This window comes from Streptomyces novaecaesareae, assembly GCF_000716875.1.
GTDB lineage: Bacteria > Actinomycetota > Actinomycetes > Streptomycetales > Streptomycetaceae > Kitasatospora > Kitasatospora novaecaesareae.
In genome coordinates this window covers 1-55013 of sequence record NZ_JNWQ01000041.1, presented here as the reverse complement: position 1 = coordinate 55013, position 55013 = coordinate 1, and the positions used below count along the sequence as shown (strand labels likewise).

Genomic DNA, 55013 nt, shown 5'->3' with positions numbered 1-55013 from the left:
TGCTCGCCCCGCGCGGCACGACGGCCGGGCGGGTGGCCGCGGGCGCGGCGCTGGGAACGGCCCTCGCGGGGCTCGCGGCCTCCCTGGTGCAGATCGGGATCGACCTGGTCGTCGGCCTGGCGGCGGCGGACAAGGCCGAGCAGTCGCGGCTGTTCGACCGGGTGCAGGGCGTCCCGGGCGTGCTGCCCGCCGTCTACCAGGTGGGCCCGCTGCTCTTCTACGTCGGCCTGCTGGCGCTGCTGGTCGCCGCCTCGGTGGGCCCGGCCCGGGCGCTGCGCTGGTGGAGCCCGGTCCTGGTGCTGCTCGGGACGGTCGCCTCGGCCGCCGACCTGGCGCTGATCCCGCTCGCCGCCGGCTGCTTCCTGGTGGCGCTGAGCCCGCTGGCCCGTCCGGCCGCCGCGACGCCGCGGCCGGTGCTGGTCTGACCTCGGCGCGGTGCCCGCGGTGTGATCGGTGCCCGCCGCGCGATGTCCGGTGCCCGCCGCGCGATGTCCGGTGCCCGCCGTGTGATGACCGTCAGCTCATCCGGAAGACCGGTCCGCGCGGGGTGAACGGCAGCCCGGCGCCGCGGGGGACGAGGAAGGCGTGCTCGCGGCGCACCCGCAGCACGTCGCACTCGCCGTCGGTGATGACCAGCACGGGCGCCCCGGGCGGGAAGTCCCCGGCCCGCTCCAGCAGGTCGATGCCCGGCTGCAGGACGGTGCCGCCGCGGCCGCGCACCCGGACCCGCCCGGCGATCTCCTCGACCGGGAGGTACCCGGCGTCGTGCGGGGCGGCGTCGCAGTGCACCACCCGGGCGGCCGGGACGTCCCGGGCGGCGGCGTACGAGGCGATCGCGCCAAGCGCCTTGCCGAGCAGCGTCGGGCTCATCGATCCGGAGGTGTCCAGGACGACCCCGAAGGTGCAGCGCGGCACCTCCTCCTCGGGGCGGTAGCGGCCGGCCCGCGGGATGTCCGGGGTCGCGGACTGCCGGCGGGCGGGGCGGGAGTAGCTGCGCACCGGCTCCGGGCTCGGCACGAACTCGTCGAACCAGCGGGCCAGTTGTGCGTCCCAGGGGAGCGGGGGATGGGCGAGTGCGCGGATCTCCTCGACCAACCCGGCCGGGAGCAGGCCGCGTTGGCGCTGGTGCAGCTCGAAGCCCTGCTGCAGGCCGCGCCGGTAGAAGTCGTCGAGGTCGACGTAGTCGCGCGGGCCGCGGTCCAGCGGTTCGCCGAGGATGTCCGGGCGGTTCTTCCCGGCCATCGTGGCGAGGCGGCGGATCCGGCGCTGGTCGCCGACGATCCGGTCGTACACCTCCTCGGCCGACAGGCCCTTCAACTGCGGGTCGTACAGGAGGCCTTCGGGCATGTCGCCGACGCCCATCTCCAGCAGCCAGCCGTTGATGACGTAGTCGGCGGCGACGTTGAACAGGAACGCGTCCCGGCCGCCGCGGCGTTCGCCGTGCCGCAGGGCGGCGTGCAGCATCTCGTGGCCGAGGATGAACCGCCACTCTTCGTCGGTGTGGTGGCGCAGCGGGTTGATGTAGATCTCGCCGGCCTCGGCGTTGACCGCGGCGACCGCGATCCCGTGGGCCCGGGCGAGTTCGGCGTCCGCCACCACGGTGAACCCGGCCGCGATGCCGCCGAGCAGCGGGTACGAGGAGACGAACCAGTTGAGCGCCCTGGTCCAGGGCCGTTCGGGCAGCCGCTCGCCGGTCTCGCTGTCGATCCGGCCGCCGGCCCGGTCCATCGCGGCGGACATGGTGCGGGTGAGCGCGGCCGCGAAGGCGCTCTCCCAGTCCTTGGGCACGTGGTACTGGTTGTCCCACTCGACCAGCAGCTGGTCGCGGTCGGCGGTGCCGGCCGTCCCGGCGGCGCCGGCCGGCGGCAGGCCGTCGCGGCGCCAGCGGGCGGCCAGCTCCTCCTCGTCGCCGCCGGGGTACTCCTGCGGGAGGGCGACCGGGGCGCGGCCGACCGGGAAGGTGGCGAGGAAGCGGTTGACCACCGCGCAGCGGGCGGCGGCCGCGCACTCGTCCGGCTGGACCCGGGAGCCGCGGGCGGCCGGGACGTGGCCGAAGCCGAGGTGCAGCAGGCAGTGCGCGAGCACCCAGGCCCACTCCTCGGGCTCGGCCCGGCGGCGCGGGTTGACGTGCACGGTGCCGTCGGAGTCGACCACCGCCCAGCCGTCGGGCGGGGAGACCGTGCACTCCTCGCTGCGGCAGACCTGGGCGGGCAGGGCGGCGAAGGCCGGGTTGCGGCGCAGCAGGCCGAGGCCCTCGGCGAAGACCTCGGCGCCCGGATCCGGCTTCTTCTTCGCCGCCGCGGGCTTCACCGGCGGGCCTCGACCAGCCGGGGCATGTCCCGGGCGGCCTCGATCAGGAACCAGGAGGGCAGCACCGGGTTGCCGTCCGCGCCGTCGGCGATCACCGTCTGGGCGACCTCCACCGAGATCTCGGCCAGCTGCACCAGCAGCGACTTGGCCCGGAAGGCGGTCTGCCGTTGCGCCCCGGAGGCGTGCTCCTTGCTGGCGGGCAGCTCCTTGACCAGGCGTCCGCGGAAGGCGTCGGCCAGGTAGTAGAGCAGGTCGCGGTCCTCCAGCCGGTGCGGCCAGCGGGCGTCGCCCTTGAGGATCGCCTCCAGGCCGTACGAGTTGCGGACGATCTTCGCGTAGCCGCAGAAGGCGATCGCGTGCTGCGGGGTGAGCAGGCCGTACGCGACCACCTTGAGGGTCCCCTCGTCCAGGGTCGGGCCGAAGGACTGCAGCGCGTCGGAGAGCATGTGCCAGGCGCGCGGGGTGGAGAACGGCTCCTCGGTCTTGGGCGGGGCGGACCACAGGTGGTCGGGCCGGTCGGTGAGGTAGTCGACGACCCACGGGTGGATCCCGGCGCCGGCCGCCCAGCGCAGCCAGTCCTCGGCGTTGGCCCGCAGATGGACGTGGACCATGCGGTTGACCAGCGCGGACGCCATCGGGCGGGCCAGCGCGCCGTCGGTGGCGCGGTTCCCGGCGCCGATCACGATCGAGCCGGGCGGCAGCTCGTACGAGCCGATCCGGCGGTCCAGGATCAGCGAGTAGAAGGCCTTCTGGACGTCCGGCGAGGCCGCGTTGAGCTCGTCCAGGAAGAGGCAGTACGGCTCGTCGCGGGCGATCTGCTCGGGCGGGCAGAACCGGGATCGGCCCTCCGGGGTGAGCTGCGGGACGCCGATCAGGTCCTCCGGGGCGAGCTGGGTGCCGACCAGGCTCACGCACTCCAGGCCGAGCGACTCGGCGAACGCCCTGACCAGGGAGGACTTGCCGATCCCGGGAGCCCCCCAGAGGAACACCGGGCGGACGGTGGCCAGTCCGAGCAGCAGCTCGGGGATCTGAGCGGGCGAGACGCTGACTGCTCCCTGCACGGGGCTCCTTCGCGGTACGGCGGGTGACCGGCCCAGTGTGCGGCCGGAGTTGACGCGGCGCACCCGGATTTTCGGTGGCCGCGGGCGGGCCCGGGGCCGTACCGTCCGGGGCATGAACGCGAAGCGCCCCCTGATCGCCGTGCTCACCGGCGCGGGCATCTCGACCGACTCGGGCATCCCCGACTACCGCGGCCCGCAGGGGCTCTGGCAGAAGGACCCGTCGGCCCAGCGGATGGTCACCATCGGGCCGTACCTCGCCGATCCGCAGGTGCGCCGGGCGGCCTGGGTGATGCGGCGGGAGGCGGGGGCGCTGGCGGCCGAGCCGAACGCCGGGCACCGGGCGCTGGTCGAGCTGGAGCGCTCCGGCCTGCCGGTCCGGGTGCTCACCCAGAACGTGGACGGGCTGCACCGGCAGTCCGGCCTGCCCGCCCGCAAGGTGCTCGAACTGCACGGCACCGCACGGGAGGTGCAGTGCGTGCGCTGCCGGGTGGTCGGCCCGATGGCGGACGCGCTGGCGCGGGTGGAGGCGGGCGAGCCGGACCCGGCGTGCCGGGAGTGCGGGGGGATCCTGCGGCCGCGGACGGTGATGTTCGGGGAGGCGCTGGACCCGGTGGTGCTCCAGCAGGCAGACGCGATCGCCAAGGCCTGCGACCTGTTCATCGCGGTGGGCACCAGTCTGCAGGTCTACCCGGTGGCCTCGCTGCCGCAGATCGCGCTGGAGTCCGGCGCCCGTCTGGTGGTGGTGAACGGTGAACCGACGCCGTTCGACGAGGCGGCGGACGAGGTGATCCGGGAGCCGATCTCGGCCGCCCTTCCGGCGTTGGTGCGGAAGTTGCTCACCGAACACTCTTAAAACGGACGTACCGGATGCGTACGATGATCCTTCCGGCTCCCCCTGACGGCCTGGAGTGATCTTCCGATGACGACGACGGCGAAGTTCGACCCCTGGTCGGCGGCGTTCGTGGCCCACCCCTACGACGCGTACGCCGAACTGCGCGCACACGCGCCGGTGACGTACTTCGAGCCGACGAACCAGTGGCTCGTCTCCCGCCACGAGGACGTCAGCGCGCTGCTGCGCGACCGGCGGCTCGGCCGCACCTACACCCACCGCTTCAGCCACGCGGAGTTCGGCCGCCCCGAGCCCGACCCGGCGCACGAGCCCTTCCACACCCTGAACGACCACGGGCTGCTCGACCTGGAGGCCCCCGACCACACCCGGATCCGCCGCCTCGTCTCCAAGGCCTTCACCCCGCGCATGGTCGAGGGCCTGCGCCCGACCGTCCGGCGCCTGGCCGGCGAGCTCGTCGACGAGCTGCTCGCGGCCGGCGGCGGCGACCTGATCGCCACCGTCGCCGAGCCGCTGCCGGTCGCCGTGATCGCCGAGATGCTCGGCGTCCCGGAGAGCGACCGGCACCTGCTGCGGCCGTGGTCCGCCGACATCACCGGGATGTTCGAGCTCAACCCGAGCGAGGAGACCGCCCGCCGGGCCGTCACCGCGAGCATCGAGTTCTCCGACTACCTGCGCGCCCTGATCCGCGAGCGCCGGGCGGCCCCGGGCGACGACCTGATCAGCGCGCTCATCCAGGCCCAGGAGGGCTCCGACGCGCTCAGCGAGCAGGAGATGGTCTCCACCTGCGTGCTGCTGCTCAACGCCGGCCACGAGGCCACCGTCAACACCACCGGCAACGGCTGGTGGGCGCTGTTCCGCAACCCCGGGGAACTCGCCCGGCTGCGCGGCTCGGTGGACGAACTGCTGCCCACCGCCGTCGAGGAACTGATGCGCTGGGACACCCCGCTGCAGATGTTCGAGCGCTGGGTGCTGGAGGACATCGAGGTCGGCGGCGTCACCATCCCGCGCGGCGCCGAGATCGCCCTGCTCTTCGGCTCCGCCAACCGCGACCCCGAGCGCTTCGCCGACCCCGACCGCTTCGACCTCGGCCGCACCGACAACCCGCACATCACCTTCGGCGCCGGAATCCACTTCTGTCTCGGCGCCCCGCTCGCCAGACTGGAGCTCACCGAGTCCTACGGCACCCTGCTGCGCCGGGCCCCGGGCCTGCGGCTGGTCCGCGAGCCCGAGTGGAACCCGGGCTACGTGATCCGCGGGCTCAAGGAACTGCTCGTCGAGATGTGACGAGATGTAACGAGATGCAAGAGGGAAGAGGGGGAGCGGCCGTGGGCAAGGCGACGGGGGCACTGCTGGGGCTGGCGATCGGGGACGCGATCGGCCGGGTGACGGAGTTCAAGACCGTCGAGGCGATCGCCGCCGACCATCCGGACTGGCGGCAACTGCCGTTGCCGGAGCGGGCGTTGGTCACCGACGATACCCAGATGACGCTCGCTCTCGGCCGCGGCCTGCGCACCGCCCTGGAGCGCGGGCCGCTGACGCCCCTTCGGCTGGAGCGGCCCGTCCGCGAGGAGTTCGTCGACTGGTGGCGCTCCCCGGAGAACAACCGCGCCCCCGGCATGACCTGCCTGCGGGCCTGCGAGCGGCTCAGCCGCCCCGAGTACCGCTGGCAGCAGGCGAGCGACGTCGGCTCCAAGGGCTGCGGCGCCAACATGCGGGTCGCCCCGATCGGGTTGATCCGCGACCTGGACGCCCGGCAGCTCTCCGGCGCCGCCCAGCTGCAGTCCGCGCTCACCCACGGCCACCCCACCGCGCTCGCCGCCAGCGACCTCACCGCCTACGCCGTCCGCAAGCTCGCCGAGGGCGTCCCGCCGGCCGGACTGCCGGCGGTGCTGCGGGCGTACGCGCTGGCGGGCCGCGAGCGGTACGACGAGTTCTGGCTCGGCGACCTCGCCGACCGCTGGTACGGCAGCTCCCCGCAGGCCGTCCTCGCCCGCGGCTGGGGGGACTGCCTCCAGGTGCTCGACCAGCTGGAGGCCGCGCTCGCCGCACCCGACGTCGAGGCCGACCCGTGCCTGGCCACCGGCGAGGGCTGGGTCGCCGAGGAGGCCTTCGGCACCGGCCTGCTCTGCTTCCTGCTGCTGCCGGACGACCCGGTCGCCGCCGTGCGCCGGGCCGCCTACTCCAGCGGCGACTCCGACTCCCTCGCCTGCCTGACCGGCGCCTTCGCCGGCGCCCACCACGGCGAGGCGGTCTGGCCCGGGGAGTGGGTCGAGCGGATCGAGTACCGGGACGAGCTGCTGGCGCTCGGGGCGCTCTGGGACTGAGAGGGAACCCGAAGGCGGGGTGCCGCGTCGAAGGGCCATGACGAACAGCAGCACCGGAACCCGTCGTCGTACGCCCCGCCGCCCGGCGGCGCTGCTCCTGGCCGCCGTGCTCGCCGCGCCGCTGGCCGCCGGGTGCGGCAGCACCGGGGCTGCGACCGGTACGGAGGTGAGGGCCTCCGCGCCGGCCGGCGGCCCCTCGGTCGATCCGGCCCAGACGGCGGCCACCGCGAAGGCCACCGACGCCTTCGGGCTGGACCTCCTGCACGCCCTCACCGCCAAGCCGGACGACGCCGGGCACAACCTCGTGGTCTCCCCGTCCGGCCTGGCCACCGTGCTCGCGATGCTGCTGCCCGGCGCCCGCGGCGCGACCGCCGACGAGCTCGCCAAGGCCCTGCACACCGACCTCGACCCGAAGCAGTACGCCCTCGCCACCGGCGCCCTGAACCGACCCGTCCCGACCACCGACGGGCTCACCCTGCGCCAGAGCGACCAGGTCTGGACGCAGCAGGGCTTCCCGGTCGAGCCCGACTACCTGGCCACCCTCGCCGCCGCCTTCGACGCCGGAGTGCACACCACCGACTTCAAGAAGGACTCCGAGGGCAGCCGCAAGGCGGTCAACGCGGCCGTGGAGAAGGCCACCGACGGACGGATCAAGGACCTCTTCGCCCCGAACCAGCTCAACGCGGACACCCGGGTGGTCCTCACCGACGCGCTCTACCTCAAGGCGAAGTGGGCCTCCGAGTTCAAGCCCAGCCACACCGCGGACCGCCCGTTCCACAAGCTCGACGGTTCCACCCCGTCCGTCCCCACCATGAGCCAGACCGGTGAGTTCAAGTACGCCGACGGCTCCGGCGGGATCGTCGGCGAGCCCTGGCAGGCCGTCGAACTCCCCTACAAGGACGGCAACGTGGTGATGGACCTGATCGTCCCCGCGCAGGGCGGCTTCGCGGCCTTCACCAAGGGGCTGGACCAGCCCCAGCTCGACCGGATCCTCGGCGCCCTCGCCGAGCAGCCCGTCGACCTGCAGCTGCCGCGCTTCCACTTCGACACGTCCAACGAGCTCACCCCCGTGCTGCGCTCGCTCGGCGTCCACTCGGCCTTCGACAACGCCGACCTCGGCGGCATCGCCAAGGAGCCGCCGCTCGCCGTCAGCACGGTGGTGCAGAAGGCCACCGTGCAGGTCGACGAGGAGGGTACGGTCGCGGCGGCCGGCAGCGGCGTCGGGATCGGCGTGGCGGCGGCGCCCGCCCCGAGCAGGACCGTCCAGCTGCACATCGACCGGCCGTTCCTGTTCCTGGTCCGGGACGCCTCGGGCGGGCGGCCGCTGTTCCTCGGTCAGGTCGCCGACCCCCAGGCGAAGTAGCTCCAACCGGGCGGGGTAGCTCCAACCAGGCGGGGCGGCCCCAGGTAGGCGGGGTGGCTCCTACCAGGCCGGGTAGCGCCCGCCGAGCCCCGGGTGCAGCGGGTCGCGGCTGCCGAACAGCACCAGCAGGTCGTCCGCGACCTGCCGCAGCTCGGCCCGCCCCTCGACCGCCCCGGCCCACTCGGCGGGCAGCGCCGAGGCGCCGTACGCGGCCCCGACCAGGTTGCCGCAGACCGCGCCGGTCGAGTCGCTGTCGCCGGAGTGGTTCACCGACAGCAGCAGCGCGGTGCGCACCGGGTCGGGGTCGAGGGTGGCCGCCAGCAGCGAGTGCACCGCGATGGCCAGGCACTCCTCGGCGATCCAGCCGAGGCCGACCCGCTCCACCGTCTCCGCCGAGGGCTCGGCCTCCTGGGCGAGCCGCACCGCCCGGGCCAGCGCCTGGACGGTCTCCTTGGACCCGGGCAGCTCGCGGATCTGCTCGACGGTCTCGCCGACCGCCGCCCACGGCTCCGTCCCGTTCACGAGCCGCTCGACCAGCGCCGCGAAGGCGCCCGCCGCGAGGTAGCCGGTCGGGTGCCCGTGGGTGAGCTGGGCGCACTGCACGGCCAGCCCGAAGGCCTGCTCGGCACCCAGCCGGGCCAGCCCGAACGGCGCCGAGCGCATCACCGTGCCGCAGCCCTTGGAGCCCGGGTTGATCGGCCCCGGCCGTCCGATCACGGACGGCGCCTCGAACACCGGGTGCTCGGACACCCCGCTGAGGCAGGCGTTGCCCGGCGCCCGCCGCGCGTACAGGAACGGCTGCCGCAGCAGCCAGCCGTCGTACGGGCGGGGCTGCGGTTCGGCGTCCGGCGCGGGCTGGTACTGCGTCAGCAGCCAGCGCCGGTAGGCGCCGTGCACGGCCTCGGGGACGGATCCGCCGCCGCCCGTCCAGCCGCGGACGAAGCCGCGGATCAGGCCCTCGGCGGTGAACAGCGTCATCTGGGTGTCGTCGGTGACCTCGACCGGCCCGGGGCCGGCTGGCAGCGCGGTCACGCCCTGTGGCCCGTACCGGTCCTGGATCTGGTGCAGCTGCTGGAACTCCACCGGCCAGCCCAGCGCATCGCCGATCGCTCCGCCGAGCAGCGCTCCGCGCACCCGGTCCCGGTACCCCGACTCGGCCGCCGGCTCCGTCACGTCGAATCCCCCTTCGTTCGTGGCGGAGTACGTTCTATCAGGTCTTCCTGGGGCCCCAGGGCCTGCCTAGCCGCGGATCTGCCCGGCGCGTCCGTGCAGTGCGGCCCGGTCCGCGGCGGCGCGGCCCGCCGCCCAGCCCTCGCCGTCGCTGACCCGGACCCGCTGCGAGACCAGCTTCGGGAACAGCCGGCCGACCTCCTCGTCCACCGCCTCCGAGCGGGCGGCGAGCGCGGGCAGCAGCCGCTCGTCCGGCAGCAGCTGCTCCTCGGTGCCGTCCTCGCGCAGGTGCCGGCCGGCCGCGGCGGCGCTGGTGGTCCGCTCGGTGGCGGCGGTCAGCCGCTCGCGGATCCGCGCCGCGTACGCGACCAGGAAGGACTGCCGGAACGCCTTGCTGCGCGAGTCCCGGCCGGAGCCGGCCTTGTTGAGCGCGTGCGTGGCCTGCACCAGCAGCGAGGTGTAGAGCAGTTCGACGCCGTCCAGGTCCCCGTCGAAGCCGATCACGGTGCAGAAGCCGAACTCCTTCGCCCACACCACCCGGCACCGGTTGGCCGCCGCGACCGCGTCCAGCAGCATCGTCTTCGGTCCCTCGTACGGGTTGTCCACGCCGATCCGCAGTGCCGCGGGGGCGTCGCGGTCGGCGCCGGCGGCGGCCAGCAGCGCCTCGTCGATGCTGTGCTGGGCCATCAGCTGCTGGGCCTTGGCGGTCAGCGCCTCGGCCTCCTCGGGGTACTCGGTGGACTCCGCCTTGGCCAGCAGGGCCCGGATCCGGGCCAGCATCCGCGGCTCGCCGGCCGTCGGCCCGGGGTGCTGCGGTCCGGCGGACCGCGGCCGTGCCGTCTGCCCGGGGGCCGGCCCCACCGGGGCGATCGGCGGCAGCCGCCCCCAGGTGCGCAGCAGCTCCAGGACGGCGGTGGCGAGCGCGAAGCGGTCCAGCCGGTGCCGGTGGGCGAAGGCCCCCAGGTACTCCTCGTCGCCGGGCCACCAGGCCTCGGCCTCCAGCTCGCGCAGCTGCTCCTGCCAGCGCCGGTCGAGGGCCGCCGCCGAGTGGCGGCGGTTCTCGGCGGCGATCAGGTCGACCGCGAGGGCCAGGTGGACGGGCTTCAGCCCGCGCCGCACCACCCGCGCCAGGTCGGCCGGGCGCCACCCGGCGGACCAGCAGCGGCCGACGGCGGTGTCCGCGTGCCCCAGCAGCGCCCGGCTGACCGCCGGCCACCCCCCGACCGAGGCGGCCAGCAGTGACGCCCCGGTGTCCAGGGCGAGGTCCAGCCCCTCGTCCGGGGCCGTCAGCACCGACCGTACGGCCTGCTCCAGCAGCGGTCCGGCGTCTCCGCCCTGCTGCGCGCGCTTGCCCACGGTGTGTCCCTGCTCTCCTCGACGGCGCCTCGACGGCCTGGTCCCTCCCGCCCATGATGCCGGAGCCCGGGCCGATGCCCGGGGCCGGACGGCGGGCGGACCGCGCCGCCGGCCCGCGTCCGGCCCGCCGCCGGCTCAGCGCTCGATGGCCTTGGCGAGGATCTCCGGGATGCGCTCCAGCAGCCGGGTGGCCGCCATCCGTACCCCGACGACGGCGACCAGGGCGCCGTACAGCGGGCCGATCAGCAGCACCGGCCAGCTCGGCCCGTCCGAGAGCAGTGCCCAGGCGAGGTAGCCGCCCACCGGCAGGGTGAGCAGTGCCACACCGAACATCGAGCCGAACTGGTTGAGCAGGATCAGCCCGCCCTGCCCGGGGGCGGCGTTGCGCATCGGGTTGCTGTCGGCGGGCATGGTGAACGGCGCGAGCACGCTGAACACCGCGCCGAGCGCCACCCCGCAGCCGAGCAGTGCCAGCGCGAGGCCGAGCGCGGACGGCAGGCCGGCCCAGTCGCCGGTGGCGGCGGCCAGGACGAGACCGAGCACCAGCGTGACCGGGAGGGCGTACGAGAGCACCGCGTACGCCCGGCCGCGCAGCTCGTCCCGGGCGTCGGCCGGAGTGCGCAGGGTGGCGGCGACCATCCAGAACGCCGAGCCGTCCATGCCGAACAGGTTGAGCATCTGCAGCCCGAGGAACATGCCGGTCATCGCCAGCAGGTAGACGCTCGACCAGCCCTGGACCATCGACAGCACGCAGAGCACCAGCGTCATGCCGATGCTGGTGAACACCGCGGCCTTCGCCCGCGGCTCGCGCCAGGCGTACCGCAGGTGGCGCTGCATCACGGCGCCGACCCGGCCCTCGGGCAGGAAGCGCCAACCGCGCGAGCCCTGCACCCCGCGGGCCACCTCCAGGGTGGAGGAGTCGGCGGTGACCATCAGCTCCTGCAGGCTGCTCCGCCACCAGCGCAGCAGCAGGACGAGCAGCGCGCCGGCCGCGGCGAGCTGGAGCAGCGCGAGCCCGTACCGGCCCTCGCCGGCGGTGCGGGCCGCGTCCACCGCACCGACCGGCGGGATCCAGCGCAGCACGGAGGCGATCGGCTTCAGCGGGCTGAGGTCGAGCTGCTCGCCGGGCCGGCCGAGGATGCTCTGCGAGCCGACGTTGGCGGCCTGGACGAGCAGGGCGAAGAGCAGCCCGCCGAAGATCGCGAAGTCCTTGCCGCGGCGGCTGGAGAGCATCCGGGCGTTGCCGGCGGCGACCGCCCGGGAGAGCGTGACCAGGCAGAGCACGGCGAGCGGCACGCCGACCAGCGCGGCCGCGGCCGAGGCGCCGCCGTCGGCACCGGACAGTGCCGCGCCGGTCACCAGCACCAGGCTGACCAGCGGCCCGGGCCCGATCAGCGCGGCCAGCAGCGAGCCGCGCAGCAGCGGGCCGGGCCGCAGCGGCAGCATGGTGAGCCTGGTCGGGTCGGCGCTCTCGTCGCTGGAGAACAGGAAGAGCGGCAGCGCCGCCCAGCCGAGGCAGAGCACGCCGAGCAGCATCACGCCGGCGTCCCCGGAGCCGGCGTAGCGGCCGTTCAGCATGGCGAGGGCGAAGGCGATGCCGCCCGCGAAGGCCAGGCCGAGGACGGCGCCGATGACGTAGGCGGCGGTACGGCCGGGGCTGCGGCGCAGCCCGTTGCGCAGCAGCCGCAGCTTGAGCGCGACCAGCGCGCGGACGACCGTCCGCCCGTCGGGCACGGGGGCGGCGGCCGTGCCCACTGCCCGGGCCGTGGTCACTGCCCGCCCCCGGCCTGGCCGCCGCCGAGCCAGCCGAGCGCCCGGCCGTCGTCCTCGCGGACGCCGATCAGGCCGAGGAAGGCCTCGTGCAGGCTGCGCCCGTCGCGCACGGTGTCCAGCGGGCCCTGGGCGATCACCCGCCCGGCGTCGACCACGGCGACCCAGTCGCAGAGCTGCTCGACCAGCTCCATCACGTGGCTGGAGAAAACGACCGTGGAGCCGGCCGCCGCGTACCGCTTGAGCACGCCACGGATGGTCTGCGCCGAGACCGGGTCGACGCCCTCGAAGGGCTCGTCGAGGAACAGCACGTCGGGGTTGTGCAGCAGCGCCGCGGCCAGGCCGATCTTCTTGCGCATGCCGGTGGAGTAGTCGGCGACCAGCTTGTCGGCGTCCCGGTCGAGGTCCAGTACGGCCAGCAGTTCCTCGGCCCGGCGGTCCACCTCGGCCCCCGGCAGGCCGCGCAGCCGCCCGGTGTACTGCAGCAGCTCGCGCCCGCTGAGCCGCTCGAACATCCGCAGGCCCTCGGGCAGGATGCCGATCCGCGCCTTGACCGAGACCGGGTCGGCCCACACGTCGGTGCCGTGGACCAGGACGGTGCCCTGGTCGGGCCGCAGCAGTCCGGTGACCATCGACAGCGTGGTGGTCTTGCCGGCGCCGTTCGGCCCGACCAGGCCGATGAAGGAGCCGGCGGGCAGCTCCAGGCTCAGCCCGGCCACGGCGGCCTGGGCGCCGAAGTGCTTCCACAGTCCTCGGATGCTGACGGCGGACGGGGTGCCCGGCCCGGGGAGGTCGGAGGACGGTGGCGCTGACGGTTGCATTGCGGCCCTTCTGCTCGTGCCGGACGCTCGTGCCGGACGGAGGTCTCGGGCTTCAGCCTGTCACTGCCCGAACGGGCTGTCGCCCGAGTTGAGGATCCCCTGAGCGTGTGCGCCGAACGGGGGAGGCACGCCCGTTCCGGCCGCCTTCCGGCCCGCCCCGCCGCCGCCCGGCCGGTTGCCCGGCACGCCCGTCGCAAGGTAAAGCACCTATGATGCCCGGGGCAGCCACCGCGCACCTGAAATCCCGTACGACCCGCGACCCGTCGGCGAAGAGGCGCCGGTCGGGCCGGCCGAGCAACCACGAGTCGAGGACCGCTCCAGTGACAGTCAGTGCCCAGGAGGCCTCCCGAGTCCCGTCGCCGGGTGGACGTTCGCGGACCCAGGGGTCGGAGCACCGCTCCGGCAACGGGTTCTGGACCTCCTCGCCGGTGCTGCTCGCGGGCGAGGCGCTGGTCGCCTTCCTGGCCGCGCTGGTCCTGCCCGCGATGGCCGGCGGTTTCAAGCTCGACCCGCTGAACCGGATCGCCCAGGTGAGCGGGCTCGCCGCGCTGCAGCTGCGGTTCGCCGTGATCGGCCTGCTCCTGCTCGGGGCGCTGGTGGTCGCCATGCGCGTGCGCTCCGGCCGGCACTTCGGCCTGGTGGCCCGCTTCTCGGCCGCCGGCCTGGCCGGCCTGGCCAGTGGTTTCGTGGCGGGCGGCGCGGTGATCGCCCTGCTCGGCACGCCCTGGCCGATGTTCGGCCTCAACGGCGACAGCGGGCGCATCGTCGAGTGGGCCCACGCGGTGGCGAACGGTCAGCCCTCGGGCTCGCCGGTCTACCCGCCGGCGCCGCTGTACACCCTGGGCTACTACGCCGAGTGGTTCCGCGGCGGCAACACCGCGTACGCCTTCAAGGACCTGCAGATCCTCGGCGCCGCCGCGTTCGGCCCGCTGGTCTACCTCTCCTGGCGGATGCTGCTCAGCCCGGTCCGCGCACTCGCCTTCGGCGTGCTGCCGGCCTTCGCCCTGATAGACGCCTACAAGCCGTACAGCCAGACCGTGCTGGTGGTCCTGGTGCCGGTCCTGGTGGCGATGGTGGTGCAGCTGCGCCGCAGCGGGACGGCGGCCTGGCGGCCGCTGCTGCTGAAGGCGGCCGGCTTCGGCGCGGTGCTGGGGCTGCTGTTCCTGACCTACTCCGGCTGGTTCCTGTGGAGTGCGGCGGGCGTGCTGGTAGCGGCGCTGATGTACTTCCCCTGGCGGGCCGACCGCCGCAAGGGCCTGTCCTTCCTGGTCGTCACCGGTGCCGCGTTCCTGCTGGTCTGCGGCAGCTACCTGGTGACCATGCTGACGGAAGGGCAGGACACCAAGGACTCCACCTTCCGGTTCGACAACTTCACCGACCCGGCGTACTTCCTGATGTGGCGCACGGACATGCCGGGCAAGGTCGGGGAGTGGCCGCTGCCCGGCGAGTTCGGCGGCATGGACCTGTTCGCCGTGGTGATGTTCGTCGCACTGGGCGCCGCGCTCTGGCTCGGCATCCGCAAGCCCCTGGTCGTCACCATCTGCTGCATGTTCGCGAGTGCCTGGGTGATGCGGATGTACATCGCTTCGCACATGTACGAGACCCAGACCGTGCAGCTCTACACCCGGACCAACAACCAGATGCTCTACTGCGGCCTGCTGCTCTGCGCCCTGGTGGCCCACCTGGTGTCGCTGCGGATAGCCGAGCGCCGGCAGGCCGCCGAGGCCGGGGGAAGCCCCGCAGCGGCGGGCCCTCCCGGACCGCAGGCCGCCGTGATCGGTACGCTGTTCGCTCTGCTGTTCTTGTTCGGTACGGTCTCCTCGTCGATGTCCGACCGCTACATGCCGGCGAAGGAGAACACGTACCGCATCCTGCCGTGGGTGTCGCACACCGTTCGGAACCTCGACGGCAGCTGCCCGAAGTTCGCGCCCGGAGGGCAGTGCTCGAAGGACGGCGACCAGTCATGGATCAGCATGATCAAGTAGCGCCAGTTCCCGCCCCGTGAGCTCGGACTGACCCGAAGGCCCCATTCCAGATGATGATCACCGCCGTCAAGTCCCTCGCCGACCGGCTCGCGTCCTCGCCGAGGCGGCTGTGGGCCGTGGCGTTCGCGATCCTGTTCGCCCTGAGCGCGTCCTGGTCGCTCTCCACCCCGACCGGCGCTTCGCCGGACGAGCACGCGCACCTCATCCGGGCGGCAGCCGTCGCCCGCGGCCAGGTCGAGGGCCGTGAGGTCATGGTCCCGCACGTGGTCGGCGGGATCGACGGCAAGTTCGCCGAGACCGGCGTCGTCCTCCCGCGCATCTACCAGGACCTGAAGGACGTCAACGCCTGCTACGTCTTCCGGTCCGAGCGGCCCGCCTCCTGCGCGCCGGAGCTCAGGGACCGCCCCGGCACGACCCTGGTGACCACGGCGGCCGGCCGCTACCACCCCGCGTACTACTTCGCGGTCGGCTGGCCCAGCCTCCTGGTCCACGGTGAGGCGGCCTTCTACCTGATGCGCCTGATGTCGGCGCTGATCTGCTCCGCCCTGGTGGCGAGCGCGGTGGTCTCGGCGGCGGAGTGGCGCAGGCGTTCCTTCACCCTGCTCGGGGTGATCACCGCGGCCACCCCGATGGCCCTGTTCATGTTCGGGGTGGTCAACCCGAGCGGCCCGGAGATCGCGGCGGGCATCCTGGTCTGGAGCGCCGGGCTGCCGATGCTGATGAGCCCGGACCCGTACCTGCTGAACCGCCGGCTGGCCCGGCTGGGCATCGGCGCACTGGTGCTGATCAGCATCCGTCCGCTGGGTCTGATCTGGTTCGCCGGGGCCCTCTTCTTCGGGCTGCTGCTGAGCAAGAAGGGCGCGGTGCGCGACGTGCTGCGCCGCAAGGTGGCCTGGGCCTGGGGTGCAGGGGCGCTGGCCGCGGCCGGCTCGGCCCTGGTCTGGTCGTCGAGCCACCCGGACAACTCGGTCATCGACACCCCGAGCGACCTCACCCCGCTGAGCGCGGCCCGGAAGACCTTCGACAACGGCCTGCTCTACATGAAGCACATGATCGGCTACTTCGGCTGGCTGGACGCACAGCCGCCGGCCGCGACGCTGCTGGTCTGGTGCGGTGTGGTGCTCTCCCTGGCGATGCTCGCGCTGTGCTACGCCCGGTTCCGGGACACCCTGGCGATCGTCGGCGTGATGGTCGGCATCGTGGTGATACCGATAGCGGCACAGGCCATGCAGGCGCGTCAGCTCGGCATGATCTGGCAGGGCCGTTACCTGCTGCCGTTCGCCGTCGGACTGCCGATCATGTGCGCCGCGCTCTGCCACGAGCGGCTGCCCTGGGGCGGCTTCGCCTGGCGCCGACTGCTGGTGATCTCCAGCTTCTCGCTCGCCCTGGTCAACGCCGCCGCCTTCCTCTGGGCGCTGCGCCGCAACGCCGACGGCACCGAGGGCCCGCTGCTGATCAGCCCGGCCCACTGGACCCCGCCCGGCAGCTGGCCGCTCTGGCTGGCCGTGTACACGCTGGCCGCGCTCGCGTTCGGGCTGTTCGCGGCCGTCTCGGACAACCGGGAGCGGACCGGGCCGAAGCCGTCCGAGGTGCCCGGAGCGGAGGACGCGGGGGGCCGCACTCGGCTCGCCGGGGCCCACGTGGAGGCGTAGGGTTTCGCCGTGCGGGGGGAGCGCGGTTGTGGTACAGGGCCCCCGTTCCGGGCGGGCTCCGGTACCGCTTCCGGCGCAAGCCCCGCGACCTGCGGCGTTGCATTTGTTTTGACCGCGCCCGATGCGCTAGGTACGCTCTGACCTTGTGCCTGGGGTGTCCCCGGGTCCTTGTGCGTGCATGCACACCGGTCGCCGCGCCGAGCCGGAGCGCCTCACAGCGCCCCGCGCGTAGAGCGCCGTCGCTGTACATCAGCCATGGGATTCCGTGTCGTAACAAGCCCAACACACCCGACCGCGTGGGTCGAACCACGGGGCCGTGTGCGAGGGAGACACCGCAGGTTAGTTCCACCAAGCCTTGGCACACAGAAAACGGAGAAACGGTGCCTACGATCCAGCAGCTGGTCCGAAAGGGCCGGCAGGACAAGGTCGAGAAGAACAAGACTCCCGCGCTGAAGGGTTCCCCGCAGCGCCGTGGGGTCTGCACGCGTGTGTACACGACCACCCCGAAGAAGCCGAACTCGGCTCTCCGCAAGGTCGCCCGTGTGCGCCTCACCAGCGGGATCGAGGTCACCGCTTACATCCCGGGCGAGGGCCACAACCTGCAGGAGCACTCCATCGTGCTGGTGCGCGGTGGTCGTGTGAAGGACCTTCCTGGTGTCCGCTACAAGATCATCCGCGGTTCGCTTGACACCCAGGGTGTCAAGAACCGCAAGCAGGCTCGCAGCCGCTACGGCGCCAAGAAGGAGAAGTAAGAATGCCTCGTAAGGGCCCCGCCCCGAAGCGCCCGGTCATCATCGACCCGGTTTACGGCTCCCCGGTCGTCACCCAGCTGGTCAACAAGATCCTGCTGCACGGCAAGCGCTCCACCGCCGAGCGGATCGTCTACGGCGCCCTTGAGGGCGTCCGTGAGAAGACCGGCTCGGACCCGGTCGTCACGCTGAAGCGCGCGCTGGAGAACGTCAAGCCGGCCCTCGAGGTCAAGTCCCGCCGTGTCGGTGGCGCGACCTACCAGGTTCCGGTCGAGGTCCGTCCGGGCCGCGCCAGCACCCTGGCGCTGCGCTGGATGGTCGGTTACTCCCGCGCCCGTCGCGAGAAGACCATGACCGAGCGCCTGATGAACGAGATCCTCGACGCCAGCAACGGCCTGGGCGCTTCCGTGAAGCGTCGCGAGGACACCCACAAGATGGCCGAGTCCAACAAGGCCTTCGCGCACTACCGCTGGTAGTCCGTACCCCGTCACTAGACAGAGAGAGAACGAGCCACCATGGCTGCAACCTCCCTTGACCTCGCCAAGGTCCGCAACATCGGGATCATGGCGCACATCGACGCGGGCAAGACCACCACCACCGAGCGGATCCTGTTCTACACCGGTGTCTCGTACAAGATCGGTGAGGTCCACGATGGCGCTGCCACCATGGACTGGATGGAGCAGGAGCAGGAGCGCGGCATCACGATCACGTCGGCCGCGACGACCTGTCACTGGACGGTCGACGACGCCGACCACACCATCAACATCATCGACACCCCGGGTCACGTCGACTTCACCGTCGAGGTGGAGCGTTCGCTGCGCGTCCTCGACGGTGCCGTGACGGTGTTCGACGGTGTCGCCGGTGTCGAGCCCCAGTCCGAGACCGTGTGGCGGCAGGCTGACCGCTACGGCGTCCCGCGCATCTGCTTCATCAACAAGCTGGACCGCACGGGCGCGAACTTCTTCTTCTGCGTGCAGACCATCGTGGACCGCCTCGGCGCCACCCCGCTGGTCATGCAGCTCCCGATCGGTGCCGAGTCGGACTTCAAGGGCGTTGTCGACCTTGTCCGCATGAAGGCGCTGGTCTGGTCGGCCGAGGCCGCCAAGGGCGAGATGTACGACATCGTCGACATCCCGGCCGAGCTGCAGGAGCAGGCCGAGGAGTACCGCGAGACGCTGATCGACACCGTCTCGAACGTCAGCGACGAGATCATGGAGCTCGCCCTTGAGGGCGAGGACATCCCGGTCGAGCTGCTGCAGGACGCGATCCGCAAGGGCACCCTGAACTCGGACTTCACCCCGATCTTCTGCGGTACCGCCTTCAAGAACAAGGGCGTTCAGCCCCTGCTCGACGCGGTCGTCAAGTACCTGCCGTCGCCGCTGGACATCGAGTCCATCGAGGGCACCAAGCCGAACGACCCGGAGACCAAGATCTCCCGTAAGGCTTCGGACGACGAGCCGCTGGCTGCGCTGGCGTTCAAGATCATGTCCGACCCCCACCTGGGCAAGCTCACCTTCGTCCGGATCTACTCCGGTCGCCTGGAGTCCGGCACCTCGGTGCTGAACGCCGTGAAGGGCAAGAAGGAGCGCATCGGCAAGATCTACCGCATGCACGCGAACAAGCGTGAGGAGATCGAGTCGGTGGGCGCCGGCGACATCGTCGCCGTCATGGGCCTGAAGCAGACCACCACCGGTGAGACGCTGGCCGACGAGAAGAACCCGGTCATCCTGGAGTCCATGGACTTCCCGGCCCCGGTCATCCGCGTCGCCATCGAGCCCAAGTCCAAGGGTGACCAGGAGAAGCTGGGTGTCGCCATCCAGCGTCTCGCCGAGGAGGACCCGTCCTTCCAGGTCAACACGGACGAGGAGACCGGCCAGACCATCATCGCGGGTATGGGCGAGCTGCACCTTGAGGTGCTGGTCGACCGTATGAAGCGTGAGTTCAAGGTCGAGGCCAACGTCGGCAAGCCGCAGGTCGCGTACCGCGAGACGATCCGTTCGGCCGTCGAGCGCATCGACTACACGCACAAGAAGCAGACCGGTGGTTCGGGCCAGTTCGCGAAGATCCAGATCGCGATCGAGCCGCTCGAGCAGGCCGAGGGCTACGAGTTCGTGAACAAGGTCACCGGTGGCCGCGTGCCGAAGGAGTACATCCCTTCGGTCGACGCCGGTTGCCAGGAGGCCATGGAGTTCGGTGTGCTCGCCGGCTACCCGCTGCAGGGTGTCCGCGTCACGCTGCTCGACGGTGCGTCGCACGACGTCGACTCCTCGGAGCTCGCGTTCAAGATCGCCGGCTCGATGGCCTTCAAGGAAGGCGCGAAGAAGGCCAAGCCGGTCCTTCTCGAGCCGATGATGGCCGTCGAGGTCACCACGCCCGAGGACTACATGGGCGATGTGATCGGCGACATCAACTCTCGCCGTGGCCAGATCCGGTCCATGGACGAGCGTCACGGTGCCCGCGTCGTCACGGCGCTGGTGCCCCTCTCCGAGATGTTCGGCTACGTCGGTGACCTGCGCAGCAAGACCTCTGGTCGCGCCAGCTACTCGATGCAGTTCGACTCGTACGCCGAGGTCCCCAAGGCCGTGGCTGAGGAGATCATCGCCAAGGCCAAGGGCGAGTAGGTTCGGCTCTGCCGGCCTCGGGATCAGTCCGACATTCGGGATGATTCCGACCCCTTAGGCTATTAGGAGGCGACCCGGGAGGATCCGGACGGATCCTCCCGGGGCCTCCGGCCCCTACCCGCGGGACGGTACGAGGTGCTTCCGGCACCACGGACCCAGCCCGATCAAGACCAACTGACGTCAGCACGGCGTACAGGAACTGTCCTCAGGAGGACTCAGTGGCGAAGGCGAAGTTCGAGCGGACGAAGCCCCACGTCAACATCGGCACCATTGGTCACATCGACCACGGCAAGACCACGCTGACCGCGGCCATCACCAAGGTGCTGCACGACGCGTACCCGGACCTGAACCCCTTCACGCCGTTCGACCAGATCGACAAGGCCCCGGAGGAGCGTCAGCGCGGTATCACCATCTCGATCGCGCACGTCGAGTACCAGACCGAGGACCGTCACTACGCGCACGTCGACTGCCCGGGTCACGCTGACTACATCAAGAACATGATCACCGGTGCCGCCCAGATGGACGGCGCCATCCTGGTGGTCGCCGCCACCGACGGCCCGATGCCGCAGACCAAGGAGCACGTCCTCCTGGCCCGCCAGGTCGGCGTTCCGTACATCGTCGTCGCCCTGAACAAGGCCGACATGGTGGACGACGAGGAGATCCTGGAGCTCGTCGAGCTCGAGGTCCGCGAGCTCCTCAGCGAGTACGAGTTCCCGGGCGACGACCTGCCGGTCGTCCGCGTCTCCGCGCTGAAGGCGCTGGAGGGCGACAAGGAGTGGGGCGAGAAGCTCCTCGGCCTGATGAAGGCTGTCGACGAGAGCATCCCGACCCCGGCTCGCGCCGTGGACCAGCCGTTCCTGATGCCGATCGAGGACGTCTTCACGATCACCGGTCGTGGCACCGTCGTCACCGGTCGTATCGAGCGTGGCATCCTCAAGGTCAACGAGACTGTCGACATCATCGGCATCAAGGAGACCAAGACCACCACCACGGTCACCGGCATCGAGATGTTCCGCAAGCTGCTCGACGAGGGCCAGGCCGGTGAGAACGTCGGTCTGCTGCTCCGTGGCATCAAGCGCGAGGACGTCGAGCGCGGCCAGGTCATCATCAAGCCGGGTTCGGTCACGCCGCACACCGACTTCGAGGCCCAGTCGTACATCCTGTCGAAGGACGAGGGTGGCCGCCACACCCCGTTCTTCAACAACTACCGCCCGCAGTTCTACTTCCGTACCACGGACGTGACCGGCGTCGTGACCCTCCCCGAGGGCACCGAGATGGTCATGCCGGGCGACAACACCGCCATGACGGTCGCGCTGATCCAGCCGATCGCCATGGAGGAGGGCCTGAAGTTCGCCATCCGTGAGGGTGGCCGCACCGTCGGCGCCGGCCAGGTCACCAAGATCATCAAGTAATTGATGCTCTGACCTGCCTGCCTCGTACAGGCTGAGTCCGAAGGGCCCCGCACACCGCTCGGTGCGCGGGGCCCTTCGGCGTTCCTTCAGGTGGCCCTCACGGGAGCGCGCCACCTTTCACCGGCCGCTCATCGGTGACTGTTATGGTCAGGCCACCAACAAGCTCCCGCCGTCGCGGAAAGTGGGACCCAACGCATGTCAACCGCACCGCTGTTGTCGGTCGTGATGCCGATCTACAACGAGCAGGAGGCGCTCCCGCTGACGGTCGAGCGGCTGCGGCCGATCCTCGACGGGCTCGACGTCGCCTACGAGGTGGTCGGCGTCGACGACGGCAGCACCGACGCGACGCCGGTGCTGATGCAGAAGATCCGCCAGGACTGGCCGGAGTTCCGCATCGTCCGCTTCGCCCGCAACTCCGGGCACCAGGCCGCGCTCACCGCCGGCATCCACCGGGCCTTCGGCGACTACGTCGTCTCCATCGACGCCGACCTGCAGGACCCGCCGGAGAAGATCCCCGAGATGCTGGCGCTCGCCCGCGAGCAGCACCTCGACATCGTCTACGGCGTCCGCGGCGACCGCGGCACCGACACCTTCTTCAAGCGGCAGACCGCCGGGGCGTACTACTGGCTGATGCGCAAGCTGGTCGGCAAGCGGATGCCCAACCAGGCCGGCGACTACCGACTGCTCAGCCGGGCCGCGGTGGACGCGCTCAAGGCGATGCCCGAGCACCAGCCGGTCTACCGGCTGCTGGTGCCGTGGCTGGGATTCCCCAGCGGCGAGGTGGTCTACGTCCGCGAGGAGCGGGTCGCCGGCAGCACCCACTACCCGCTGTCCAAGATGATCCGGCTCGCGCTGGACAGCGTCACCAACTTCTCCGCGTCCCCGCTGCGGCTGGCCACCTGGCTCGGGCTGTTCAGCTTCCTGGTCTGCATCGCGCTGGCGCTCTACACCACGATCGCGTACGCGGTCGGCTCCACCGTGCCCGGCTGGTCCTCGCTGTTCATAGGGATGCTGTTCCTCGGTGCCGTCCAGCTGGTCTGCGTCGGCCTGCTCGGCGAGTACGTCGGCCGGATCTACTCGGCGGTCCAGGCGCGGCCGGCCTACTTCGTCGGCTACGACTCGGCCGAGGAGCAGGACCGGTACGGGACGGGCGAGTGAACGAGATCCTCTCCACGGACCGGGGCGAGCACGACGAGCACGACGGACAGGCCGCCGGCTCGCCCGGGATGCGGCGCCAACTGCCGTCGTTCCTGGTCATCGGCGTGCTGAGCACGCTCTTCTACCTGGCGCTGTTCGTCCTCCTGCGCCTGGCCGCCTCCTCGCAGGTGGCCAACCTGGTCGCGCTGGCCGTCAGTGCGGTGGCCAACACCGCGGCCAACCGCCGCTTCACCTTCGGCATCACCGGCTCGGACGGCGCGGTGCGCCACCAACTCCAGGGCGCGGTCGCGTTCCTGATCGGGCTGGGCCTGAGCAGCGGCGCCCTGGCGCTGCTCGACGCGGCGGTGCCGCACGCGTCCCGGGTGGTCGAGGTGACCGGGCTGGTGGTGGCGAACGGCCTCGCCACGGTGGCCCGGTTCGTCCTCCTCAAGGTCTGGGTCTTCCGGAAGCGCTGACCACGACCGGCCGGGCGGCCGGCAATGACGACGGAGGGGACGCGTGCCGCTGCACGCGTCCCCTCCGTCGGTTCCGGGCCTTGCCGTTACTGCTGCTTCAGCGACTCCGTGTAGGCCTTGCAGGCCTCGTAGTCCGGCAGCAGACCGCCGGCGAGGGCCTCCGCGAGCGACGGCGCGACCGCGTCGCGGGCCGACAGCTGCGGGGCCTCGGCCGGCCACTCGATGCCGAGGTCCGGGTCCAGCGGGTGCACGCCGTGCTCGCCGGTCGGGTTGTACGTCGCCGAGCAGAGGTAGGTCAGCGTCGCGTCGTCGGTGAGCGCGCAGAAGCCGTGGCCGAGGCCCTCGGGGATGTAGACGGCCTTGCGCTCGGTGTCGTCCAGGCGGACGCCCTCCCACTTCCCGAACGTCGGCGAGCCGACCCGCAGGTCCACGATGACGTCGAGCACCGCGCCGCGGGTGCAGGCGACGTACTTGGCCTGGCCGGGCGGGACGTCCGCGAAGTGGATGCCGCGGACGACGTCCTTGGCGGAGAGCGACAGGTTGGCCTGAGCCAGGTTCAGCGGGTGGCCGACGACCTCGGCGAGCAGGTCGAAGCGGTACCACTCGGTGAAGTGGCCGCGGGCGTCGCCGTGCACCTGAGGGGTGATCTCGAAGGCGCCCTCGATGGAGAGTTCACGGAACTTCACTGGGCGGCCGCCTCGTCGAGCAGGGTCACCAGGTACTGGCCGTAGCCGCTCTTCAGCAGCGGCTCGGCGAGCTCGCGCAGCTGCGCGTCGTCGATCAGGCCGGCCCGCCAGACCGCCTCCTCGATGCAGCCGATCTTGAAGCCCTGGCGCTCCTCGATGACCCGGACGAACTCCGAGGCCTGGACCATCGACACGAAGGTGCCGGTGTCCAGCCAGGCGGTGCCGCGGTCGAGGATCGTGACGTGCAGGTCGCCGGTGCGCAGGTACGCGTCGTTGACGGCGGTGATCTCCAGCTCGCCGCGGGCGCTGGGCTTCAGGTTGCGGGCGATCTCGACGACCCGGTTGTCGTAGAAGTACAGGCCGGGGACGGCGTAGCGGGACTTGGGCTCGGTCGGCTTCTCCTCGATGGAGATGACCTGGCCGCTCTCGTCGAACTCGACCACGCCGTACGCGGTCGGGTCGGCCACCGGGTAGGCGAAGACCCGGCCGCCCTTGATGTCCGAGTGCTCGGTCAGGGCGGTGCCGAGGCCGCTGCCGTGGAAGATGTTGTCGCCGAGGATGAGGGCCACCGGCTCGTCGCCGATGAAGTCCGCGCCGAGCACGAAGGCCTGGGCGATGCCCTCGGGCTTCTCCTGGACGGCGTACTGGAGCTTCAGGCCGAACTGGGAACCGTCACCCAGCAGCCGTTCGAACTGGTCCCGGTCGTTCGGGGTGGTGATGATCAGGATTTCACTTATCCCGGCCATCACCAGGGTCGAGAGGGGGTAGTAGATCATCGGCTTGTCGAAGACCGGGAGGAGCTGCTTCGACACCGCTCGGGTCAAGGGCCACAGCCGTGAGCCGGTGCCGCCGGCCAGGAGGATTCCACGCATGGGTGCACCTTATTCGAGAACCCGGGGGCCGGTGGGGGCCGGTGGGGGGCGGGGCGGGAGGCCGCTCGGGCGGCGGTAGACTACGCGCATTATGCGCATCCTCGTGACCGGCGGCGCCGGATTCATTGGTTCGGAGTTCGTCCGTCAGCTCCTCGGAGCGGACGAGAGCGCCCGGATCACCGTCTTTGACAAGCTCACCTACTCGGGCGTCCTGGAGAACCTGGCCCCGGTGGCCGACCACCAGGGCTACACCTTCGTCCAGGGCGACATCTGCGATGTCGACGCCGTCGACCAGGTCATGGCGGGCCACGACGTCGTCGTGCACTTCGCCGCCGAGTCCCACGTCGACCGGTCGATCGCCGGTGCGGGCCCGTTCGTGCTGACCAACGTCGTGGGCACCCAGGTCCTCCTGGACGCCGCCCGCAAGCACGGCGTCGGCCGCTTCGTGCACATCTCCACCGACGAGGTGTACGGCTCGATCAGCGAGGGCTCCTGGACGGAGACCTGGCCGCTGGAGCCGAACTCCCCGTACTCGGCCTCCAAGGCCTCCTCCGACCTGCTGGCGCTGGCGTACCACCGCACCCACGGCATGGACGTCGTGGTGACCCGCTGCTCCAACAACTACGGGCACTACCAGTTCCCGGAGAAGGTCATCCCGCTGTTCACCACCAACCTGATCGACGGCAAGAAGGTGCCGCTGTACGGCGACGGTGGCAACGTCCGCGACTGGCTGCACGTCTCCGACCACTGCCGGGGCATCGAGCTGGTCATGCGCGGCGGCCGCGCGGGTGAGGTGTACAACATCGGCGGCGGCACCGAGGCCACCAACAAGGAGCTGACCGGCCTGCTGCTGGAGGCCGCCGGCGCGGGCTGGGACATGGTCGAGCACGTCGAGGACCGCAAGGGCCACGACCTGCGCTACTCGATCGACATCAGCAAGATCCGCGAGGAGCTCGGCTACGAGCCGCAGGTCCGCTTCGAGGACGGCCTCGCCGCGACCATCGCCTGGTACCGCGAGAACCGCGCCTGGTGGGAGCCGCTGAAGCAGAAGGCGGCCCTGGCGAAGTGACCGCGAACGCCACCGGCCGGGTGCGCTGGCTGGTCACCGGCGCGGCCGGGATGCTCGGGCGGGACCTGCTGGCGGTGCTCGCCGCCGACCCGACCGCCGAGGTCACCGCGCTGCGCCGGGCCGACCTCGACATCACCGACGCGGCGGCCGTGCAGGCCGCCGTCGACGGCCACGACCTCGTGGTCAACTGCGCCGCGTGGACGAACGTCGACGGTGCGGAGACCGAGGAGGACGCCGCCACCGCCGTCAACGGCACCGGCGTGCGCCACCTGGCCGCGGCCTGCGCCAAGACCGGCGCCCGGCTGCTGCACGTCTCCACCGACTACGTCCTCCCGGGCGACGCCACCGAGCCCTGCCCGGAGGACGCCCCGACCGCGCCGGTCAACGCGTACGGCCGCAGCAAGCTGGTGGGGGAGCAGGCCGTCGCCGAGCTCCTCCCCGAGCACGGCTACGTGGTGCGCACCGCCTGGCTGTACGGCGAGCACGGCCCGAACTTCGTGGCCACCATGCTCAAGCTGGCCGCCCAGCGGGACACCCTGGACGTCGTCGACGACCAGCACGGCCAGCCGACCTGGTCGTACGCGCTCGCCGGCCGCCTGGTCGAGCTCGGCCGCGCCGCACTCGCCGGCGAGGCCCCGGCCGGGGTCTACCACGGCACCGCGAGCGGCCGGACCACCTGGTGCGGGCTGGCCCGCGAGACCTACGCGCTGAGCGGGCTCGACCCGGAGCGGATCCGCCCCACCACCTCGGAGGCGTTCGTCCGCCCGGCCGTCCGCCCCGCCTTCAGCGTGCTGGCCCACGACCGCTGGGCCGCCGCCGGGCTGGCGCCGCTGCCCGAGTGGCGGGCCATGCTGGCCGAGGCCCTGGACCAGCCCGTCTTCGCCGAACTGGCCGCCACGGCCCGGAGCACCGAGAGCGACAGACCTCAGTGAAGAAAGCGTTGACGAAGGTCGCTGCCGCGCTACCGCCGGGAACCCTGGCGGTGGCCGGCGGCACCGTCGTATTGGGCGCCGCCTCCTACATCCACCTCGGGGTGGCGGGCCACAGCCTGTCGGTCGACGACATGGCGAACGTCTCCCTGCTGTGGACGATCGTGATGTCCGTCGGCATCGGCGTCTTCTTCCCGATCGAGCAGGAACTCACCCGGATCGTCTCCGCGCGCGCGGCGCTCGGCCACGGCGCCGCACCGGTGCTGCGCCGGGCGACCCTGCTCACCGGCGGGATCCTCGGCGCGACCCTGCTCGTCCTCGGCGCCGCCTCCGGCCCGATCGCCCGGGCGATGTTCCACGGCGACCGCTCGCTGGTGCTGGCGCTCGGCGGTGCGTTCACCGGCATGGCGGTCTGCTACCTCACCCGCGGCGTCCTGGCCGGCCTCGGCCGCTTCGGGGCGTACGGCACCCAGCTGGGGCTGGACGGCGGTCTGCGGATCGGCCTGGCCTTCGGCTTCGGCGCGGCCGGGGTGCACTCGGCGCTCGCGTTCAGCCTGATCCTGGCCGTCGCGCCGATCCTGGCCACGATCGCCACGCTGCCCCCGCTGCTGCGCGCGGTCAAGCCCGGTGAGCAGGTCGGCTGGTCCGAGCTCTGCTCCGGCCTGGGCCTGCTGATCTGCTCGACCCTGCTCTCGCAGGTCGTGGTCAACGCCGCCGTGGTGAGCACCAAGCTGCTCGCGCCCACCGAGTCCGCGCTGATCGCCGCCCTGCTCAACGCGCTGGTGCTGGCCCGGGTGCCGCTGTTCGTCTTCGGCTCGCTGCAGGCCTCGCTGCTCAACGGCCTCTCCGCGGCGATCGCGGTGGGGGACCGGGCCGCGTTCACCGGTATGCTCCGCCGGATCGGTGCGGTGGTGGGCCTGCTCGGGCTGCTCGGCGGAATCCCCGCCGTCGCCCTCGGCCCCTGGCTGATCCAGGTGCTGTTCGGGGCGAAGCCGGTGCTCGGCTGCCTCGACTTCTTCTGGTTGTCCGCCGGAACCGTGGCGTACATGTTCGCGATGGTGCTCGGCCAGGCGTTGATGGTATTCAAGCGACACAACCTCCAGCTGCTCTGCTGGGCGGTCGGCACCGCGGTCCTCGCGGGGGTGACCTTCCTGCCGGGGGAGGTGTCCACCCGCGTGATCCTGGCCTACGCGGCCGGTTCCGTGGCCACCGTCGTCGGTATGCTGGCGGTCCTGAGGCAGAGTTTCGCCCGTACGGCGACGAGCTCCGCAGGCCTTGTCCAGCAGTCGGGCGACCAGGACGCCGCGGTGTTGAGCAGCCGGACGGCCGGTGAATGACCGTGTCCGCCCCCCATCTTCAGATCGCCGCGCAGCAGCGCGGGCCAGACCCCATTCATGGAGCCTCCGTGTCCCAGTACGACGATGTTTGGCTGGTGATCCCGGCCTACAACGAGGGCCAGGTGATCGCCGACGTTGTGGAGGGGGCGCGAAAGACGTTCCCGAACATCGTGGTGGTCGATGACGGCAGCGGTGACGACTCGGCCAAGCACATCATGAGCACGGGTGCTCACCTGGTGCGTCACCCGGTCAACCTCGGGCAGGGTGCGGCGCTGCAGACCGGCCTCGCCTACGCCCTGGCGCAGCCCGACGCCAAGTACTTCGCCACCTTCGACGCGGACGGCCAGCACCAGACCGCCGACGTCGAGAAGATGGTGGCGCTGCTGCGCGAGGGCGAGACCGACGTGGTCCTCGGCTCGCGCTTCATCGAGCAGAACGGCCAGGTGCCGTGGATCAAGCGGGTCGTCCTGCGGACCGCGGCGACCGTCAGCCCGACGGCGCGCAAGCTCAAGCTGACCGACGCCCACAACGGGCTGCGGGTGCTGAACCGCGAGGCCGCCGGCCGCCTGCGGATCACCATGAACGGCATGGCGCACGCCTCGGAGATCGTCAGCTTCCTGGCCGGCTCCGACCTGCGGGTCGCCGAGCTCCCGGTGGACATCCTGTACACCGACTACTCACGCGCCAAGGGTCAGTCCCTGATCAACGGCGTCAACATCATCTTCGACATCTCGCTGCGGGAGCGTAGCCGCCGATGAAATTCTTCTGGATCCAGCTGGTTCTCATTCTCGGCTCGGTCACTCTCGCCTTCATGTTCATCCGGCGTTGGGACCGTGCCAACACCCGCGCCTGGAAGCGGATCGCGTTCTCGGTCTTCGTGGTCGTGAACATCTACGCGGTGCTGCGCCCGACCGACGTGACCTGGCTCGCCCACCAGATGGGCGTCGGCCGTGGCACCGACCTGGTGCTGTACGGCATGGTGCTGGCGATGGGCTTCCTGACCCTGAACACCTTCCTGCGCTTCCGCTCGCTGGAGAAGAAGCTCACCGACCTCGCGCGCACCGTGGCGATCAACGAGGGCGCCCGGCTGAACGAGGAGCGCTTCGACCTGGACCTGCCGGTCTCGGCCCCGGTCGACCGCAGCAAGGCCTGATCCGGTGGCGACCTTCGAGTTCATGCTGCCGTACTACGGCGACGTGGCGCTGATGCAGGCGGCGGTCCGCAGCATCCTCGCGCAGACCGACGGGGACTTCCGGCTGACCGTCATCGACGACGGCAAGGAGCCGGAGGTCCCGGGCTGGTTCGCCGCGCTCGGCGACGACCGGGTGCACTACCAGCGCAACGAGCAGAACCTCGGCATCACCAAGAACTTCCAGAAGTGCGTGGAGCTGTCCCGGGCCGACCACGTGGTCATCATGGGCTGCGACGACCTGCTGCACCCGCACTACCTGGAGACCGTCCGGGCCATCCTGCGCGACAACCCGGACGTGGGCATGGTGCAGCCGGGCGTCGAGGTGATCGACGGCAACGGCACGCCCGGATCCGGCCTGGCCGACAACGTGAAGGAGCGGATCTACGCCCCGACCGTCAAGGGCCGGCGCCTGATGGGCGGCGAGGAGCTCGCGGCGAGCGTGCTGCGCGGCAACTGGCTCTACTTCCCGTCGATCTGCTGGCGGGGCGAGGCACTGCGCGCCGTCAACTTCCGCGACGAGTACTCGGTGATCCAGGACCTGGCCCTGGTCGTCGACCTGCTGGAGCGCGGTGAGCAGATGATCGTGGACAACACCACGGTCGTCTTCCAGTACCGTCGGCACGCGGTGAGCGAGTCCTCGGTGCAGGCCTTCTCCGGCACCCGGTTCACCGAGGCGGAGCGGTACTTCAACGCCGTGGCGGAGCGGATGGACGCCCGGGGCTGGCCCAAGGCCGCCCGCGCGGCCCGGTTCCGCAGCGCCTCCCGGCTGCACGCGCTGACCATGCTGCCGGGCGCGCTGCGCCGCGGTCAGCGGGACGGCGCCAAGGTGCTGTTCCGGCACGCGCTGACCGCCGGGCAGCGGCACGAGGGCTGAGCCGTACGACCGGCTCCGGGCGCGGCACCGAGAGGTGAACCGCCGTTCCGGGGCCGGTCGTTGTCGTCTGCGAGGGCCGGCTGCGCTGGCCGCGGCCGAACGGCGCGTGGCAGACTGCCGATGCGATCCGAAGAGCGGTGGGGGCGAGCCGGAGCTCGCGACGCCGCACTGAGACGGCCATGACGAGATCGTCAATTCACACAAGTAGGGAAGTGTCCCCGGTGCAGCCGCTGATCGACTCTGCCCAAGCGCCCGACGGGCGGAGGCCGGGGGAGGACGGCGGTGGGAACGCGGCCGTCAGCCCGGCGCAGCCCCCGGCCGCACTGGTCCGGCTGCGGGCGCTCGCCGCCCACCGCTGGTTCTGGCCGACGGCACTGCTGCTGGGCTACCTCGGGCAGACGGCGTTCCGGCTGGTGCTGTCGATCCACAACTACTTCCCCTCGGTGCACGCGGACGAGGACTCGTACCTCGTGATAGCGAGAGTGCTGGCCGGCCGGCCGACCACCGAGATGCCCGTCGGCGTGGTCATCCCCGGCGGGTACCCGCTGCTGATCTCGCCGGCGCTGCGGATCGCCGACAACCCGGCGACCGCGTACCACCTGATCATGGGCATCAACGCGGTGCTCAACGCGCTGGTCTTCCCGCTGGCCTTCGTGGCCGCGCGCCGGCTCGGCCTGTCCCGGACGCACGCCTACCTGTCGGCGACCGCCGTGGCGCTGGTGCCGCCGGTGATCTTCTACTCCCAGTTCGTCATGTCGGACACCGTCCTCCCGGTGCTCCTGCTGGCCTGGCTCGTCACGATGCACGGCTGGCTCTCGCCCGGCTCCTTCCGCCGCCGCTCGCTGCACGCGGTGGCGATGGGCCTGGCGGCCGGCTACACGATGGCCACCCACGACCGCGGCGGCGTGGTGGTGGCGCTGACCGCGCTGGCCCTGCTCGTGGTGCTGGCCGTCGGCTGGGCGCCGCGGCTCTCCTCGCTGGCCGGGCTCGGTGGGCTCGGGGTGTCCGTCCTGGGGGCCAAGCTGCTGGCCGGCTTCGTCGAGAACCAGTTCAAGGACGTGCCGCCGAGCACCGTCGGCAACAAGGTCTTCGACAACCTTGAGGACAGCAAGTACATCGGCACGATCATCGCCCGCACCTTCGGGCAGCTCTGGTACTTCATGACCTCCACGTACGGCTTCGGGGCGATCGCCTTCGTGCTGTGCGTGGTGGCCGTGTTCCGCCGCCGGTTCACGGTGGCCGACCGCGTGGTGGCCTTCTGCATGATCGCCATGCTGTTCGGCACCGCGCTGGCCTCGGCGGCCGGCCTGGCGGACACCGACCGGGTCGACAACTGGGTCTACGCCCGGTACTGCGCGGTGCTGGTGCCGCTGTTCCTGGTGGTCGGCCTGGCCGCGCTGTTCCGGGCCGGGACGCGGACGCTGCTGTGGACGGCGCTGGCCGGCACGGCGGTGATCGGGATCATCCAGGTGTCCGTCACCGCGTACGCGGGCCGGGAGCTCAAGGACTGGGCCCTGCCGTGGACGGTGCCGGACGCGATGTTCCTGGCCTCGTCCTGGGACAACCTGCACATGGGCCGGACGACCGTCGGCGCGCTGGCGGTGCTGGCCGCCTGCCTGCTGCTGCGGGTGGCCGGCGGGCGCCGGGTGGTCGCCGCCGTGGTCGGCTGCGTGACGGTCTTCGCCGCCTACGCGACCGTCGCGGTCACCAACAACATCTCCGAGCCGCACGCCACGTTCCGCAAGTACCCGGCCGTCGGCCTGGTCAAGGAGGCCGGGCTGCGCAAGGGCGACAACCTGATCCTGGACTGGGACCTCGACTGGGGCACCCGGATGGCACTGGCCTACGAGGTCTACTGGGGCCGGGTCTGGACCGACAACGTCAAGGGCGGGAACAACCCGCCGGAGCAGGCCACCGCGATGCTGGTGGCGGTCGGCCAGGACGTCGCGCCGGAGGCCAGCTGGCCGAAGCCGCTGCCGGGCTGGCACGTCGCGAAGCACAGCAAGGAACACGGCTGGGTCCTCTGGCGCAGGGACTGACCCGCGCGATCACCCCGTCGGGGCCGGTGAGGAGCACCTCACCGGCCCCGATTGGCATCCGGGCTGCTCCATGTGGCAGTATGTCCAAGTTGCTCGGTTGAGTGCCGATGCTGCGCGCCTCCCGCCGGGAGGACCGGAAGCGAGTCCCACGTACTCGTCGTTCCCGTGATGGCCGTCAAGCGTGAGTTCTACGCCACGGCAGCTGCGGGGCGAAAGTACGGGAATCTTCCGGGAAGCGTATGCGGGGCCTCGGCCCGGCTCCCCACCCCGAAGTTCGAAGCCGACGAGTTATTTCGCCGGTTTTTTGCAAGCGCGAAGGCGACACGCCCGAGCGCGGGGGTCGGAGAGGGTCGTGAAGTGACCAAGGACAAAGGACTACTGAGTAGCCATGGCGGGACAGAAGATCCGCATCCGGCTCAAGGCCTACGACCACGAGGTCATCGACTCCTCGGCGAAGAAGATCGTCGAGACGGTGATTCGTACTGGTGCGCAGGTCGCGGGCCCGGTGCCGCTGCCCACTGAGAAGAACGTGTACTGCGTCATCCGCTCGCCGCACAAGTACAAGGACTCGCGCGAGCACTTCGAGATGCGTACTCACAAGCGTCTGATCGACATCCTCGACCCCACGCCGAAGACGGTTGACTCGCTGATGCGTCTCGACCTGCCGGCGGGCGTCGACATCGAGATCAAGCTCTGAGAGGCGCACCGAAGATGGCTAAGCAGATTAAGGGCATCCTGGGCGAGAAGCTCGGCATGACCCAGGTCTGGGACGAGAACAACCGGGTCGTCCCGGTGACCGTCGTCAAGGCTGGGCCCAATGTCGTGACCCAGGTCCACACCGCCGACAGCCCGGCCGGCTACGACGCCGTCCAGATCGGCTTCGGCGAGATCGACCCCCGCAAGGTGAACAAGCCCCTCGCGGGCCACTTCGCCAAGGCCGGTGTCACCCCGCGTCGCCACCTGGTCGAGCTCCGTACGTCGGACGCGTCCGAGTACACCCTCGGCCAGGAGATCACCGCGGAGCTGTTCGAGGCGGGTGTCAAGGTCGACGTGACCGGCACCTCCAAGGGCAAGGGCTTCGCCGGTGTCATGAAGCGCCACAACTTCCGGGGCCTCGGCGCCGGTCACGGTGTGCAGCGCAAGCACCGCTCGCCCGGCTCGATCGGTGGCTGCGCCACCCCGGGTCGCGTGTTCAAGGGCGTGAGGATGGCCGGCCGGATGGGCCACGAGCGTGTGACCACCCAGAACCTGACCATCCATGCCGTTGACGCGGAGAAGGGGCTGCTCCTGATCAAGGGCGCAATCCCGGGCCCGAACGGCGGCCTCGTCCTCGTCCGCACCGCGGCGAAGGGGCTGTGAGGATATGAGCACCATTGACATCCTGTCGCCCTCGGGCGACAAGACCGGCAGCCTCGAGCTGCCGGCCGAGATCTTCGACGCGAAGGTCAGCGTTCCGCTGATGCACCAGGTCGTCGTGGCGCAGCTCGCTGCGGCCCGTCAGGGCACCCACAAGACCAAGACTCGTGCCGAGGTCCGCGGTGGCGGCAAGAAGCCGTACCGCCAGAAGGGCACCGGCCGCGCCCGTCAGGGCTCGACCCGTGCGCCGCAGTTCGCCGGCGGTGGCGTCGTGCACGGTCCCGTGCCGCGCGACTACTCGCAGCGGACCCCGAAGAAGATGATCGCCGCCGCTCTGCGCGGTGCGCTCACCGACCGGGCCCGCCACAACCGCATCCACGTCGTCACCGGCGTGACCGCGACCGAGGCGCCGTCGACCAAGGCCGCCAAGAGCCTGTTCGGCAAGATCACCGAGCGCAAGAACGTCCTCCTGGTCGTCGAGCGCGAGGACGAGCTGGGCCTGAAGTCCGCTCGCAACCTGCCGCACGTGCACATCCTGGACGCCGGTCAGCTGAACACCTACGACGTGCTCGTCTCCGACGATGTGGTCTTCACCCAGGCCGCCTTCGAGCGTTTCGTGGCGGGTCCCGCCGCGTCCGCCAAGGCCGTGGCTGCTGAGGGCGAGCTCGAAGGGAGCGCCGCCTGATGGCTGCAGAGATCACGAGCAAGACGTTCACGGACCCCCGTGACGTCCTGGTGAAGCCGGTCATCTCCGAGAAGAGCTACAGCCTTCTCGACGAGAACAAGTACACGTTCATCGTGTCGCCGGGCGCCAACAAGACCCAGATCAAGCAGGCCGTCGAGGCGGTCTTCTCGGTCAAGGTCGAGGCTGTCAACACGATCAACCGTCAGGGCAAGCGCAAGCGCTCCAAGACGGGCTTTGGCAAGCGCAAGGACACCAAGCGCGCCATCGTGACGCTGGCCGAGGGCAACCGCATCGACATCTTCGGTGGTCCGGTCTCCTAACGGAGATCGTGATCGTCGATAAGGACGAGGACGAGAGAGCCAAATGGGCATCCGCAAGTACAAGCCGACTACGCCGGGCCGTCGTGGCTCCAGCGTGGCCGACTTCGTAGAGATCACGCGGTCCACGCCGGAGAAGTCGCTGGTTCGCCCCCTGCACAGCAAGGGCGGCCGTAACAACGCCGGTCGGATCACCGTTCGCCACCAGGGTGGCGGCCACAAGCGCGCCTACCGCGTGATCGACTTCCGTCGTCACGACAAGGACGGCGTGCCGGCCAAGGTCGCGCACATCGAGTACGACCCGAACCGCACCGCGCGCATCGCGCTCCTGCACTACGCGGACGGCGAGAAGCGCTACATCATCGCGCCGCGCGGCATCGCGCAGGGTGACCGGATCGAGAACGGCGCTGGCGCCGACATCAAGCCGGGCAACAACCTGCCGCTGCGCAACATCCCGGTCGGTACCACCATCCACGCGGTGGAGCTGCGTCCCGGTGGCGGCGCCAAGCTGGCCCGCTCCGCCGGGTCCGGCATTCAGCTGCTCGCGCGTGAGGGCAAGATGGCGCACCTGCGCATGCCCTCCGGTGAGATCCGCCTGGTCGACGCGCGCTGCCGCGCCACCGTCGGCGAGGTCGGCAACGCCGAGCAGTCGAACATCAACTGGGGCAAGGCCGGCCGTATGCGCTGGAAGGGCGTCCGCCCGACCGTGCGTGGTGTCGCCATGAACCCGATCGACCACCCGCACGGTGGTGGTGAGGGTAAGACCTCTGGTGGTCGCCACCCGGTCTCGCCGTGGGGCCAGAAGGAGGGTCGCACTCGTAGCCCGAAGAAGGCTTCGAACGCCCTCATCGTGCGCCGCCGCAAGACCAACAAGAAGCGCTAGGAGCAGGTCAGATGCCGCGCAGTCTCAAGAAGGGCCCCTTCATCGACGGCCACCTTCTCAAGAAGGTGGACGCGCAGAACGAGGCGGGTACCCAGAACGTCATCAAGACCTGGTCCCGTCGCTCCGTGATCTTCCCGGCCATGCTCGGCCACACGATCGCGGTTCACGATGGTCGCAAGCACGTCCCGGTGTTCGTCACCGAGTCGATGGTCGGCCACAAGCTGGGCGAGTTCGCTCCGACCCGCACCTTCCGCGGCCACGTCAAGGACGACCGCAAGTCGAAGCGTCGCTAGTCGCCTGAGCTTCACCGCCAGAACGACTCAATGACTTACTCCATTAAGGGGACAACCATGGAAGCCAGGGCCCAGGCGCGGTACATCCGCGTCACGCCCATGAAGGCCCGCCGCGTGGTGGACCTCATCCGTGGCCTGCCGGCCACGGAGGCCCAGGCCGTCCTGCGTTTCGCTCCGCAGGCCGCCACCGTGCCGGTCGGCAAGGTGCTCGACAGCGCCATTGCCAACGCCGCGCACAACTACAACCACTCCAACGTGGACGACCTCGTCATCAGCGAGGCGTACGTTGACGAGGGCCCGACCCTGAAGCGGTTCCGTCCGCGTGCCCAGGGTCGTGCCTACCGGATCCGCAAGCGGACCAGCCACATCACCGTGGTCGTCAGCAGCAAGGAAGGGACCCGGTAATGGGCCAGAAGGTTAACCCGCACGGGTTCCGCCTCGGCATCAGCACGGACTTCAAGTCCCGCTGGTACGCCGACAAGCTGTACAAGGACTACGTCAAGGAAGACGTTGCCATTCGTCGCATGATGACGAAGGGCATGGAGCGCGCCGGCATCTCCAAGGTCGAGATCGAGCGCACCCGCGACCGCGTCCGCGTTGACATCCACACCGCCCGTCCCGGCATCGTCATCGGTCGCCGTGGCACCGAGGCCGACCGCATCCGCGGCGACCTCGAGAAGCTGACCGGCAAGCAGGTCCAGCTGAACATCCTCGAGGTCAAGAACCCCGAGCTGGACGCCCAGCTCGTGGCTCAGGGCGTCGCGGAGCAGCTGTCCTCCCGCGTCTCCTTCCGCCGTGCCATGCGCAAGTCGATGCAGGGCACCATGAAGTCCGGCGCCAAGGGCATCAAGGTCCAGTGCTCCGGTCGTCTCGGCGGCGCCGAGATGAGCCGTTCGGAGTTCTACCGCGAGGGCCGTGTGCCGCTGCACACCCTGCGCGCGAACGTCGACTACGGCTTCTTCGAGGCCAAGACGACCTTCGGCCGCATCGGTGTGAAGGTCTGGATCTACAAGGGCGACGTCAAGAACATCGCCGAGGTCCGCGCTGAGAACGCCGCTGCCCGCTCGGGCAACCGCCCGGCCCGTCCCGAGGGTGGTCGTCCCGCCCGCGGTGGCGAGCGCCGTGGTGGCGAGCGCGGTGGCCGCGGCCGTCGCCCCGCCGCTGCCGAGGCCCCCGCGGCCCCGGTCGCCGAGGCTCCGGCTGCCGAGAACACCGGAACGGAGGCCTGACTCCAATGCTGATCCCCCGTCGGGTCAAGCACCGCAAGCAGCACCACCCGAAGCGCCGCGGCGCTGCCAAGGGTGGCACCGAGCTCGCGTTCGGCGAGTACGGCATCCAGGCCGTCACCCCGGCCTACGTGACGAACCGGCAGATCGAGTCCGCTCGTATCGCCGTCACCCGTCACATCAAGCGTGGCGGCAAGGTCTGGATCAACATCTACCCGGACCGTCCGCTCACCAAGAAGCCGGCCGAGACCCGCATGGGTTCCGGTAAGGGTTCGCCCGAGTGGTGGATCGCGAACGTGCACCCGGGTCGGGTCATGTTCGAGCTGTCGTACCCCAACGAGAAGGTGGCTCGTGAGGCGCTGACCCGCGCAGCTCACAAGCTCCCGATGAAGTGCCGGATCATCCGGCGCGAGGCAGGTGAGAGCTGATGTCGGCCGGCACCAAGGCTGCTGAGCTTCGCGAGCTGGACAACGAGGGTCTCGTTGCCAAGCTCCGTGAGGCCAAGGAGGAGCTGTTCAACCTCCGCTTCCAGGCGGCGACCGGGCAGCTCGACAACCACGGACGGCTCAAGCTCGTCCGTAAGGACATCGCGCGGATCTACACCCTGATGCGCGAGCGCGAGCTGGGCATCGAGACGGTGGAGAACGCCTGATGACTGAGAACACCAACGAGACGCGCGGTTTCCGCAAGACCCGTGAGGGTCTCGTCGTCAGCGACAAGATGGACAAGACCGTCGTCGTCGCCGTCGAGGACCGCGTCAAGCACGCTCTGTACGGCAAGGTCATCCGCCGTACGAACAAGCTGAAGGCGCACGACGAGGCGAACGCCTGCGGCATCGGCGACCGGGTCCTCCTCGCGGAGACCCGCCCGCTGTCCGCGACGAAGCGCTGGCGCGTCGTCGAGATCCTCGAGAAGGCCAAGTAACGAAGTTGATGCGGTACGGCCGTATGTGCATCAGGCCCCTTGCGGGCGCTGGTGTGAGCAGCGGCCGGCCCGTCAGCTCTCGTTGACGATCAGGAGAAAGCTGTGATCCAGCAGGAGTCGCGACTGCGTGTCGCCGACAACACGGGCGCGAAGGAAATCCTTTGCATCCGCGTTCTCGGTGGTTCCGGTCGCCGCTACGCCGGTATCGGGGACGTCATCGTCGCCACCGTCAAGGACGCGATCCCCGGCGGTTCGGTGAAGAAGGGTGACGTCGTCAAGTGCGTCGTCGTCCGTACCGTGAAGTCGCGCCGTCGTCCCGACGGTTCGTACATCCGGTTCGACGAGAACGCCGCCGTCGTCCTCAAGAACACCGAGGGTGACCCCCGCGGTACCCGCATCTTCGGCCCGGTGGGCCGCGAGCTGCGCGACAAGAAGTTCATGAAGATCATCTCGCTTGCGCCGGAGGTGCTCTAACCCATGGCGAACAGCATGAAGATCAAGAAGGGTGACCTGGTTCAGGTCATCACCGGCAAGGACCGCGGCAAGCAGGGCAAGGTCATCCAGGCCATGCCCGCCGAGAACAAGGTCCTGGTCGAGGGTGTGAACCGGGTCAAGAAGCACACCAAGCCGGGCCCGGGCACTCAGGGTGGCATCGTCACCGTCGAGGCCCCGGTGCACGTCTCCAACGTCCAGCTGGTCGTGGAGAAGGACGGCAAGAAGGTCGTCACCCGCGTTGGCTACCGCTTCGATGACGAGGGCAACAAGATCCGCGTTGCCAAGCGAACCGGTGAGGACATCTGATGTCTGAGACGACTGTTGAGAAGGTGACCCCCCGTCTCAAGGAGCGTTACAACTCCGAGATCAAGGGTCAGCTGCAGGAGCAGTTCTCGTACGAGAACGTCATGCTGACGCCCGGCCTGGTCAAGGTCGTCGTCAACATGGGTGTCGGCGAGGCTGCCCGTGACAGCAAGCTGATCGAGGGCGCGATCCGCGACCTGACCGCGATCACCGGTCAGAAGCCGGCCGTGACCAAGGCTCGTAAGTCCATCGCGCAGTTCAAGCTGCGTGAGGGCCAGCCGATCGGCACGCACGTCACCCTCCGCGGTGACCGCATGTGGGAGTTCCTGGACCGTCTGGTGTCGCTGGCCCTGCCGCGTATCCGTGACTTCCGTGGCCTCTCCCCGAAGCAGTTCGACGGCCGTGGCAACTACACCTTCGGTCTGACCGAGCAGGTTATGTTCCACGAGATCGACCAGGACAAGGTCGACCGTCCGCGCGGTATGGACATCACCGTCGTGACCACCGCTCAGACCGACGACGAGGGTCGGGCGCTCCTGCGCGCTCTGGGCTTCCCGTTCAAGGAGGCGTGAGCCAATGGCGAAGAAGTCCCTCATCGCGAAGTCCGAGCGCAAGCCGAAGTTCGGCGTCCGGGCCTACACCCGGTGCCAGCGCTGCGGCCGTCCGCACTCGGTGTACCGCAAGTTCGGCCTGTGCCGTGTCTGCCTCCGTGAGATGGCGCACCGCGGCGAGCTGCCGGGCGTGACCAAGAGCTCCTGGTAATCCAGGCGCTTTAGGCACACAGCGAAGCAGAGGTGCCCGATCCCACACAGCCTGTTTTTGGGCTGCCGTACGGATTCCCGTAAGGTAGTGGGGTCGGGCCCCCTGCCGCGGCTTCCCCATGGATGTCCGTGGTCCTCTTCTGGGAGGGCTCGCACCCAGTCTTACGACGTCGCAGGTCCCCTGCGCTTGTGCCCCTGACGAACTCGGAAGAGTGCGGCAGGGGGACCTGGCGCGGAGAAACCGCGGCGAGAGAGGCCTGAGGCCATCATGACCATGACCGACCCCATCGCAGACATGCTCACGCGTCTGCGTAACGCGAACTCGGCGTACCACGACTCCGTGGCGATGCCGGCCAGCAAGATCAAGGCGCACGTCGCCGAGATCCTGCAGCAGGAGGGGTACATCTCCTCCTACAAGGTTGAGGAGCCCGTCGAGGGCGAGGTCGGCAAGAAGCTGACCATCGAGCTCAAGTTCGGCCCCAACCGTGAGCGCTCCATCGCCGGCATCAAGCGCATCAGCAAGCCGGGTCTGCGCGTTTACGCAAAGTCCACCAACCTGCCGAAGGTGCTCGGCGGCCTGGGCGTGGCGATCATCTCCACGTCTTCGGGTCTCCTCACCGACAAGCAGGCCGCCAAGAAGGGCGTAGGCGGAGAAGTTCTCGCCTACGTCTGGTAATTCGGGAAACGGAGGTACAGCAATGTCGCGCATTGGACGGCTGCCCATCCAGGTCCCCGCTGGCGTGGACGTCACCATCGATGGCCAGGCGGTCTCGGTGAAGGGCCCGAAGGGCTCCCTCACCCACGTCGTCGCCGCGCCGATCGAGATCGGTAAGGGCGAGGACGGCACGCTGCTCGTCACCCGCCCCAACGACGAGCGTCTGTCGAAGGCCCTGCACGGCCTTTCCCGCACGCTGGTGGCGAACATGATCACCGGCGTGACCGCGGGCTACCGCAAGTCGCTGGAGATCAGCGGTGTCGGCTACCGAGTTCTGGCGAAGGGCTCCGACATGGAGTTCCAGCTGGGCTACAGCCACCCGATCCTCGTCGAGGCGCCCGAGGGCATCTCCTTCGTCGTCGAGTCGGCCACCAAGTTCCACGTGGACGGCATCGACAAGCAGAAGGTCGGCGAGGTCGCCGCGAAGATCCGCAAGCTGCGCAAGCCCGACCCGTACAAGGCCAAGGGTGTCAAGTACGCGGGCGAGGTCATCCGCCGCAAGGTCGGAAAGAGTGGTAAGTAAGCGATGAGTGTCTCTGTCAAGATCGGCAAGGGCAACGCCTACAAGAGCGCCGCTCGCAAGCGCCGCGCGATCCGGGTTCGCAAGCGCGTCACCGGCACCGAGGTGCGTCCGCGCCTCGTCGTGACGCGTTCGAACCGTCACATGGTCGCCCAGGTCATCGACGACGCCAAGGGTCACACCCTGGCGTCGGCGTCCACCCTCGACGTGTCCATCAAGGGCGCCGAGGGCGACAAGACCGAGCTGGCCAAGAAGGTCGGGAGCCTGGTCGCCGAGCGCGCCAAGGCTGCCGGCATCGAGTCGGTCGTCTTCGACCGCGCGGGCAACCGGTACGCCGGCCGCATCGCCGCCCTGGCGGACGCGGCTCGCGAGGCCGGGCTCGACTTCTAAGCCGCTCGTCGACTCTGTCGACGGACGTTAACGAGAGAGGTAATTCCAATGGCTGGACCCCAGCGCCGCGGTAGCGGCGCCGGCGGTGGCACCGGCGGTGGCGAGCGGCGCGACCGTAAGCGTGACGACCGGGGCAACGCCCCCGCCGTCGAGAAGACCGCTTACGTCGAGCGCGTCGTCGCGATCAACCGTGTCGCCAAGGTTGTCAAGGGTGGTCGTCGTTTCAGCTTCACCGCGCTGGTCGTGGTGGGCGACGGTGACGGCACCGTGGGTGTCGGTTACGGGAAGGCGAAGGAGGTTCCGGCCGCCATCGCCAAGGGTGTTGAGGAGGCCAAGAAGAACTTCTTCAAGGTTCCCCGTATCCAGGGCACCATCCCGCACCCGATCCAGGGTGAGAAGGCCGCCGGCGTCGTGCTGCTGAAGCCCGCCGCCCCCGGTACCGGTGTTATCGCCGGTGGTCCGGTGCGCGCCGTCCTGGAGTGCGCCGGCATTCACGACATCCTGTCGAAGTCGCTCGGCTCGGACAACGCGATCAACATCGTGCACGCCACCGTGGCTGCTCTGAAGGGCCTCGTGCGCCCCGAGGAGATCGCCGCCCGTCGTGGCCTGCCGCTGGAGGACGTGGCCCCCGCCGCTCTGCTGCGGGCGCGTGCTGCTGGGGTGAGCGCCTGATGGCTCGCCTGAAGATCACGCAGACCAAGTCGTACATCGGCAGCAAGCAGAACCACCGTGACACCCTGCGTTCGCTTGGTCTCAAGCGCATGCACGACGTCGTGGTGAAGGAGGACCGTCCCGAGATCCGCGGGATGGCCCACACGGTCCGTCACCTGGTGACGGTTGAGGAGGTGGACTGATCATGGGCGAGAACCCGATCAAGATCCACAACCTGCGTCCCGCCCCGGGTGCCAAGACCGACAAGATCCGTGTGGGTCGTGGTGAGGGCTCCAAGGGTAAGACCGCCGGTCGTGGTACCAAGGGCACGAAGGCCCGCTACCAGGTTCCGCAGCGCTTCGAGGGTGGCCAGATGCCGCTCCACATGCGCCTGCCGAAGCTGAAGGGCTTCAAGAACCCGTTCAAGATCACGTTCCAGGTCGTCAACCTCGACAAGCTGGCCGAGCTCTACCCGCAGGGTGGCGAGGTCACGGTCGAGGACCTGGTCGCGAAGGGCGCGGTTCGCAAGAACTCCCTCGTCAAGGTGCTCGGCACCGGCGAGATCTCGGTCGCGCTGCAGGTGACGGTCGACGCCGTCTCCGGCTCCGCCGCCGAGAAGATCACCGCCGCCGGCGGTACGGTCACCGAGCTCGTCTGAGCCCGCTGATTCAGTCGTGAGCCCCGCACCTCCTTTCGGGAGGTGCGGGGCTCACGCCTTTTTCCCGTCTTTTTCCCGCGGCGGGGCCCTCGTTCTTTTGTGTGGCAAACCCGGGCATCCCGTACCCCATGAGTGGGGGACGGGCCGTACGCGCTTCTTCCGAGTGGCTGCGCACTGTTAGAGTCCGTGGAGTTCCCTTGTAGGCTGCGCGTAGGCTCGCCTGTGCCGTCTGTACGGGAGCCCGAACCGCAAACTCCCCCATTCAGGACCGACCCTCCCGCCGACGACGCGCGGGAGGCGCAGGAGGCACCGTGCTCAGTGCGTTCGCGCGGGCGTTCCAGACGCCCGACCTGCGCAAGAAGCTGCTGTTCACGCTGGGCATCATGGTGCTGTTCCGCCTGGGCTCGCACATTCCGATGCCGGGCGTGAGCTTCACGGCCGTGAACGAGTGCGTGAAGGAGACCAAGAACAGTGGCCTCTTCGGGCTCGTCAACCTGTTCAGCGGTGGCGCGCTCCTCCAGCTGACGATCTTCGCCCTCGGCATCATGCCGTACATCACGGCGAGCATCATCCTCCAGCTCCTCACCGTCGTGATCCCGCGACTGGAGATGCTGAAGAAGGAGGGACAGGCCGGCCAGGCCAAGATCACCCAGTACACCCGCTACCTGACCATCGCGCTCGCCGTGCTCCAGGGCACCGGCATCGTGGCGACGGCCTCCAGCGGTGCGCTGTTCTCCGGCTGCCCGCTGGCCAACCAGATCGTCCCGGACACCAGCGTGTTCCGGATCGCCGTCATGGTCCTCACGATGACGGCCGGCACCACGGTCATCATGTGGCTGGGCGAGCTCATCACCGACCGCGGCATCGGCAACGGCATGTCGCTGCTGATCTTCACCTCGATCGCGGCGCAGTTCCCGTCCTCGATGTGGGCGATCAAGACCTCCGGCACCATCGGCGGCGGCTGGGTCGAGTTCCTCTCCGTGGTCGCGGTCGGCGTGATCGTCGTGATGCTGGTCATCTTCGTCGAGCAGGCCCAGCGCCGGATCCCGGTCCAGTACGCGAAGCGGATGATCGGCCGCCGGGCGTTCGGCGGCACCTCGACCTACATCCCGCTCAAGGTGAACCAGGCCGGTGTCATCCCGGTCATCTTCGCTTCTTCGCTGCTGTACATCCCGGCCCTGGTGGTCCAGCTGACCAACAGCCAGGCGGGCTGGGCCACGTGGATCCGGACGAACTTCGTCAAGGGTGACCACCCGATCTACATGGCGACCTACTTCCTGCTGATCGTCTTCTTCGCCTTCTTCTACGTCGCCATCTCCTTCAACCCCGAAGAAGTTGCCGACAATATGAAGAAGTATGGTGGGTTCATCCCGGGCATCCGGGCCGGCCGACCGACGGCCGAGTACCTGAACTACGTGCTGACCCGGATCACGTGGCCGGGTTCGCTCTACCTGGGCCTGATCGCGTTGATCCCGATGATCGCCCTGGTCGCCTTCGGACAGCAGACCAACTTCCCGTTCGGCGGCACCAGCGTGCTCATCGTCGTCGGCGTCGGACTCGAAACTGTGAAGCAGATCGAGAGCCAGCTCCAGCAGCGCAATTACGAAGGGTTCCTCCGCTGATGCGTATCGTCCTCGTCGGACCTCCCGGGGCCGGGAAGGGTACTCAGGCGCACCTGCTCGCCAAGACCCTGTCCATCCCGCACATCTCCACCGGCGACCTGTTCCGCGCCAACATCGGCCAGGGCACCCCGCTGGGGCTCGAGGCCAAGGGCTACATGGACGCAGGCCGCCTGGTACCGGACGAGGTCACCATCGGGATGGCCAAGGACCGCATGCTCCAGGAGGACGCCGAGAACGGCTTCCTGCTCGACGGCTTCCCGCGCAACCTGGGCCAGGCCGAGGCGCTCGACGTGTTCCTCGCCGAGCAGGGCATCAAGCTGGACGGCGTCCTGGACCTGGAGGTCCCCGAGGACGAGGTCGTCAAGCGGATCGCGGGCCGTCGCCTGTGCCGCAAGAACGGCAGCCACGTGTACCACGTCGCGTACAACCCGCCGAAGGTCGAGGGCGTCTGCGACGAGTGCGGTGGCGAGCTCTACCAGCGCTCGGACGACACCGAGGAAGCGGTGCGCACCCGCCTGGAGGTCTACCACACGGAGACCGAGCCGATCATCGGCTACTACAAGGAGCAGGGGCTGCTGGTGACCATCCCGGCCCTCGGCAAGGTGGACGAGGTCACCTCGCGCGCGATCGAGGCGCTGAAGCAGGACAGCTGAGACTCTCGGCGAACGTACGACGGTACGGCCGGGTCGCCCGCCCAGCGGGTGGCCCGGCCGTTTCCGCGTCGTACGGTGGTAGGCAGTGGTAATCCGGACTTGGAAGGCGTGACCAGATGGTGGAGATCAAGACCCCCGAGCAGATCGCGAAGATGCGAGCGGCCGGGCTGGTCGTCGCCGAGGCCCTCAAGGCCTGCCGCGAGGCGGTCGCTCCGGGGGTGACCACCCAGGAGCTCAACGACGTCGCGGACGAGGTCATCACCGACCACGGCGCCACCTCGAACTTCCGCGCCCACCACGGCGGTCTCTGGTTCCCGGGCGTGATCTGCGCCTCGGTGAACAACGAGGTCGTGCACGGCATCCCGGGCGACCGGGCGCTGCAGGAGGGCGACATCATCTCGATCGACTGCGGCGCCATCCTGGACGGCTGGCACGGCGACGCGGCGATCACCGTGGCGGTCGGCGAGGTCCGCCCGGAGGTCGAGATGCTGAGCCGGGTGACCGAGGGCTCGATGTGGGCCGGCATCGCCCAGATGAAGAAGAACAACCGCCTGGTCGACGTCTCCAAGGCGATCGAGGGCTTCATCCGCCGCCAGCCGCTGCCCCCGAAGGGCAAGTGGGGCATCACCGAGGGCTACGGCGGCCACGGCATCGGCACCGCGATGCACATGGAGCCGCACGTGCTGAACTACGTGGAGCGCGGGCGCGGCAAGGGCCCGAAGCTCGTCCCCGGCACCGTGCTGGCGATCGAGCCGATGGTCTCGCTGGGCACCCCGCACACCACCGTGCTGGACGACGAGTGGACGGTCGTCACCAACGACGGCACCTGGGCCTCGCACTGGGAGCACTCGGTGGCCGTCACCGAGCAGGGCCCGCTGGTGCTGACGGCCTTCGACGGCGGCAAGGCCGAGCTGGCGAAGCTGGGCATCACCGCAGCTCCGGACCCGCTCGGGTAGTCACGGAGGCGGCCGACTGCGGCTGCTGACGAGGGATCAGAGCCCTGGAGGTTTGGACCTCCAGGGCTTTTGTCCTATTTTTATCGGCTGGCAGTGGTCCGTATGGCTTACGAGCGAGCAGGAGACAGCACGTGCTCAAGGGATTCCGCGACTTCATGATGCGCGGCAACGTCGTCGACATGGCGGTCGGTGTGGTCATCGGTGCCGCGTTCACGGCGGTGGTGACCGGCTTCGTGTCCGCCTTCCTCACCCCGCTGGTGGGCGTCGTGGTCGGTGCGGCCGGCGACTTCAGCTCGTACAAGGCGACGGTGGCCGGCGTCACCTTCCCGTACGGCCAGTTCCTCAACGTACTGATCGCGTTCCTGATGACGGCCGCGGTGCTCTACTTCTGCGTGGTGCTGCCGGTCACCAAGGCGACCGAGCGCTACCTGCCGAAGAAGCCGAAGGCCCCGAAGCGCCCGTGCCCGGAGTGCCTGACCGAGATCCCCCAGGCCGCCCGCCGCTGCTCGGCCTGCACCGCCCACGTCGAGCCGCTGACCGTCTCCACTGGGGTCTGAGGCGGCAGCTGTGACGGGTACCGCTTTCCGGGACCCCCGTTTTGGTCCACCGGACGCGCTGGCGTAGGATGGACCGTCGGCTCACTCGTAGCGTGCTTCAGCACGCCCTCTTCCCTCCGGGGACGGGGTGAACCCAGGTTCGCACGAGCGTTCCGCATACGGTAGCCGGTCCCGGAAGGTGGATCTCGCAGTTCATGGCTAAGAAGCAAGGCGCCATTGAGATCGAGGGCACCGTGATCGAGTCTCTTCCGAACGCGATGTTCAAGGTCGAGCTGCAGAACGGTCACAAGGTCCTCGCGCACATCAGTGGCAAGATGCGCATGCACTACATCCGCATCCTGCCGGACGACCGGGTTGTCGTGGAGCTCAGCCCCTACGACCTCACGCGCGGCCGGATCGTCTACCGCTACAAGTAAGAACGTCAGATCTAGACCCGGAGAACCTGAAAGATGAAGGTCAAGCCGAGCGTCAAGAAGATCTGCGACAAGTGCAAGGTGATCCGCCGTCACGGCCGGGTCATGGTGATCTGCGAAAACCTGCGCCACAAGCAGCGCCAGGGCTGATCTCTCCCCAGCATTTCTCGTAGTACTTCGCGCGACGCGAAAACGTCATGAGTGGGCTACCCGATCCGTCCCGTGCGGGACGGACTGCCGCCCCCGGTCAGAGGCCGGGGCTCCCTCACCGTGAGGTGTCGGAGTAGGTAGCACGCAAGACCTCTGAAGAATCACAGGAGCCATGAATGGCACGCCTCGCCGGCGTTGATCTCCCCCGTGAGAAGCGGATCGAGATCGCCCTCACCTACGTGTACGGCATCGGCCGTACCCGCGCCCAGCAGACCCTCGCCGAGACCGGCGTCAACCCGGATGTCCGCGTTCGCGACATCACCGAGGAAGACCTGGTCAAGCTGAGCCAGTACATCGACGCCAACTACACGGTCGAGGGTGACCTCCGCCGTGAGGTGGCCGCCGACATCCGCCGCAAGGTCGAGATCGGCTGCTACGAGGGTCTGCGTCACCGCCGTGGCCTGCCGGTCCGCGGCCAGCGCACCCACACCAACGCGCGTACCCGCAAGGGCCCGCGTCGCGCGATCGCCGGTAAGAAGAAGCCGGGCAAGAAGTAGTCCGTCCCGTAACCGGACATCCCTCCGGCCCGCGGGTCAGCGGACCGACCACCTCAGTAGGAGAACAGACTTATGCCCCCCAAGGGTCGTCAGGCTGCCGGCGCGAAGAAGATCCGCCGCAAGGAAAAGAAGAACGTCGCTCACGGCCACGCGCACATCAAGAGCACGTTCAACAACACCATCGTTTCGATCACCGACCCCGCGGGCAACGTGATCTCCTGGGCCTCCGCCGGCCACGTCGGCTTCAAGGGCTCGCGCAAGTCCACCCCGTTCGCCGCGCAGATGGCCGCCGAGGCCGCTGCCCGTCGCGCGCAGGAGCACGGCATGCGCAAGGTTGACGTCTTCGTGAAGGGTCCGGGCTCCGGCCGCGAGACCGCGATCCGTTCGCTCCAGGCCACCGGCCTGGAGGTCGGCTCGATCCAGGACGTCACCCCCACCCCGCACAACGGCTGCCGTCCGCCGAAGCGCCGCCGCGTCTGACGCAGCGCCTTCGGGCATCGGTGTTGCTTTAAACCACGTACGGGGTCTCGTTTTGGGCGAGACCCCGTACGCTGGTTCTGTTCGGCATCAAATAGTGGGTGCCGAAGACAACTGGAGGATCTGAAAACATGCTGATCGCTCAGCGTCCCTCGCTGACCGAAGAGGTCGTCGACGAGTTCCGCTCGCGGTTCGTGATCGAGCCGCTGGAGCCGGGCTTCGGCTACACCCTCGGCAACTCTCTCCGTCGCACGCTCCTCTCGTCGATCCCCGGCGCTGCTGTCACCAGCATCCGCATCGACGGTGTCCTGCACGAGTTCACCACCGTGCCGGGCGTCAAGGAGGACGTCACCGACCTCATCCTCAACATCAAGCAGCTGGTCGTCTCCTCGGAGCACGACGAGCCGGTCGTGATGTACCTGCGCAAGCAGGGCCCGGGTGTCGTCACCGCCGCCGACATCGCCCCGCCGGCGGGTGTCGAGGTGCACAACCCCGAGCTGGTCCTCGCCACGCTCAACGGCAAGGGCAAGCTGGAGATGGAGCTGACCGTCGAGCGCGGTCGCGGCTACGTCTCCGCCGTGCAGAACAAGGCTTCCGGCCAGGAGATCGGCCGCATCCCGGTCGACTCGATCTACAGCCCCGTGCTGAAGGTCACCTACAAGGTCGAGGCCACCCGTGTCGAGCAGCGGACCGACTTCGACAAGCTGATCGTCGACGTCGAGACCAAGCCCGCCATGCGTCCGCGCGACGCCATGGCCTCGGCCGGCAAGACCCTGGTGGAGCTGTTCGGCCTCGCCCGCGAGCTGAACATCGACGCCGAGGGCATCGACATGGGCCCGTCCCCGACGGACGCCGCCCTGGCCGCCGACCTGGCGCTGCCGATCGAGGAGCTGGAGCTCACCGTCCGCTCCTACAACTGCCTCAAGCGCGAGGGCATCCACACCGTGGGTGAGCTCGTCGCCCGCTCCGAGGCCGACCTGCTCGACATCCGCAACTTTGGTGCGAAGTCGATCGACGAGGTCAAGGCGAAGCTGGCCGGCATGGGCCTGGCCCTCAAGGACAGCCCGCCCGGGTTCGACCCGACCGCGGCCGCCGACGCCTTCGGCGCCGACGACCTGGACGACGCGGGTTACGCCGAGACCGAGCAGTACTAAGAGATTTGGCCGCGGGGGCGGTTCCACGGAGCCGCCCCCGTCGTCACGGAAGTCGTACGGGCAACAGTGCCCGTACGCCCGCTGCGGTACCTGATACGGCCGTAGTCGGAGATCCAAGGAGTAATCCATGCCGCGTCCCACCAAGGGTGCCCGCCTCGGCGGCGGCCCGCACCACGAGCCGCTGCTGCTCGCCGGTCTGTGCCGGGAGCTGTTCCAGTACGGCCGCATCACCACGACCGAGGCCAAGGCCCGTCGGATGCGCCCGCTGGCGGAGAAGCTGATCACCAAGGCGAAGAAGGGCGACATCCACAACCGTCGCCTGGTGCGCAAGACCATCACCGACATCTCGGTGCTGCACACCCTCTTCACCGAGATCGCGCCGCGCTACGAGAACCGCCCGGGTGGCTACACCCGCATCACCAAGATCGGTCCCCGTCGTGGCGACAACGCCCCGATGGCCGTGATCGAGCTGGTCGAGGCGCTGACCGTCGCGCAGACCGCCGTCGGTGAGGCCGAGGCCGCCACCAAGCGTGCCGTCAAGGAGGCCGACGAGGCCGCCGCCGTCGACACCAAGGCCGACGAGGCCGAGGCCGCCGAGCAGGCCTGACACCTCCAGGTGTGATGCGGGCCCGCTCTCCCAGCGATGGGGGAGCGGGCCCGTTCCTTATTCGTAGGAGCAGGAGCAAGTGGTCAACGATTGCGCCGAGCAGCCGCCGGTGAAGGACGGCCCGGCCGACGGGTACGTCCGGGTCCGGCTCGACCTCGCCTACCAGGGCGCCGAGTTCTCCGGCTGGGCCCGCCAGAAGGGCGGCCGCCGGACGGTCCAGGAGGAGATCGAGACTGCGCTGCAGATCGTCACCCGCAGCCCGGAGCTGTTCCCGCTGACCGTGGCCGGCCGCACCGACGCCGGGGTGCACGCCCGCGGCCAGGTCGCGCACGTCGACCTGCCGGCCGAGCTGTGGGAGGCGCACCGGGAGAAGCTGCTGCGCCGGCTGGCCGGCCGGCTGCCCGGGGACGTCCGGATCTACCGGGTGGGCGAGGCGCCGGCCGGGTTCGACGCCCGCTTCTCGGCGATCTGGCGCCGGTACGCCTACCGGGTCGCCGACCACCCGGGCGGGGTGGACCCGCTGCTGCGCGGCCACGTGCTCTGGCACGACCGCCCGCTCGACATCGACCGGATGAACGCCGCCGCGAAGCTGCTGCTCGGCGAGCACGACTTCGCCGCGTACTGCAAGAAGCGCGAGGGCGCCACCACCATCCGCACCCTGCTGGAGCTGCACTGGGACCGCGTCCCGGTGGATAGCTACGCCGCCCAGGAGGGCTCCCTCGCGGTCGCCACCGTCCGGGCCGACGCCTTCTGCCACAACATGGTCCGGGCGCTGGTCGGCGCGATGCTGCTGGTCGGCGACGGGCACCGGCCGGTGGAGTTCCCCGGCGAGGTGCTGGCCGGCGGGGTGCGCAACTCCGCGGTCAACGTGGCCCGGCCGTACGGGCTCACGCTGGAGGAGGTCGGCTACCCGCCGGACGACCAGCTGGCCGAGCGCAACCGCCAGGCCCGGCGGATGCGCACCCTGCCGGGGCAGCCGCCGACTTCGTAATCCGTTTTGGCCGGGCGCGTCCGCTTGGGACAATCGTCCGCATGGGACACGTCGAGATTTCGCACCTTGAGTACTACCTGCCGGACGGGCGGGTGCTGTTCGACGACGCGTCCTTCCGGGTCGGCGAGGGCGCTGCCGTCGCCCTGGTCGGCGCGAACGGCGCGGGCAAGACCACCCTGCTGCGCATGATCGCGGGGGACATCCAGCCGCACGGCGGCTCGGTGACGATCAGCGGCGGCCTCGGGGTGATGCGCCAGTTCGTCGGCACCACCGGCCGCGAGGACCAGAGCGCCACGCCGGGCGCGCTGCCCGCCGACGCCTCCGTCCGGGACCTGCTGGTCTCCGTGGCCCCCGAGCGGATCGCCAAGGCGGCCCGCGCGGTGGACGCCGCCGAACTGGCGATGATCGCCCAGGACGACGAGAAGACGCAGATGGCCTACGCCCAGGCGCTCTCCGACTGGGCCGACGTCGGCGGCTACGACTACGAGACCGACTGGGACGTCTGCACCATGGCGGCCCTCGGCACGCCCTTCGACAAGGCCCAGTGGCGCGGCCTGAACACGCTCTCCGGCGGCGAGCAGAAGCGGCTCGTGCTGGAGGCGCTGCTGCGCGGCCCCGAAGAGGTGCTGCTGCTGGACGAGCCGGACAACTACCTGGACGTCCCGGGCAAGCGCTGGCTGGAGGAGGCCATCAAGGCCACCTCGAAGACCGTGCTGTACATCTCACACGACCGCGAGCTGCTCTCCCGGACGGCCGAGAAGATCATCAGCGTCGAGTCCGGCGCGGCCGGCAGCAGCGTCTGGGTGCACGGCGGTGGCTTCGACAGCTTCCACGAGGCCCGCAAGGACCGCTTCGCGCGCTTCGAGGAGCTGGGCCGGCGCTGGGACGAGGAGCACGCCAAGCTCAAGAAGCTGGTCGTCACCCTGCGCCAGGCGGCCTCCGTCAGCCACGCGCTCGCCACCCGCTACGCCGCCGCCCAGACCCGGCTGAAGAAGTTCGAGGAGGCCGGTCGCCCGGAGGAGCCCCCGCGCGAGCAGAGCATCACCATGCGGCTCAAGGGCGGGCGCACCGGCATGCGCTCCTTCACGATGGAGCAGCTGGAGCTCACCGGCCTGATGCAGCCCTTCGACCTGGAGGTCTTCTACGGCGAGCGGATCGGCGTGCTCGGCGCCAACGGCGCGGGCAAGTCGCACCTCCTGCGGCTGCTGGCCGGCGACGAGAGCGTCGCGCACACCGGCAGCTGGAAGCTCGGGGCCCGCGTCGTCCCCGGCCACTTCCGGCAGACCCACGCGCACCCGGAGCTGTTCGGCCGTACCGTCCGCTCGATCGTGGAGGAGGAGCACGCGCTCAGCCGCGGCGCCGCGATGGGCGCGCTGCGCCGGTACGAGCTGGACCGCCAGGAGGAGCAGAAGTTCGAGTCGCTGTCCGGCGGGCAGCAGGCCCGACTGATGATCCTCAAGCTCGAACTCTCCGGTGTGACGGCCCTGTTGCTCGACGAGCCGACCGACAACCTGGACCTGGAGAGCGCCGAGGCGCTGCAGGCCGGGCTGGAGGCCTTCGAGGGCACCGTGCTGTGCGTCACCCACGACCGCTGGTTCGCCAGGACCTTCGACCGCTTCCTGGTGTTCGGCGCCGACGGCCGGGTGTACGAGTCGCCGGAGCCGGTCTGGGACGTCACCCGGGTGGAGCGCGAACGCTGAGTGACGGCCAGGGGGGTCCACGTCGATTTTTGACCCCTTCGGGCCGGGCCGGTAACCTGGACGCTTGATGTGCGTATTGGCTCGCTCTATCTCACGTGAGAGGTCGGTACGCCGGAGACATCAGGTCGACGACCAGCGGTCCCCCTTGAATTGCGTCCAAGGGTGGCCAGGCTGCTCTTCCGTCCGGGTGCTCCTGTCAGGACTCACTCACTGAAAAGCGAAGGCTACGACCGTGCGTACGTACAGCCCCAAGCCCGGCGACGTCCAGCGTCAGTGGCACGTCATCGACGCGACCGACGTCGTGCTCGGCCGCCTGGCCTCCCAGGCCGCCAACCTCCTCCGGGGCAAGCACAAGGCGATCTACGCGCCGCACGTTGACACTGGTGACTTCGTCATCATCATCAACGCCGACAAGGTGCACCTGTCCGGTAACAAGAAGACCCAGAAGCTGGCCTACCGCCACTCGGGCTTCCCGGGCGGTCTGCGCTCGGTGCGCTACGACGACCTGCTGGCGAACAACCCGGAGAAGGCCGTCGAGAAGGCCATCAAGGGCATGATCCCCAAGAACAGCCTGGGCCGTCAGATGCTCTCGAAGCTGAAGGTCTACTCGGGCGACCAGCACCCGCACGCTGCCCAGCAGCCGGTGCCGTTCGAGATCACCCAGGTCGCGCAGTAATTCGGCCACCAAGCCCCCCAACACTGAAAAGAGCTGAGGAACATCGTGGCCGAGACCACTGAAACCCTTGAGGTCGACTTCGACGAGGCCGTTGAGGCCGTCGAGGGCGAGTACACCTCCGAGGAGAGCTACACCTCCGAGTCCCTGGCCGGCCGCTTCGGCGAGGCCGTCCCCGGCGCCGGCCTCGGCCGTCGCAAGGAGGCGATCGCCCGCGTGCGCATCGTCCCCGGCACGGGCGTGTGGAAGATCAACGGTCGCACCCTTGAGGGCTACTTCCCCAACAAGGTGCACCAGCAGACCGTGAACGAGCCCTTCAAGCTCCTTGAGCTGGACGGCCGTTACGACGTCATCGCCCGCATCAGCGGCGGCGGCGTGTCCGGCCAGGCCTACGCGCTGCGCCTCGGCGTGGCCCGTGCCCTGAACGAGGCCGACGTGGACAACAACCGCGGCGCGCTGAAGAAGGCCGGCTTCCTGACCCGTGACGCCCGCGCCGTCGAGCGTAAGAAGGCCGGTCTGAAGAAGGCCCGCAAGGCGCCGCAGTACAGCAAGCGCTAATCGCGCCCCGGGGGTGCGGTCCGCCCTGGCGGTGCACCCCCTGGATGCGCGAAACCGTCGCCCCGGAGTACCCCGTGTACTCCGGGGCGACGTGTTCCCCGGCTACTGTGCGGCGGCCGGGATCATCGGTGGGTTCCGAGCAGTGGTGATGGAGGACGGGACAGTGGGACGACTCTTCGGTACGGACGGCGTACGCGGGGTGGCCAACCAGGGCCTGACGGCGGAGCTCGCGCTCGGGCTGTCGGTCGCCGCGGCGCACGTGCTCGGCGAGGCCGGCGCCTTCGACGGCCACCGGCCGGTCGCGGTGGTCGGCCGTGACCCGCGTGCCTCGGGCGAGTTCCTGGAGGCCGCCGTCATCGCCGGTCTGGCGAGCGCCGGCGTCGACGTGCTCCGGGTCGGCGTCCTGCCCACCCCCGCCGTGGCCTACCTCACCGGCGCGCTCGGCGCCGACTTCGGCGTGATGCTGTCCGCCAGCCACAACGCCATGCCGGACAACGGCATCAAGTTCCTCGCGCGCGGCGGCCACAAGCTGGACGACCGGATCGAGGACGCGATCGAGGCCCACTACCGCAGGCACACGCTCGGCGAAGAGGACTGGAACCGTCCCACCGGTGCCGCCGTCGGCCGCGTCCGCGAGTACACCGAGGGCTTCGACAAGTACGTCGCCCACCTGATCGGCGTGCTGCCCAACCGCCTGGACGGCATCAAGGTCGTCATCGACGGCGCCCACGGCGCGGCCGCCTACGTCGCCCCCGAGGCCTTCGCCCGGGCCGGCGCCGAGGTCGTCCACACCCTGGGGGCCGAGCCCACCGGCCTCAACATCAACGACGGCGTCGGCTCCACCCACCTGGACCGGCTGTGCACCGCGATGAAGGAGCACAAGGCCGACTTCGGCATCGCCCTGGACGGCGACGCCGACCGCTGCCTGGCCGCCGACGCCGACGGCAACGAGGTGGACGGCGACCAGATCATCGCCATCCTCGCCGTCGCCATGAAGGAGGCCGGCACCCTGCGCGGCAACACCGCGGTGGCCACCGTGATGTCCAACCTCGGCTTCAAGCTGGCGATGGAGCGCGAGGGCGTCGACCTGGTGGAGACCGCCGTCGGCGACCGCTACGTGCTGGAGGCCATGAAGGAGCACGGCTTCGCGCTGGGCGGCGAGCAGTCCGGCCACGTCATCCTGCTGGACCACGCCACCACCGGCGACGGCACCCTGACCGGCCTGATGCTGGGCGCCCGACTGGCCGCCACCAAGCAGCCGCTCGCCGACCTGGCCGCCGTGATGACCCGGCTGCCGCAGCAGCTGATCAACGTCAAGGGCGTCGACAAGAGCCGGGTGAAGACCAGCGCCGAGCTGGCCGCCGCGGTCGCCGGCGCCGAGGCCGAGCTGGGCTCCACCGGCCGGGTGCTGCTGCGCCCGTCGGGCACCGAGCCGCTGGTCCGGGTGATGGTCGAGGCCGCCGACGCGGCCCAGGCCGAGGCGGTCGCGCAGCGGCTGGCCGAGGCCGTGCGCACCCACCTGGGCTGAGCCCGTAGGTGCCGCCGGGCTGCGCCCGTACGTGCACCCGGGCTGCGCCCGGACGTGACGAAGGCCCCCGCCGGTCCGCTCGGTTTCTTGGGTTCTAACGGTCCTCGCAACACCCGCGATCTATGGGAGTTGCGAGGACCGTGGCCGTTGGACGCGATGATCTTTCGGACTTGAGGGAGCGTTTC

64 protein-coding genes (1 of these 64 running past the window's edge) are annotated in these 55013 nt (G+C 70.0%); 56 read left to right on the top strand and 8 right to left on the bottom strand.

Annotated elements, in window-relative coordinates; all coding sequences use genetic code 11:
* Positions 1-425 carry the 3' portion of a hypothetical protein gene (locus OP86_RS17905; RefSeq protein ID WP_051830205.1) on the top strand. Its footprint begins 208 nt before the window's first position, so the window shows 425 of its 633 coding nt (coding positions 209-633); the start codon falls outside the window, past its left edge; the stop codon is at positions 423-425.
* A gap of 91 nt (positions 426-516) precedes the next feature.
* On the opposite strand, the gene OP86_RS17900 is transcribed toward OP86_RS17905, so the two are convergent.
* Both OP86_RS17900 and OP86_RS17895 read right to left on the bottom strand, forming a co-directional pair.
* Positions 517-2310, bottom strand: a complete 1794-nt coding sequence (locus OP86_RS17900; protein ID WP_030055787.1) for a vWA domain-containing protein — start codon at positions 2308-2310, stop codon at positions 517-519.
* Positions 2307-3371 carry an ATP-binding protein gene (locus OP86_RS17895; RefSeq protein ID WP_030055788.1) on the bottom strand — a complete coding sequence of 355 codons (1065 nt, stop codon included), beginning with the start codon at positions 3369-3371 and terminating at the stop codon, positions 2307-2309. Before OP86_RS17895 ends, OP86_RS17900 begins: the two co-directional genes overlap by 4 nt.
* A gap of 112 nt (positions 3372-3483) precedes the next feature.
* Here OP86_RS17895 and OP86_RS17890 point away from each other — a divergent pair, with 112 nt between their 5' ends.
* The 4 genes from OP86_RS17890 (at position 3484) to OP86_RS17875 (ending at position 7908) form a co-directional block, all read left to right on the top strand.
* Complete coding sequence (locus OP86_RS17890) at positions 3484-4224, top strand: SIR2 family NAD-dependent protein deacylase (RefSeq protein WP_030055789.1); 741 nt, start codon at positions 3484-3486, stop codon at positions 4222-4224.
* A gap of 66 nt (positions 4225-4290) precedes the next feature.
* A complete protein-coding gene (locus OP86_RS17885) occupies positions 4291-5505 on the top strand; it encodes a cytochrome P450 (protein WP_030259758.1) in 1215 nt (404 codons plus the stop codon).
* A 14-nt stretch (positions 5506-5519) separates the two neighbouring features.
* Positions 5520-6545, top strand: a complete 1026-nt coding sequence (locus tag OP86_RS17880; protein WP_051830204.1) for an ADP-ribosylglycohydrolase family protein — start codon at positions 5520-5522, stop codon at positions 6543-6545.
* A gap of 37 nt (positions 6546-6582) precedes the next feature.
* Positions 6583-7908 (top strand): serpin family protein, encoded by a 1326-nt coding sequence (locus OP86_RS17875; protein ID WP_051830203.1) that lies wholly within the window; start codon positions 6583-6585, stop codon positions 7906-7908.
* 60 nt (positions 7909-7968) lie between these two features.
* Here OP86_RS17875 and OP86_RS17870 read toward each other — a convergent pair whose 3' ends face one another.
* The 4 genes from OP86_RS17870 to OP86_RS17855 form a co-directional block, all read right to left on the bottom strand.
* Complete coding sequence (locus tag OP86_RS17870; RefSeq protein ID WP_030259751.1) at positions 7969-9081, bottom strand: ADP-ribosylglycohydrolase family protein; 1113 nt, start codon at positions 9079-9081, stop codon at positions 7969-7971.
* 66 nt (positions 9082-9147) lie between these two features.
* Positions 9148-10434, bottom strand: coding sequence for a DUF2786 domain-containing protein (locus OP86_RS17865; RefSeq protein WP_051830202.1), 1287 nt, complete (start codon positions 10432-10434; stop codon positions 9148-9150).
* 135 nt (positions 10435-10569) lie between these two features.
* Positions 10570-12207 (bottom strand): GumC domain-containing protein, encoded by a 1638-nt coding sequence (locus OP86_RS17860; protein ID WP_030259745.1) that lies wholly within the window; start codon positions 12205-12207, stop codon positions 10570-10572.
* Complete coding sequence (locus OP86_RS17855) at positions 12204-13025, bottom strand: ABC transporter ATP-binding protein (RefSeq protein ID WP_051830201.1); 822 nt, start codon at positions 13023-13025, stop codon at positions 12204-12206. Before OP86_RS17855 ends, OP86_RS17860 begins: the two co-directional genes overlap by 4 nt.
* Positions 13026-13345: 320 nt before the next feature.
* Between OP86_RS17855 and OP86_RS17850 the strand changes: the two genes are divergently transcribed.
* From OP86_RS17850 to OP86_RS32975, 8 genes are all read left to right on the top strand, one after another.
* Positions 13346-15010, top strand: a complete 1665-nt coding sequence (locus OP86_RS17850; protein ID WP_157849769.1) for a hypothetical protein — start codon at positions 13346-13348, stop codon at positions 15008-15010.
* A 50-nt stretch (positions 15011-15060) separates the two neighbouring features.
* Complete coding sequence (locus OP86_RS17845) at positions 15061-16662, top strand: DUF2142 domain-containing protein (RefSeq protein WP_030055802.1); 1602 nt, start codon at positions 15061-15063, stop codon at positions 16660-16662.
* 380 nt (positions 16663-17042) lie between these two features.
* Positions 17043-17414 (top strand): 30S ribosomal protein S12, encoded by a 372-nt coding sequence (rpsL, locus tag OP86_RS17840; protein WP_014144289.1) that lies wholly within the window; start codon positions 17043-17045, stop codon positions 17412-17414.
* A 2-nt stretch (positions 17415-17416) separates the two neighbouring features.
* Positions 17417-17887 carry a 30S ribosomal protein S7 gene (gene rpsG / locus OP86_RS17835; protein WP_030055803.1) on the top strand — a complete coding sequence of 157 codons (471 nt, stop codon included), beginning with the start codon at positions 17417-17419 and terminating at the stop codon, positions 17885-17887.
* A 39-nt stretch (positions 17888-17926) separates the two neighbouring features.
* On the top strand, positions 17927-20032 hold the full coding sequence (fusA, locus tag OP86_RS17830; protein ID WP_030055804.1) for an elongation factor G: 2106 nt from the start codon (positions 17927-17929) through the stop codon (positions 20030-20032).
* Between the two features lie 218 nt (positions 20033-20250).
* The gene (tuf, locus tag OP86_RS17825; protein WP_030055805.1) at positions 20251-21444 is read left to right on the top strand and encodes an elongation factor Tu; all 1194 of its coding nucleotides are present in this window, start codon (positions 20251-20253) and stop codon (positions 21442-21444) included.
* A gap of 195 nt (positions 21445-21639) precedes the next feature.
* Positions 21640-22602 (top strand): glycosyltransferase family 2 protein, encoded by a 963-nt coding sequence (locus OP86_RS17820; protein ID WP_030259734.1) that lies wholly within the window; start codon positions 21640-21642, stop codon positions 22600-22602.
* The gene (locus tag OP86_RS32975) at positions 22599-23057 is read left to right on the top strand and encodes a GtrA family protein (protein WP_030055808.1); all 459 of its coding nucleotides are present in this window, start codon (positions 22599-22601) and stop codon (positions 23055-23057) included. Before OP86_RS17820 ends, OP86_RS32975 begins: the two co-directional genes overlap by 4 nt.
* 86 nt (positions 23058-23143) lie before the next feature.
* Here the strand turns inward: OP86_RS32975 and rfbC are convergent, their stop codons facing one another.
* Positions 23144-23743 (bottom strand): dTDP-4-dehydrorhamnose 3,5-epimerase, encoded by a 600-nt coding sequence (rfbC, locus tag OP86_RS17810; RefSeq protein ID WP_030055809.1) that lies wholly within the window; start codon positions 23741-23743, stop codon positions 23144-23146.
* Positions 23740-24615 carry a glucose-1-phosphate thymidylyltransferase RfbA gene (gene rfbA, locus OP86_RS17805; protein ID WP_030259730.1) on the bottom strand — a complete coding sequence of 292 codons (876 nt, stop codon included), beginning with the start codon at positions 24613-24615 and terminating at the stop codon, positions 23740-23742. Before rfbA ends, rfbC begins: the two co-directional genes overlap by 4 nt.
* Positions 24616-24706: 91 nt before the next feature.
* On the opposite strand from rfbA, the gene rfbB reads away from it, so the two are divergent.
* The 43 genes from rfbB (at position 24707) to glmM (ending at position 54828) form a co-directional block, all read left to right on the top strand.
* Positions 24707-25684, top strand: coding sequence for a dTDP-glucose 4,6-dehydratase (gene rfbB, locus OP86_RS17800; protein ID WP_030055811.1), 978 nt, complete (start codon positions 24707-24709; stop codon positions 25682-25684).
* The gene (gene rfbD, locus OP86_RS17795) at positions 25681-26616 is read left to right on the top strand and encodes a dTDP-4-dehydrorhamnose reductase (protein ID WP_078589267.1); all 936 of its coding nucleotides are present in this window, start codon (positions 25681-25683) and stop codon (positions 26614-26616) included. The genes rfbB and rfbD overlap by 4 nt, the downstream gene beginning before the upstream one ends.
* An 8-nt stretch (positions 26617-26624) precedes the next feature.
* The gene (locus tag OP86_RS17790) at positions 26625-27950 is read left to right on the top strand and encodes a lipopolysaccharide biosynthesis protein (RefSeq protein WP_199815225.1); all 1326 of its coding nucleotides are present in this window, start codon (positions 26625-26627) and stop codon (positions 27948-27950) included.
* Positions 27951-28018: 68 nt separating this feature from the next.
* Positions 28019-28708: a glycosyltransferase family 2 protein gene (locus OP86_RS17785; protein ID WP_030055813.1), complete on the top strand. Its 690-nt coding sequence runs from the start codon at positions 28019-28021 to the stop codon at positions 28706-28708.
* On the top strand, positions 28705-29103 hold the full coding sequence (locus OP86_RS17780; RefSeq protein WP_051830200.1) for a DUF2304 domain-containing protein: 399 nt from the start codon (positions 28705-28707) through the stop codon (positions 29101-29103). Before OP86_RS17785 ends, OP86_RS17780 begins: the two co-directional genes overlap by 4 nt.
* Positions 29104-29107: 4 nt before the next feature.
* Positions 29108-30016 carry a glycosyltransferase family 2 protein gene (locus OP86_RS17775; RefSeq protein WP_106973443.1) on the top strand — a complete coding sequence of 303 codons (909 nt, stop codon included), beginning with the start codon at positions 29108-29110 and terminating at the stop codon, positions 30014-30016.
* A 212-nt stretch (positions 30017-30228) separates the two neighbouring features.
* Positions 30229-32055: a phospholipid carrier-dependent glycosyltransferase gene (locus OP86_RS17770; RefSeq protein WP_157849768.1), complete on the top strand. Its 1827-nt coding sequence runs from the start codon at positions 30229-30231 to the stop codon at positions 32053-32055.
* A 388-nt stretch (positions 32056-32443) separates the two neighbouring features.
* Positions 32444-32752, top strand: coding sequence for a 30S ribosomal protein S10 (rpsJ, locus tag OP86_RS17765; protein WP_012785157.1), 309 nt, complete (start codon positions 32444-32446; stop codon positions 32750-32752).
* 14 nt (positions 32753-32766) lie between these two features.
* Positions 32767-33414: a 50S ribosomal protein L3 gene (gene rplC / locus OP86_RS17760; protein ID WP_030055817.1), complete on the top strand. Its 648-nt coding sequence runs from the start codon at positions 32767-32769 to the stop codon at positions 33412-33414.
* Positions 33415-33418: 4 nt separating this feature from the next.
* Positions 33419-34096 carry a 50S ribosomal protein L4 gene (gene rplD / locus OP86_RS17755; protein WP_030055818.1) on the top strand — a complete coding sequence of 226 codons (678 nt, stop codon included), beginning with the start codon at positions 33419-33421 and terminating at the stop codon, positions 34094-34096.
* Positions 34096-34416, top strand: a complete 321-nt coding sequence (gene rplW, locus OP86_RS17750; RefSeq protein WP_030055819.1) for a 50S ribosomal protein L23 — start codon at positions 34096-34098, stop codon at positions 34414-34416. The genes rplD and rplW overlap by 1 nt, the downstream gene beginning before the upstream one ends.
* A 43-nt stretch (positions 34417-34459) precedes the next feature.
* Positions 34460-35296, top strand: coding sequence for a 50S ribosomal protein L2 (gene rplB / locus OP86_RS17745; protein WP_030055820.1), 837 nt, complete (start codon positions 34460-34462; stop codon positions 35294-35296).
* Positions 35297-35307: 11 nt separating this feature from the next.
* Entirely contained in the window at positions 35308-35589 is a 282-nt protein-coding gene (rpsS, locus tag OP86_RS17740; RefSeq protein WP_030055821.1) for a 30S ribosomal protein S19, read from the top strand.
* Between the two features lie 57 nt (positions 35590-35646).
* A complete protein-coding gene (gene rplV / locus OP86_RS17735) occupies positions 35647-35994 on the top strand; it encodes a 50S ribosomal protein L22 (RefSeq protein ID WP_030055822.1) in 348 nt (115 codons plus the stop codon).
* Complete coding sequence (gene rpsC / locus OP86_RS17730; protein ID WP_030055823.1) at positions 35994-36818, top strand: 30S ribosomal protein S3; 825 nt, start codon at positions 35994-35996, stop codon at positions 36816-36818. The genes rplV and rpsC overlap by 1 nt, the downstream gene beginning before the upstream one ends.
* Positions 36819-36823: 5 nt before the next feature.
* On the top strand, positions 36824-37243 hold the full coding sequence (rplP, locus tag OP86_RS17725; RefSeq protein WP_030055824.1) for a 50S ribosomal protein L16: 420 nt from the start codon (positions 36824-36826) through the stop codon (positions 37241-37243).
* Complete coding sequence (gene rpmC, locus OP86_RS17720; protein ID WP_030055825.1) at positions 37243-37467, top strand: 50S ribosomal protein L29; 225 nt, start codon at positions 37243-37245, stop codon at positions 37465-37467. The genes rplP and rpmC overlap by 1 nt, the downstream gene beginning before the upstream one ends.
* Entirely contained in the window at positions 37467-37739 is a 273-nt protein-coding gene (rpsQ, locus tag OP86_RS17715; protein ID WP_030055826.1) for a 30S ribosomal protein S17, read from the top strand. The genes rpmC and rpsQ overlap by 1 nt, the downstream gene beginning before the upstream one ends.
* 102 nt (positions 37740-37841) lie before the next feature.
* Positions 37842-38213: a 50S ribosomal protein L14 gene (gene rplN / locus OP86_RS17710; protein WP_030055827.1), complete on the top strand. Its 372-nt coding sequence runs from the start codon at positions 37842-37844 to the stop codon at positions 38211-38213.
* A 15-nt stretch (positions 38214-38228) separates the two neighbouring features.
* Positions 38229-38540 carry a 50S ribosomal protein L24 gene (gene rplX, locus OP86_RS17705; protein ID WP_030055828.1) on the top strand — a complete coding sequence of 104 codons (312 nt, stop codon included), beginning with the start codon at positions 38229-38231 and terminating at the stop codon, positions 38538-38540.
* A complete protein-coding gene (rplE, locus tag OP86_RS17700; RefSeq protein ID WP_030055829.1) occupies positions 38540-39109 on the top strand; it encodes a 50S ribosomal protein L5 in 570 nt (189 codons plus the stop codon). The genes rplX and rplE overlap by 1 nt, the downstream gene beginning before the upstream one ends.
* Before the next feature lie 4 nt (positions 39110-39113).
* On the top strand, positions 39114-39299 hold the full coding sequence (locus tag OP86_RS17695; RefSeq protein ID WP_030055830.1) for a type Z 30S ribosomal protein S14: 186 nt from the start codon (positions 39114-39116) through the stop codon (positions 39297-39299).
* Positions 39300-39566: 267 nt separating this feature from the next.
* A complete protein-coding gene (rpsH, locus tag OP86_RS17690) occupies positions 39567-39974 on the top strand; it encodes a 30S ribosomal protein S8 (RefSeq protein ID WP_030055831.1) in 408 nt (135 codons plus the stop codon).
* A gap of 22 nt (positions 39975-39996) precedes the next feature.
* Positions 39997-40536: a 50S ribosomal protein L6 gene (gene rplF, locus OP86_RS17685; RefSeq protein WP_030055832.1), complete on the top strand. Its 540-nt coding sequence runs from the start codon at positions 39997-39999 to the stop codon at positions 40534-40536.
* A gap of 3 nt (positions 40537-40539) precedes the next feature.
* Positions 40540-40923 (top strand): 50S ribosomal protein L18, encoded by a 384-nt coding sequence (gene rplR / locus OP86_RS17680; protein ID WP_030055833.1) that lies wholly within the window; start codon positions 40540-40542, stop codon positions 40921-40923.
* A 48-nt stretch (positions 40924-40971) separates the two neighbouring features.
* Positions 40972-41595, top strand: coding sequence for a 30S ribosomal protein S5 (rpsE, locus tag OP86_RS17675; protein ID WP_030055834.1), 624 nt, complete (start codon positions 40972-40974; stop codon positions 41593-41595).
* Positions 41595-41777, top strand: a complete 183-nt coding sequence (gene rpmD, locus OP86_RS17670) for a 50S ribosomal protein L30 (RefSeq protein ID WP_030055835.1) — start codon at positions 41595-41597, stop codon at positions 41775-41777. The genes rpsE and rpmD overlap by 1 nt, the downstream gene beginning before the upstream one ends.
* Before the next feature lie 2 nt (positions 41778-41779).
* On the top strand, positions 41780-42232 hold the full coding sequence (rplO, locus tag OP86_RS17665) for a 50S ribosomal protein L15 (RefSeq protein WP_030055836.1): 453 nt from the start codon (positions 41780-41782) through the stop codon (positions 42230-42232).
* 311 nt (positions 42233-42543) lie between these two features.
* A complete protein-coding gene (gene secY / locus OP86_RS17660; protein WP_030055837.1) occupies positions 42544-43854 on the top strand; it encodes a preprotein translocase subunit SecY in 1311 nt (436 codons plus the stop codon).
* Positions 43854-44507 carry an adenylate kinase gene (locus tag OP86_RS17655; protein WP_030259709.1) on the top strand — a complete coding sequence of 218 codons (654 nt, stop codon included), beginning with the start codon at positions 43854-43856 and terminating at the stop codon, positions 44505-44507. The genes secY and OP86_RS17655 overlap by 1 nt, the downstream gene beginning before the upstream one ends.
* A gap of 116 nt (positions 44508-44623) precedes the next feature.
* The gene (map, locus tag OP86_RS17650; protein ID WP_030055838.1) at positions 44624-45463 is read left to right on the top strand and encodes a type I methionyl aminopeptidase; all 840 of its coding nucleotides are present in this window, start codon (positions 44624-44626) and stop codon (positions 45461-45463) included.
* Between the two features lie 131 nt (positions 45464-45594).
* Positions 45595-46020, top strand: coding sequence for a large conductance mechanosensitive channel protein MscL (mscL, locus tag OP86_RS17645; RefSeq protein ID WP_030055839.1), 426 nt, complete (start codon positions 45595-45597; stop codon positions 46018-46020).
* A 194-nt stretch (positions 46021-46214) separates the two neighbouring features.
* Positions 46215-46436 (top strand): translation initiation factor IF-1, encoded by a 222-nt coding sequence (infA, locus tag OP86_RS17640; protein WP_003956442.1) that lies wholly within the window; start codon positions 46215-46217, stop codon positions 46434-46436.
* A gap of 33 nt (positions 46437-46469) precedes the next feature.
* Positions 46470-46583, top strand: a complete 114-nt coding sequence (rpmJ, locus tag OP86_RS17635; protein WP_009740505.1) for a 50S ribosomal protein L36 — start codon at positions 46470-46472, stop codon at positions 46581-46583.
* Positions 46584-46759: 176 nt separating this feature from the next.
* Entirely contained in the window at positions 46760-47140 is a 381-nt protein-coding gene (gene rpsM / locus OP86_RS17630) for a 30S ribosomal protein S13 (RefSeq protein ID WP_030259703.1), read from the top strand.
* A 72-nt stretch (positions 47141-47212) separates the two neighbouring features.
* Positions 47213-47620, top strand: coding sequence for a 30S ribosomal protein S11 (rpsK, locus tag OP86_RS17625; protein WP_030232513.1), 408 nt, complete (start codon positions 47213-47215; stop codon positions 47618-47620).
* Between the two features lie 128 nt (positions 47621-47748).
* Complete coding sequence (locus OP86_RS17620) at positions 47749-48771, top strand: DNA-directed RNA polymerase subunit alpha (protein ID WP_030055844.1); 1023 nt, start codon at positions 47749-47751, stop codon at positions 48769-48771.
* A 127-nt stretch (positions 48772-48898) separates the two neighbouring features.
* A complete protein-coding gene (gene rplQ, locus OP86_RS17615; RefSeq protein WP_030259699.1) occupies positions 48899-49378 on the top strand; it encodes a 50S ribosomal protein L17 in 480 nt (159 codons plus the stop codon).
* A gap of 79 nt (positions 49379-49457) precedes the next feature.
* A complete protein-coding gene (gene truA, locus OP86_RS17610) occupies positions 49458-50369 on the top strand; it encodes a tRNA pseudouridine(38-40) synthase TruA (RefSeq protein WP_199815224.1) in 912 nt (303 codons plus the stop codon).
* Positions 50370-50410: 41 nt separating this feature from the next.
* On the top strand, positions 50411-52069 hold the full coding sequence (locus OP86_RS17605) for an ABC-F family ATP-binding cassette domain-containing protein (RefSeq protein WP_030055845.1): 1659 nt from the start codon (positions 50411-50413) through the stop codon (positions 52067-52069).
* A gap of 232 nt (positions 52070-52301) precedes the next feature.
* Positions 52302-52745, top strand: coding sequence for a 50S ribosomal protein L13 (gene rplM, locus OP86_RS17600; protein ID WP_030055846.1), 444 nt, complete (start codon positions 52302-52304; stop codon positions 52743-52745).
* Positions 52746-52790: 45 nt separating this feature from the next.
* On the top strand, positions 52791-53300 hold the full coding sequence (gene rpsI, locus OP86_RS17595; RefSeq protein WP_030055847.1) for a 30S ribosomal protein S9: 510 nt from the start codon (positions 52791-52793) through the stop codon (positions 53298-53300).
* A 163-nt stretch (positions 53301-53463) separates the two neighbouring features.
* On the top strand, positions 53464-54828 hold the full coding sequence (gene glmM, locus OP86_RS17590) for a phosphoglucosamine mutase (protein ID WP_030259693.1): 1365 nt from the start codon (positions 53464-53466) through the stop codon (positions 54826-54828).
* The last annotated feature ends 185 nt before the right edge of the window (positions 54829-55013 follow it).

Excerpts from the sequence above, each read along its gene's own strand:
- rplQ (WP_030259699.1), top strand. The coding sequence starts at position 48,899 with ATGCCGCGTCCCACCAAGGGTGCCCGCCTCGGCGGCGGCCCGCACCAC.
- fusA (WP_030055804.1), top strand. The coding sequence starts at position 17,927 with ATGGCTGCAACCTCCCTTGACCTCGCCAAGGTCCGCAACATCGGGATC.
- rplP (WP_030055824.1), top strand. The coding sequence starts at position 36,824 with ATGCTGATCCCCCGTCGGGTCAAGCACCGCAAGCAGCACCACCCGAAG.
- rpsE (WP_030055834.1), top strand. The coding sequence starts at position 40,972 with ATGGCTGGACCCCAGCGCCGCGGTAGCGGCGCCGGCGGTGGCACCGGC.
- infA (WP_003956442.1), top strand. The coding sequence starts at position 46,215 with ATGGCTAAGAAGCAAGGCGCCATTGAGATCGAGGGCACCGTGATCGAG.
- rpsG (WP_030055803.1), top strand. The coding sequence starts at position 17,417 with ATGCCTCGTAAGGGCCCCGCCCCGAAGCGCCCGGTCATCATCGACCCG.
- OP86_RS17845 (WP_030055802.1), top strand. The coding sequence starts at position 15,061 with ATGATGATCACCGCCGTCAAGTCCCTCGCCGACCGGCTCGCGTCCTCG.
- rpmD (WP_030055835.1), top strand. The coding sequence starts at position 41,595 with ATGGCTCGCCTGAAGATCACGCAGACCAAGTCGTACATCGGCAGCAAG.
- OP86_RS17890 (WP_030055789.1), top strand. The coding sequence starts at position 3,484 with ATGAACGCGAAGCGCCCCCTGATCGCCGTGCTCACCGGCGCGGGCATC.
- OP86_RS17875 (WP_051830203.1), top strand. The coding sequence starts at position 6,583 with ATGACGAACAGCAGCACCGGAACCCGTCGTCGTACGCCCCGCCGCCCG.
- rplD (WP_030055818.1), top strand. The coding sequence starts at position 33,419 with ATGAGCACCATTGACATCCTGTCGCCCTCGGGCGACAAGACCGGCAGC.
- rplW (WP_030055819.1), top strand. The coding sequence starts at position 34,096 with ATGGCTGCAGAGATCACGAGCAAGACGTTCACGGACCCCCGTGACGTC.
- rfbA (WP_030259730.1), bottom strand. The coding sequence starts at position 24,615 with ATGCGTGGAATCCTCCTGGCCGGCGGCACCGGCTCACGGCTGTGGCCC.
- rpsC (WP_030055823.1), top strand. The coding sequence starts at position 35,994 with ATGGGCCAGAAGGTTAACCCGCACGGGTTCCGCCTCGGCATCAGCACG.
- rplE (WP_030055829.1), top strand. The coding sequence starts at position 38,540 with ATGTCTGAGACGACTGTTGAGAAGGTGACCCCCCGTCTCAAGGAGCGT.
- OP86_RS17820 (WP_030259734.1), top strand. The coding sequence starts at position 21,640 with ATGTCAACCGCACCGCTGTTGTCGGTCGTGATGCCGATCTACAACGAG.
- rplC (WP_030055817.1), top strand. The coding sequence starts at position 32,767 with ATGGCTAAGCAGATTAAGGGCATCCTGGGCGAGAAGCTCGGCATGACC.
- OP86_RS17605 (WP_030055845.1), top strand. The coding sequence starts at position 50,411 with ATGGGACACGTCGAGATTTCGCACCTTGAGTACTACCTGCCGGACGGG.
- rpsK (WP_030232513.1), top strand. The coding sequence starts at position 47,213 with ATGCCCCCCAAGGGTCGTCAGGCTGCCGGCGCGAAGAAGATCCGCCGC.
- OP86_RS17885 (WP_030259758.1), top strand. The coding sequence starts at position 4,291 with ATGACGACGACGGCGAAGTTCGACCCCTGGTCGGCGGCGTTCGTGGCC.
- OP86_RS17880 (WP_051830204.1), top strand. The coding sequence starts at position 5,520 with ATGCAAGAGGGAAGAGGGGGAGCGGCCGTGGGCAAGGCGACGGGGGCA.
- OP86_RS17780 (WP_051830200.1), top strand. The coding sequence starts at position 28,705 with ATGAAATTCTTCTGGATCCAGCTGGTTCTCATTCTCGGCTCGGTCACT.
- OP86_RS17695 (WP_030055830.1), top strand. The coding sequence starts at position 39,114 with ATGGCGAAGAAGTCCCTCATCGCGAAGTCCGAGCGCAAGCCGAAGTTC.
- OP86_RS17855 (WP_051830201.1), bottom strand. The coding sequence starts at position 13,025 with ATGCAACCGTCAGCGCCACCGTCCTCCGACCTCCCCGGGCCGGGCACC.
- rpsH (WP_030055831.1), top strand. The coding sequence starts at position 39,567 with ATGACCATGACCGACCCCATCGCAGACATGCTCACGCGTCTGCGTAAC.
- rplX (WP_030055828.1), top strand. The coding sequence starts at position 38,229 with ATGAAGATCAAGAAGGGTGACCTGGTTCAGGTCATCACCGGCAAGGAC.
- OP86_RS17655 (WP_030259709.1), top strand. The coding sequence starts at position 43,854 with ATGCGTATCGTCCTCGTCGGACCTCCCGGGGCCGGGAAGGGTACTCAG.
- map (WP_030055838.1), top strand. The coding sequence starts at position 44,624 with ATGGTGGAGATCAAGACCCCCGAGCAGATCGCGAAGATGCGAGCGGCC.
- rplB (WP_030055820.1), top strand. The coding sequence starts at position 34,460 with ATGGGCATCCGCAAGTACAAGCCGACTACGCCGGGCCGTCGTGGCTCC.
- rplV (WP_030055822.1), top strand. The coding sequence starts at position 35,647 with ATGGAAGCCAGGGCCCAGGCGCGGTACATCCGCGTCACGCCCATGAAG.
- rpsM (WP_030259703.1), top strand. The coding sequence starts at position 46,760 with ATGGCACGCCTCGCCGGCGTTGATCTCCCCCGTGAGAAGCGGATCGAG.
- rplO (WP_030055836.1), top strand. The coding sequence starts at position 41,780 with ATGGGCGAGAACCCGATCAAGATCCACAACCTGCGTCCCGCCCCGGGT.
- rfbB (WP_030055811.1), top strand. The coding sequence starts at position 24,707 with ATGCGCATCCTCGTGACCGGCGGCGCCGGATTCATTGGTTCGGAGTTC.
- rpsS (WP_030055821.1), top strand. The coding sequence starts at position 35,308 with ATGCCGCGCAGTCTCAAGAAGGGCCCCTTCATCGACGGCCACCTTCTC.
- rpmC (WP_030055825.1), top strand. The coding sequence starts at position 37,243 with ATGTCGGCCGGCACCAAGGCTGCTGAGCTTCGCGAGCTGGACAACGAG.
- rpmJ (WP_009740505.1), top strand. The coding sequence starts at position 46,470 with ATGAAGGTCAAGCCGAGCGTCAAGAAGATCTGCGACAAGTGCAAGGTG.
- rpsJ (WP_012785157.1), top strand. The coding sequence starts at position 32,444 with ATGGCGGGACAGAAGATCCGCATCCGGCTCAAGGCCTACGACCACGAG.
- rplF (WP_030055832.1), top strand. The coding sequence starts at position 39,997 with ATGTCGCGCATTGGACGGCTGCCCATCCAGGTCCCCGCTGGCGTGGAC.
- rpsQ (WP_030055826.1), top strand. The coding sequence starts at position 37,467 with ATGACTGAGAACACCAACGAGACGCGCGGTTTCCGCAAGACCCGTGAG.
- rplR (WP_030055833.1), top strand. The coding sequence starts at position 40,540 with ATGAGTGTCTCTGTCAAGATCGGCAAGGGCAACGCCTACAAGAGCGCC.
- OP86_RS17620 (WP_030055844.1), top strand. The coding sequence starts at position 47,749 with ATGCTGATCGCTCAGCGTCCCTCGCTGACCGAAGAGGTCGTCGACGAG.